At 55.7% G+C, this 57011-nt stretch carries 53 protein-coding genes, 1 tRNA gene, 1 rRNA gene and 2 pseudogenes (1 of these 57 running past the window's edge); 31 read left to right on the top strand and 26 right to left on the bottom strand.

Annotation, left to right across the window (positions count from 1 at the left end; genetic code table 11):
* The 8 genes from AB8B75_RS02230 to AB8B75_RS02195 all read right to left on the bottom strand — a co-directional run.
* A protein-coding gene (locus AB8B75_RS02230) for an NAD(P)-dependent oxidoreductase (protein ID WP_405359505.1) crosses the window boundary here: on the bottom strand, window positions 1-320 show its 5' end (the start). The gene continues 568 nt to the left of window position 1, outside the view; the window shows 320 of its 888 coding nt (coding positions 1-320); it begins with the start codon at window positions 318-320; the stop codon falls past the left edge of the window.
* Between the two features lie 25 nt (window positions 321-345).
* Window positions 346-1233 (bottom strand): phytanoyl-CoA dioxygenase family protein, encoded by an 888-nt coding sequence (locus AB8B75_RS02225; RefSeq protein ID WP_405359504.1) that lies wholly within the window; start codon window positions 1231-1233, stop codon window positions 346-348.
* Window positions 1226-2227 (bottom strand): Gfo/Idh/MocA family protein, encoded by a 1002-nt coding sequence (locus AB8B75_RS02220; RefSeq protein WP_405359503.1) that lies wholly within the window; start codon window positions 2225-2227, stop codon window positions 1226-1228. The genes AB8B75_RS02225 and AB8B75_RS02220 overlap by 8 nt, the downstream gene beginning before the upstream one ends.
* Window positions 2224-3732: a UxaA family hydrolase gene (locus AB8B75_RS02215; RefSeq protein WP_405359502.1), complete on the bottom strand. Its 1509-nt coding sequence runs from the start codon at window positions 3730-3732 to the stop codon at window positions 2224-2226. Before AB8B75_RS02215 ends, AB8B75_RS02220 begins: the two co-directional genes overlap by 4 nt.
* Window positions 3733-3741: 9 nt before the next feature.
* Window positions 3742-4689 (bottom strand): phytanoyl-CoA dioxygenase family protein, encoded by a 948-nt coding sequence (locus AB8B75_RS02210; protein ID WP_405359501.1) that lies wholly within the window; start codon window positions 4687-4689, stop codon window positions 3742-3744.
* Between the two features lie 15 nt (window positions 4690-4704).
* Complete coding sequence (locus AB8B75_RS02205) at window positions 4705-6330, bottom strand: TRAP transporter large permease subunit (RefSeq protein WP_405359499.1); 1626 nt, start codon at window positions 6328-6330, stop codon at window positions 4705-4707.
* Entirely contained in the window at window positions 6330-7214 is an 885-nt protein-coding gene (locus AB8B75_RS02200; RefSeq protein ID WP_405359498.1) for a TRAP transporter small permease subunit, read from the bottom strand. The genes AB8B75_RS02205 and AB8B75_RS02200 overlap by 1 nt, the downstream gene beginning before the upstream one ends.
* Window positions 7215-7313: 99 nt before the next feature.
* Entirely contained in the window at window positions 7314-8336 is a 1023-nt protein-coding gene (locus AB8B75_RS02195; protein ID WP_405359497.1) for a TRAP transporter substrate-binding protein, read from the bottom strand.
* A gap of 190 nt (window positions 8337-8526) precedes the next feature.
* On the opposite strand from AB8B75_RS02195, the gene AB8B75_RS02190 reads away from it, so the two are divergent.
* On the top strand, window positions 8527-9216 hold the full coding sequence (locus AB8B75_RS02190) for a GntR family transcriptional regulator (RefSeq protein ID WP_405359496.1): 690 nt from the start codon (window positions 8527-8529) through the stop codon (window positions 9214-9216).
* Here AB8B75_RS02190 and denD read toward each other — a convergent pair.
* Window positions 9180-10163 carry a D-erythronate dehydrogenase gene (denD, locus tag AB8B75_RS02185; RefSeq protein WP_405359495.1) on the bottom strand — a complete coding sequence of 328 codons (984 nt, stop codon included), beginning with the start codon at window positions 10161-10163 and terminating at the stop codon, window positions 9180-9182. The genes AB8B75_RS02190 and denD overlap by 37 nt on opposite strands.
* Window positions 10160-11047: an NAD(P)-dependent oxidoreductase gene (locus tag AB8B75_RS02180; protein ID WP_405359494.1), complete on the bottom strand. Its 888-nt coding sequence runs from the start codon at window positions 11045-11047 to the stop codon at window positions 10160-10162. Before AB8B75_RS02180 ends, denD begins: the two co-directional genes overlap by 4 nt.
* Window positions 11048-11243: 196 nt before the next feature.
* Here AB8B75_RS02180 and AB8B75_RS02175 point away from each other — a divergent pair, with 196 nt between their 5' ends.
* From AB8B75_RS02175 to AB8B75_RS02155, 5 genes and pseudogenes are all read left to right on the top strand, one after another.
* Window positions 11244-12005, top strand: a complete 762-nt coding sequence (locus AB8B75_RS02175; protein WP_405359493.1) for an SDR family oxidoreductase — start codon at window positions 11244-11246, stop codon at window positions 12003-12005.
* Window positions 12002-13801: an IlvD/Edd family dehydratase gene (locus AB8B75_RS02170; protein WP_405359492.1), complete on the top strand. Its 1800-nt coding sequence runs from the start codon at window positions 12002-12004 to the stop codon at window positions 13799-13801. Before AB8B75_RS02175 ends, AB8B75_RS02170 begins: the two co-directional genes overlap by 4 nt.
* An 11-nt stretch (window positions 13802-13812) precedes the next feature.
* A complete protein-coding gene (locus tag AB8B75_RS02165) occupies window positions 13813-14661 on the top strand; it encodes a fumarylacetoacetate hydrolase family protein (RefSeq protein ID WP_405359490.1) in 849 nt (282 codons plus the stop codon).
* A gap of 2 nt (window positions 14662-14663) precedes the next feature.
* Window positions 14664-15614 carry a 2-hydroxyacid dehydrogenase gene (locus AB8B75_RS02160; RefSeq protein WP_405359489.1) on the top strand — a complete coding sequence of 317 codons (951 nt, stop codon included), beginning with the start codon at window positions 14664-14666 and terminating at the stop codon, window positions 15612-15614.
* A pseudogene (locus tag AB8B75_RS02155) lies at window positions 15511-16713 on the top strand (mandelate racemase/muconate lactonizing enzyme family protein). Before AB8B75_RS02160 ends, AB8B75_RS02155 begins: the two are co-directional and overlap by 104 nt.
* A 4-nt stretch (window positions 16714-16717) precedes the next feature.
* On the opposite strand, the gene AB8B75_RS02150 reads toward AB8B75_RS02155, so the two are convergent.
* Together AB8B75_RS02150 and AB8B75_RS02145 are read right to left on the bottom strand one after the other, a co-directional pair.
* The gene (locus tag AB8B75_RS02150) at window positions 16718-17377 is read right to left on the bottom strand and encodes a ChrR family anti-sigma-E factor (protein ID WP_405359487.1); all 660 of its coding nucleotides are present in this window, start codon (window positions 17375-17377) and stop codon (window positions 16718-16720) included.
* An 8-nt stretch (window positions 17378-17385) separates the two neighbouring features.
* On the bottom strand, window positions 17386-17937 hold the full coding sequence (locus tag AB8B75_RS02145; protein WP_405360166.1) for a sigma-70 family RNA polymerase sigma factor: 552 nt from the start codon (window positions 17935-17937) through the stop codon (window positions 17386-17388).
* Between the two features lie 226 nt (window positions 17938-18163).
* On the opposite strand from AB8B75_RS02145, the gene AB8B75_RS02140 reads away from it, so the two are divergent.
* The 5 genes from AB8B75_RS02140 to AB8B75_RS02120 are packed head-to-tail and all read left to right on the top strand — an operon-like array spanning window position 18164 to window position 22775.
* Window positions 18164-19492 (top strand): NAD(P)/FAD-dependent oxidoreductase, encoded by a 1329-nt coding sequence (locus AB8B75_RS02140; protein WP_405359485.1) that lies wholly within the window; start codon window positions 18164-18166, stop codon window positions 19490-19492.
* The gene (locus AB8B75_RS02135; protein ID WP_405359484.1) at window positions 19489-20247 is read left to right on the top strand and encodes a DUF1365 domain-containing protein; all 759 of its coding nucleotides are present in this window, start codon (window positions 19489-19491) and stop codon (window positions 20245-20247) included. The genes AB8B75_RS02140 and AB8B75_RS02135 overlap by 4 nt, the downstream gene beginning before the upstream one ends.
* Entirely contained in the window at window positions 20244-21479 is a 1236-nt protein-coding gene (locus AB8B75_RS02130; RefSeq protein WP_405359482.1) for an MFS transporter, read from the top strand. Before AB8B75_RS02135 ends, AB8B75_RS02130 begins: the two co-directional genes overlap by 4 nt.
* A gap of 4 nt (window positions 21480-21483) precedes the next feature.
* Complete coding sequence (locus tag AB8B75_RS02125; protein WP_405359480.1) at window positions 21484-22047, top strand: DUF3833 domain-containing protein; 564 nt, start codon at window positions 21484-21486, stop codon at window positions 22045-22047.
* Window positions 22044-22775, top strand: coding sequence for an SDR family NAD(P)-dependent oxidoreductase (locus tag AB8B75_RS02120; RefSeq protein ID WP_405359478.1), 732 nt, complete (start codon window positions 22044-22046; stop codon window positions 22773-22775). The genes AB8B75_RS02125 and AB8B75_RS02120 overlap by 4 nt, the downstream gene beginning before the upstream one ends.
* On the opposite strand, the gene AB8B75_RS02115 is transcribed toward AB8B75_RS02120, so the two are convergent.
* Genes AB8B75_RS02115 through AB8B75_RS02105 form a run of 3 tightly spaced genes read right to left on the bottom strand, consistent with a single transcriptional unit; the run spans window position 22772 to window position 25112 of the window.
* Entirely contained in the window at window positions 22772-23827 is a 1056-nt protein-coding gene (locus AB8B75_RS02115) for a saccharopine dehydrogenase (protein WP_405359476.1), read from the bottom strand. The genes AB8B75_RS02120 and AB8B75_RS02115 overlap by 4 nt on opposite strands.
* 1 nt (window position 23828) lies before the next feature.
* The gene (locus AB8B75_RS02110; RefSeq protein WP_405359474.1) at window positions 23829-24446 is read right to left on the bottom strand and encodes a glutathione S-transferase family protein; all 618 of its coding nucleotides are present in this window, start codon (window positions 24444-24446) and stop codon (window positions 23829-23831) included.
* Between the two features lie 12 nt (window positions 24447-24458).
* Window positions 24459-25112: a histidine phosphatase family protein gene (locus AB8B75_RS02105; RefSeq protein WP_405359472.1), complete on the bottom strand. Its 654-nt coding sequence runs from the start codon at window positions 25110-25112 to the stop codon at window positions 24459-24461.
* 223 nt (window positions 25113-25335) lie between these two features.
* Between AB8B75_RS02105 and fdhF the strand changes: the two are divergent.
* A pseudogene (gene fdhF, locus AB8B75_RS02100) lies at window positions 25336-28098 on the top strand (formate dehydrogenase subunit alpha).
* Between the two features lie 196 nt (window positions 28099-28294).
* On the opposite strand, the gene AB8B75_RS02095 reads toward fdhF, so the two are convergent.
* Both AB8B75_RS02095 and AB8B75_RS02090 read right to left on the bottom strand, forming a co-directional pair.
* Complete coding sequence (locus tag AB8B75_RS02095; RefSeq protein WP_405359470.1) at window positions 28295-28996, bottom strand: response regulator transcription factor; 702 nt, start codon at window positions 28994-28996, stop codon at window positions 28295-28297.
* Window positions 28993-30906, bottom strand: coding sequence for a PAS-domain containing protein (locus AB8B75_RS02090; RefSeq protein WP_405359469.1), 1914 nt, complete (start codon window positions 30904-30906; stop codon window positions 28993-28995). The genes AB8B75_RS02095 and AB8B75_RS02090 overlap by 4 nt, the downstream gene beginning before the upstream one ends.
* Before the next feature lie 237 nt (window positions 30907-31143).
* On the opposite strand from AB8B75_RS02090, the gene AB8B75_RS02085 reads away from it, so the two are divergent.
* A complete protein-coding gene (locus AB8B75_RS02085) occupies window positions 31144-33114 on the top strand; it encodes an AMP-binding protein (protein WP_405359467.1) in 1971 nt (656 codons plus the stop codon).
* Window positions 33115-33167: 53 nt separating this feature from the next.
* Here the strand turns inward: AB8B75_RS02085 and AB8B75_RS02080 are convergent, their stop codons facing one another.
* Entirely contained in the window at window positions 33168-33347 is a 180-nt protein-coding gene (locus tag AB8B75_RS02080) for a hypothetical protein (protein ID WP_405359466.1), read from the bottom strand.
* Between the two features lie 85 nt (window positions 33348-33432).
* Between AB8B75_RS02080 and AB8B75_RS02075 the strand changes: the two genes are divergently transcribed.
* The 3 genes from AB8B75_RS02075 to AB8B75_RS02065 are packed head-to-tail and all read left to right on the top strand — an operon-like array spanning window position 33433 to window position 35651.
* Window positions 33433-34251, top strand: coding sequence for an ABC transporter ATP-binding protein (locus AB8B75_RS02075; protein WP_405359465.1), 819 nt, complete (start codon window positions 33433-33435; stop codon window positions 34249-34251).
* On the top strand, window positions 34244-34669 hold the full coding sequence (locus AB8B75_RS02070; RefSeq protein WP_405359464.1) for a hypothetical protein: 426 nt from the start codon (window positions 34244-34246) through the stop codon (window positions 34667-34669). Before AB8B75_RS02075 ends, AB8B75_RS02070 begins: the two co-directional genes overlap by 8 nt.
* Window positions 34662-35651, top strand: a complete 990-nt coding sequence (locus AB8B75_RS02065) for a branched-chain amino acid ABC transporter permease (RefSeq protein ID WP_405359462.1) — start codon at window positions 34662-34664, stop codon at window positions 35649-35651. The genes AB8B75_RS02070 and AB8B75_RS02065 overlap by 8 nt, the downstream gene beginning before the upstream one ends.
* A gap of 57 nt (window positions 35652-35708) precedes the next feature.
* On the opposite strand, the gene AB8B75_RS02060 is transcribed toward AB8B75_RS02065, so the two are convergent.
* The gene (locus tag AB8B75_RS02060) at window positions 35709-36047 is read right to left on the bottom strand and encodes an SHOCT domain-containing protein (protein WP_405359460.1); all 339 of its coding nucleotides are present in this window, start codon (window positions 36045-36047) and stop codon (window positions 35709-35711) included.
* A 146-nt stretch (window positions 36048-36193) separates the two neighbouring features.
* On the opposite strand from AB8B75_RS02060, the gene AB8B75_RS02055 reads away from it, so the two are divergent.
* The 7 genes from AB8B75_RS02055 to AB8B75_RS02025 all read left to right on the top strand — a co-directional run bounded on the left by AB8B75_RS02055 (window position 36194) and on the right by AB8B75_RS02025 (window position 43295).
* On the top strand, window positions 36194-36559 hold the full coding sequence (locus AB8B75_RS02055) for a GFA family protein (RefSeq protein ID WP_405360165.1): 366 nt from the start codon (window positions 36194-36196) through the stop codon (window positions 36557-36559).
* Entirely contained in the window at window positions 36560-37636 is a 1077-nt protein-coding gene (locus AB8B75_RS02050; protein ID WP_405359458.1) for a branched-chain amino acid ABC transporter permease, read from the top strand.
* A 103-nt stretch (window positions 37637-37739) separates the two neighbouring features.
* On the top strand, window positions 37740-39023 hold the full coding sequence (locus tag AB8B75_RS02045) for an ABC transporter substrate-binding protein (RefSeq protein WP_405359457.1): 1284 nt from the start codon (window positions 37740-37742) through the stop codon (window positions 39021-39023).
* A 62-nt stretch (window positions 39024-39085) separates the two neighbouring features.
* Window positions 39086-39922: an ABC transporter ATP-binding protein gene (locus tag AB8B75_RS02040; protein ID WP_405359456.1), complete on the top strand. Its 837-nt coding sequence runs from the start codon at window positions 39086-39088 to the stop codon at window positions 39920-39922.
* Window positions 39923-39944: 22 nt separating this feature from the next.
* Window positions 39945-40328 carry a cupin domain-containing protein gene (locus AB8B75_RS02035; RefSeq protein WP_405359454.1) on the top strand — a complete coding sequence of 128 codons (384 nt, stop codon included), beginning with the start codon at window positions 39945-39947 and terminating at the stop codon, window positions 40326-40328.
* Between the two features lies 1 nt (window position 40329).
* Entirely contained in the window at window positions 40330-41529 is a 1200-nt protein-coding gene (locus AB8B75_RS02030) for a phenylacetate--CoA ligase family protein (RefSeq protein ID WP_405359453.1), read from the top strand.
* A gap of 83 nt (window positions 41530-41612) precedes the next feature.
* Entirely contained in the window at window positions 41613-43295 is a 1683-nt protein-coding gene (locus AB8B75_RS02025) for an ABC transporter permease (protein WP_405359452.1), read from the top strand.
* 66 nt (window positions 43296-43361) lie between these two features.
* Here AB8B75_RS02025 and yghU read toward each other — a convergent pair whose 3' ends face one another.
* The gene (gene yghU, locus AB8B75_RS02020) at window positions 43362-44237 is read right to left on the bottom strand and encodes a glutathione-dependent disulfide-bond oxidoreductase (protein WP_405359450.1); all 876 of its coding nucleotides are present in this window, start codon (window positions 44235-44237) and stop codon (window positions 43362-43364) included.
* Between the two features lie 310 nt (window positions 44238-44547).
* Between yghU and AB8B75_RS02015 the strand changes: the two genes are divergently transcribed.
* Window positions 44548-45264, top strand: coding sequence for a hypothetical protein (locus AB8B75_RS02015; protein WP_405360164.1), 717 nt, complete (start codon window positions 44548-44550; stop codon window positions 45262-45264).
* Between the two features lie 66 nt (window positions 45265-45330).
* Here AB8B75_RS02015 and ykgO read toward each other — a convergent pair whose 3' ends face one another.
* Both ykgO and AB8B75_RS02005 read right to left on the bottom strand, forming a co-directional pair.
* Window positions 45331-45456, bottom strand: coding sequence for a type B 50S ribosomal protein L36 (gene ykgO / locus AB8B75_RS02010; RefSeq protein WP_005850168.1), 126 nt, complete (start codon window positions 45454-45456; stop codon window positions 45331-45333).
* 78 nt (window positions 45457-45534) lie between these two features.
* Window positions 45535-45609 (bottom strand) — tRNA-Val (locus AB8B75_RS02005).
* Window positions 45610-45758: 149 nt separating this feature from the next.
* On the opposite strand from AB8B75_RS02005, the gene AB8B75_RS02000 reads away from it, so the two are divergent.
* Window positions 45759-46619: an N-formylglutamate amidohydrolase gene (locus tag AB8B75_RS02000; protein WP_405359447.1), complete on the top strand. Its 861-nt coding sequence runs from the start codon at window positions 45759-45761 to the stop codon at window positions 46617-46619.
* 3 nt (window positions 46620-46622) lie between these two features.
* Here the strand turns inward: AB8B75_RS02000 and AB8B75_RS01995 are convergent, their stop codons facing one another.
* Window positions 46623-47876 carry a DNA polymerase IV gene (locus AB8B75_RS01995; protein ID WP_405359445.1) on the bottom strand — a complete coding sequence of 418 codons (1254 nt, stop codon included), beginning with the start codon at window positions 47874-47876 and terminating at the stop codon, window positions 46623-46625.
* 28 nt (window positions 47877-47904) lie between these two features.
* On the opposite strand from AB8B75_RS01995, the gene AB8B75_RS01990 reads away from it, so the two are divergent.
* Window positions 47905-48348 (top strand): NUDIX hydrolase, encoded by a 444-nt coding sequence (locus AB8B75_RS01990; protein ID WP_405359444.1) that lies wholly within the window; start codon window positions 47905-47907, stop codon window positions 48346-48348.
* 259 nt (window positions 48349-48607) lie between these two features.
* Here the strand turns inward: AB8B75_RS01990 and pyrF are convergent, their stop codons facing one another.
* Entirely contained in the window at window positions 48608-49297 is a 690-nt protein-coding gene (pyrF, locus tag AB8B75_RS01985; protein ID WP_405359442.1) for an orotidine-5'-phosphate decarboxylase, read from the bottom strand.
* Window positions 49298-49873: 576 nt separating this feature from the next.
* Here pyrF and clpB point away from each other — a divergent pair.
* Window positions 49874-52492 (top strand): ATP-dependent chaperone ClpB, encoded by a 2619-nt coding sequence (gene clpB / locus AB8B75_RS01980; protein ID WP_405359441.1) that lies wholly within the window; start codon window positions 49874-49876, stop codon window positions 52490-52492.
* A gap of 81 nt (window positions 52493-52573) precedes the next feature.
* Complete coding sequence (locus tag AB8B75_RS01975) at window positions 52574-53230, top strand: HAD family hydrolase (RefSeq protein WP_405359439.1); 657 nt, start codon at window positions 52574-52576, stop codon at window positions 53228-53230.
* A gap of 41 nt (window positions 53231-53271) precedes the next feature.
* Here the strand turns inward: AB8B75_RS01975 and AB8B75_RS01970 are convergent, their stop codons facing one another.
* The gene (locus AB8B75_RS01970; RefSeq protein ID WP_405359437.1) at window positions 53272-53766 is read right to left on the bottom strand and encodes a fasciclin domain-containing protein; all 495 of its coding nucleotides are present in this window, start codon (window positions 53764-53766) and stop codon (window positions 53272-53274) included.
* A 329-nt stretch (window positions 53767-54095) separates the two neighbouring features.
* On the opposite strand from AB8B75_RS01970, the gene msrP reads away from it, so the two are divergent.
* Window positions 54096-55001 carry a protein-methionine-sulfoxide reductase catalytic subunit MsrP gene (msrP, locus tag AB8B75_RS01965; RefSeq protein WP_405359435.1) on the top strand — a complete coding sequence of 302 codons (906 nt, stop codon included), beginning with the start codon at window positions 54096-54098 and terminating at the stop codon, window positions 54999-55001.
* A gap of 7 nt (window positions 55002-55008) precedes the next feature.
* Here msrP and AB8B75_RS01960 read toward each other — a convergent pair whose 3' ends face one another.
* Window positions 55009-55317, bottom strand: a complete 309-nt coding sequence (locus AB8B75_RS01960) for a DUF2306 domain-containing protein (RefSeq protein WP_405359433.1) — start codon at window positions 55315-55317, stop codon at window positions 55009-55011.
* Between the two features lie 125 nt (window positions 55318-55442).
* On the opposite strand from AB8B75_RS01960, the gene msrQ reads away from it, so the two are divergent.
* Window positions 55443-56069: a protein-methionine-sulfoxide reductase heme-binding subunit MsrQ gene (gene msrQ, locus AB8B75_RS01955; protein ID WP_405359431.1), complete on the top strand. Its 627-nt coding sequence runs from the start codon at window positions 55443-55445 to the stop codon at window positions 56067-56069.
* Between the two features lie 808 nt (window positions 56070-56877).
* Window positions 56878-57011 (top strand): 16S ribosomal RNA (locus AB8B75_RS01950); the annotation flags it as partial.

Below are 57011 nucleotides of genomic sequence, written 5' to 3'. Positions count from 1 at the left end.
CTGCGCGTGCTGCCGGGCAGGGAAGTGCCGAAGTCGACGACGGTGGCACCTGCACGCAAACCTGCAATCACGCCATCCTCGCCTCGCATGCGTCCTTCAACGCTGTCGCTGGTGTCCATGCACAGCATCACGATTTCGCTTGCTGCAGCAACCTCGCGCGCAGTTGCAACTTCTATCGCACCGCGTGCCACGGCGGCGTCAACGTTAGGCCGTGACCGGTTTGCCGTCACTGTTACAGCGTATCCCTTGTCCTGCAGCCGCCCGACCATTGCCGCGCCCATCAGGCCGAGGCCAATAAATCCTATTGTCGGTTGTGTCATCTTGTAGTCCCTCTCGCGCGTGCGGTTAGCTGATTGTATCGAAGGTCCGCTTTTTGAGACCCTTTTGTATTTCATAGATGGAGATCGGCACATCTGGCTGTGGTTGCGGGATGCGCACTGGAATGTCCTTTAGGCGTGGGTTCAAGGTGGTATTGCCACAAAGCATCCGTGTGTCGTAGTCCTTAATGCCATCCCACTTGGTCATTGATCCCATAATCGGGAAAGCATCCGCCGCCATCATCTCGTAAAACAGAATGCGACGCGCGCGGTCTGAGGTATTCAGGGCGGACCCATGCACGATCCGCCCATGATGGATGCTGATTGACCCCGCAGGCCCGGTAAGCTGCACCGCATCTTGTGGGTTCAGACCGTTCTCTTCCGGCACCATGGCACCAGCAAAGACACCGTCGACATGGTGATCATACACAGGGCCTTTGTGCGAGCCGGGATAGACCATCAGGGGACCGTTTTCAGGCGCCATATCATCAATCAGCACGCCAATGGCGAGAATATCGTCGTTGGTATGCGGATAAAACGCGTAGTCTTGATGCCATTCGACTGCAGCGCCATAACCTGCTGATTTCATGTTGAGCTTTGTTGTGTGCAGACGCAAATCAGGGCCGATCAGATCACGTGCAGGCGCCAGTATGTGGTCTGAGTACATCAGATCACGCATCACGTCCGACGTGGTATGCGGCAGTTTGATGCGCCGTAACCGCGGGGCATCGGGCTGATGGCTGTCTTCGAGGTCGAGGCGGTCATTGCTTGCCGTCATGCCGCGGGCCTCGTCTTCAAAGCGTGCGATTTCGGCGCGGATGCGGGACATCCATGACTCCGGTATCTGGTTTTCTAACACCAGATACCCTTGTTCTTGGAAAGAAGTGATCTGGTCTGCTGTAAGCGTTTCAGCCATTGGCAACACCTTTCAGTTGAGGAGAAAGCTGCTCCTCGATGGCCAATGCGGTTGCCAGTGTCCGTGTGGCATCTGTGACATCGATTAGGGGCTGCGCGCCATTCATCACTTCGATGAAATGATCAAGTTGGGCATCAAGGGGTGGTTTTTTGTTTGCATTGACGTCAAGGGATGTTTTTTGTGCTGGCGCGCTCCAATCTTTGCCGGACCAAAGTGTCATGGACGGAAAACTTACACCCCCATTGGTGCCGATGATCCACATCATGTCCTGGCCGGTGGTACCAATGTTGGGGTTCTCGCCGGTGGCGGCTTCGAACCCCCAGGGGCTTGGAGTGGTATCGGCAAAACAGATGGTTCCTGTGGCGCCATTTGCGAAGGCTAGAGAAACCGCGCCACTTTCGATGCGGGCCGTGCCGCGCAAGCTCGTGCCGCGCAAAGCAGTTGTGGCGACAATGTCATCAACGACAAAACGCAGAAAATCAATGTCATGAACGAGATTGATCATCACAGGACTACCGCCCGCTGTGCGCCAGTTCCCTTTGAAATATTCATCAGGTTTGCGCATAGCCCAGATCAGATTGGCGCAGACCGGTGTGCCGATGTCCCCTTTTGCAATCAGATGTTTGAGCTGTTGCGCGGAGCGGTGATACCGGCGGTGGTGTCCGACCAGAGACCCTACACCCGCTTTTTCAACAGCGCGGCTGAGATCCTGTGCGCCCGCAAGATCAGACGCAACCGGTTTTTCGATCAACATGTGCCAGCCGCGCTCAGCCGCGTAGACGCCATGCCGTGCGTGCAGGCCTGTTGGCGTCGCGATGATCACGCCATCCACCTGCTCGGTGACTTGGGTCATATCGGCAAAACGGTTCAGCTGTGGTGCAACCGACATATCGGGATCGACCAGACCAACAAGGTGGCACTCTGGATGTGCCGCCACCGCTGCAAGATGGCGTATGCCAATCAGTCCACCGCCAACAACAAGGATGCGTTTCACATCACCGCCCCGATTTGCCACGGAACGAATTCATAGTTGCCCAACCCTTGGGCTTCGGATTTCGTGGCCGTGCCGCTGGCAACGCGCAAGAACATCTCGTAGATTTCGCGGCCTTTTTCCTCGACGCTGATCCCATGTGTGAGGATTGTTCCGGCATCGATATCCATGTCTTCGTGCATACGTTTTGCCATGGCAGAATTGGTGGCGACTTTGATTGTTGGGCTGGGTTTGGAGCCGAAGGCAGATCCCCGCCCGGTTGTGAAACACACAAGATTGCACCCCCCTGCAATCTGTCCCGTCACGCTTGCAGGATCGTATCCGGGGCTGTCCATGAAGGTAAATCCATGGGCAGTGACCGGTTCGGCGTACTTGTAGACCCCCATCAAGGGGCTGGTGCCGCCCTTGGCCGCGGCGCCCAGTGATTTTTCCAGAATGGTCGTCAAGCCGCCTGCCTTGTTGCCGGGGGAGGGGTTATTGTCCATCGATCCCTTGTTGCGAGCCGTATAGTCTTCCCACCATTTGATCAAACCAACCAATCGGTCGCCGGTGGCTTGATCGGTCGCGCGACGGGTAAGCAGATGTTCGGCGCCGTAGATTTCTGGCGTCTCTGCAAGAACACCCGTGCCCCCCTGGGCCGCCAACAGATCACAGGCACAACCAAGAGCTGGATTGGCAGTGATCCCGGACCATGCGTCCGAGCCACCGCATTGCAACGCAACTTTGAGTTCAGAAGCGGGGCAGGGCGTGCGCGTGGCTTGATTGGCAATCGGCAGCATCGCTTCGATTTTCTGTATGCCCAATTCAACGGTCTTGCGCAGACCCGTGACAGACTGGATGTTCATCACCTGAAATGTTGGGCTTTGTTTGAGGCCGTAAGCTTCCAGCAACCAGTCGATCTGATTGATTTCACAGCCCAAGCCAACCATCAGAACGCCTGCATGGTTGGCGTGGCTGGCATAGCCCCACATCACCCGCTGCAACGCTTCAAACCCATCGCCATTGTCGGCCATGCCGCAACCAGTGCCGTGCACAAATGCGGCGACTCCATCCACATTTGGATAGGCCGCGAGAACGTCTAGCGTAAAATGGTTGGCGATCATGCGCGCGGCCGTGGCGGAACAGTTCACGGACGTGACAATCGCGATGTAGTTTCGGGTGCCAACTCTGCCGTTTTCCCGCCTGTATCCCAGAAATGTGTCGCGTTCAGCCTCGGACACGGATGTGACCGGTCGCAAGTCGTTGGAAAACTCGTACTTGGCGTTTGTGTTTCGGAATTCCACGTTCTGGGTATGCACATGGTCGCCTGCTGCAATGTCCTGGGACGCGTAGCCGATGATCTGCGCGTATTTGCGGATTGCCTGCCCTTTGGCAATATCTGACGTTGCGATTTTATGACCTGAAGGGATCAGTGCACGGGTTGCGGTCTCTTCAATCGCAACGCCAACCTCCAGCGCATGTGTTGCAGTGACGACATTGTCGACGGAATCCAGTCGCACAGTATCCATGGTGTCTCCTCAGGCGCAAAAAGGCGCATCGCTTTGCCAGCGATGAATAGGAATATGGGGCTGACGTGCAAGCTCTTTGCGCGCGTCTGCCCACTTCTGCCGCCAAATCCGCCAATCGGTCAAGACCTCACCAGGCCGTACGGCGCTGCGCGCGACAAACTCTGGGAAATGGGCCCGTCCCGTCGGCTGGCCAGTGACGTTATAGCGCAGATCAAAAGACCAGCGAAAGTCACGTGTCCCGTTAGGTCGTGAAGCGTGCGGTGTCAGCGGGTGGAAAAGCACGATGCCGCCAGCACGCACAGGAAGAGGTTGAGCCGCCTCAATGTCAACGAAGGCATCCGCTATTGCGGTCTGTGTCTTTGGGCAATGCGGCAGCAACTTGTCATGCGCCCGCGGGAGGACCTGTAGACATCCGTTGTCCACAGTTGCATCCGTCATCGCGATCCAGACTGTGATCATGTCGGTTTGGTCCGCTTCTTCCAGCCCCACACCACGATCCTGGTGCCAATCTGTCTGGGTGATATGGGCACGGATTTCTTCCTTTTTCAATGCTGGTGCCGGGGGTTTGATACGGATATGCTGTATCGGATTTGATGTGATTTCGGGACCAATCAGGCTTTGAACCACATCCAGAATTTGCGGGCAGGTTACCAGATCAAAAACCGCAGGACCAAAATGCATTGGCGTATCTGCCTCAATCCTGTCGCCGGGTAGAGATATGTCCATCGGCTGGAACCAGTCGCAGTTTTCCTCGTAGGCGTGGCGCAGCTTGTCCCAAAAGCTCATATCTTCCAATGGCTCGGGCAAAAAGCCTTTCGCGACCCAGGATGCATAGAGATCATCCAGCACCTCGCTATATTCAACTTCAATCCGGTGACGTAACGACTTGGGCACAACGTTTTCGAGAACAAGAAATCCTTGGCTTTCAAAAGAGGCAATTTGTGCGGCATTGAGCATGTGCATTTCCCTTTGTCAGGGCAGAAGCAATGAGACGATTGGCGGCCAAATGAGCAGCACAGACAGAGCGCAAATCTGGATGCCGATAAAGGGCAGGAAACCTTTGAAGATATCGGTCAAGCTGATGTGTGGCGGCGCAACTGACTTGAGGTAAAAAGCGGCGGGGCCAAAGGGCGGCGACAAAAAGCTGACCTGCATATTCATGCAGAAAACCACACCAAACCAGATCGCAACGTGCCGCGGGTTCAGCTCCCCGAAGAGGCCTATTTCTTCAATGGGCAACCGCTGCACGATTGGCAGGAATACAGGGATGATCAGCAACACGATGCCTACCCAGTCCATGAACGCCCCCATAAAGAGCAGGATCAGCATCATTGCGAGAATAATGCCCATGGTCGGAAGATCGGACCCGACAATAAAGTCAGCGACGTAAACTGGGCCGCCGGCGATAGTATACGCCCCTGCCAGCGCGGCCGCACCAATGGTCACCCAGATGATGGTACCCGTGGATTTAAGCGTACGCATGAGGCTTTCCCAAACCAGATCGAAGGAAGCTTCTCCACGCAGGATCGCGATGACGAGCACGGCGAGCGCGCCCATGCCCGCAGCCTCCGTAATGCCGGTGATGCCGCCATAGATCGAGCCCATGACTACGCCAATGACGACAATCGGCGGAACAAGGCCCTTGCCCATCGACCAGCCCAAAGCCGTCCGTGCGCGCCCTAAAACGCCGAACATTATAACGAATGCGAGGCCAACCGCGCCGCCAAACCACGGCAACCAATCGGCTGTGCCGTAGGCTATGTCCGCACCGGTATTCGATGCGTTCTGACCCGCAAGTTCAAAAAACAAAGCCCGCAAGAACAGAACAATCCCAAAGCCCGCGACCAAGACGCAGAGGAAAGCGAGAAACAATTTGGCTTTTTCCATGCCGTAGGGTTCGCCTTCGATCGCATCGGGAAGAGGCGCATCTTGGGGCCGCAATTGCGTGCGCACGATGATATATAGGATAATAAACGAGGCCAGCATGAAACCTGGCAAGAAGGAGGCGGTAAAAAGCGCCTTGATCGAGGTTTCGGTAATCAGGCCATAGATGATCAAAACGATTGAGGGCGGGATCATGGTGCCCAGTGATCCGGATGCACAAATTGTACCGATGGCGAGGTTCTGACTATACCCCAAACGCAACATTTGTGGCAAGGCGATCAGGCCCAAGAGTACAACCTCACCGCCGATGATCCCGGACATCGCGGCCATGATCACGGCCATGATTGATGTCACAATGGCGATGCCACCTCGGGTGCGATTGAGCCAGACATTTAGCGAAGAATACATGTCTTTGGCGATGCCGGAGCGTTCCAGCAGGGCGGCCATAAAGATAAAAAGCGGGATGGATATGAGAACATAGTCCGTTAAGAGCCCATAAATTTTCTGGGCAAGAATATTGAGCGGGCCGGATCCAGGCCTTCCTGTCAAAATTCCATCGCCAAATGTGAAAGGGTTCATCAGCAGCGCAGGTTCGAATTTCATAACCAGAACCAAAACGGCAAGAATGGCAGAGGCAAATCCCAAAGGCATGCCAATGGCCAGCAGCAGAACGAGGCCCAGCATCAGGACCAGAGAAATTGTTCCGATATCCATTAGTTTTTCCCCGGGGCGTTGGACTGGATTGTACCGAGATCATCGGCACCGACGGCTGCTTTGAGCCGTTCTATTTCATCTTCATCGATATCATCTGCGGCGGAGTGGATCACCGGTTCGGCATTCCAATCCGAAACCAGATTAACAACCGCTTGAAAAGCCACCAGAACGATCACCAAGAGGACCATCGGTTTCAGAGTGGCGGGTATCGGTGGATCGAAGGCCGTGCCGAACGTCTCCCAGCGGTAGAATTTGTCAAAGGCCTCGCCGTATCCGCCGTAGACCAGAAAGAAGGCAAATGTCACGATCAGCAATGTCGACACGCAATCGCAGGTTCGTTGCAAGCCGCGTGGCAGCATGTCGTAGAGCAAGAAGATGCGTATATGGCTGCGCTGTTGCATGGCGTAGAGGCCTGCACACAAAAAGACAAAGCCGGCAAGCCAGAGAGAGAGTTCATTGGCCCAAAGTGTTGGGGCCTCAAAAACGTATCGCAGAACGACCTCGTAGATCATGACGCAGCACAACAGCACGATCAACATCATGGTCAATCGCCCGACGAACACAGCCAGACGATCCAGTGGTTTCCAGCTTTCGAACTCCATCGGAGCGCGACGTACGGTGCGCACGCCAAAAAAACCAAAAACGGGCAGCAAAAACAAAGCAACCCAATCGACAGTATCCGCATAGCCTCCGAAAAGGCCGCCCAAGTCGGGTGTTACATCGATCCGTCCAAACAGAGCGCTGAGTTTGTCGAACTGCGATGGATCTTGCGGAGGGAACCACGAAAGCGTGAAAGCGGGCAGATGCCAGGTCAACCAGCCAGCACAAAGGATAAATGCGAGTGGCACAAGCCATTCAACTAAGCTTCCGGACTTTTCCTGCATGATCTCCCCCAACCATATTGGCCGTTATTTTTGTTGTTGTCCCGGCCAGAGACAAAAAAGACCCCGCCGATGGTCGGCGGGGTCCGTTTGCAGGTTAGTTTATTGCTTGAGACCGAGCTGTTCGAGGTAGGCCAGGTGGCTCTCAACCAACGCTTTGGCTTCCGGGGTGTCGGCGAACTCGGGCCATGTGGCCTGGGCTGCTGCACGGAATTTAGCCAATTCTTCAGGTGCCCACTGAGACAGTGTTACACCTTGCTCACGCAGCTGAGCCGCAGCTTCGGCGTTCTTTTTCTCGACCGTCAGAGCCGTGCGCAGAGCCAAAGCCTCCATCGCCACTTTCATGATCTTCTGGTGGTGCGCCGGCATTGCGTCAAACACGGCCTTGTTGCACGCCAAGTGATCAGATGGCATCGAGTGGAAACCGGGGAAGTTGGCATATTTTACGATGTCGTAAAGACCCAAGCCCACGTTGTTGGCCAGACCGGACGCATCAGCACCGTCAATGATACCTGTTTCCAGAGCTGTAAAGATTTCGGTGAAGTCCATGACAATCGGGGATGCGCCGAGTTTTTCAAAGATCTTTGTTTCCATGCCGGGGGGCGAACGGAATTTCCAATCTTTGAAGTCTTCAACCTTGGCGATTGGCTTGGAGGACGCAAAGCTCTCCTGACCGTAGACCCACCAACCGATCAATTCCATGCCGTATTTGTTGTAGAGCGGTGCCGCTGCTTCACGACCGCCACCGAAATATAGCCAGCTCAGCTGTTGGTAAGGCGTGTCGTAGCCGCCCATGATGTCGCCGACGAACTGGAAAGCCGAGTTTTTCCCGGTTTGGTAGCCACCGCCGGTCATGTCGCAGTCCAGAATTCCTGTGGATGCTGCGTCAAAGGTTTCAACCGATTTTACGACAGATGATGAATAGAACATCTCAACAACGATTTCGCCATTGGACATGTCCTGAATGTCTTGCATGTATTGTGCCGCTAATTTGCCGGACACTGTTTCAGGAGCGTAGTGAGTTTGAATACGCAGGTTCGTTGTTTCAGCTGACGCGGTAAATGCCGTCGACGCCGCTAGGGCTGCAACTGCGGCGACCGAAGCCGCCTTCTTGATGATTTTCATTTTGTCCTCCCAGACGTTGAGCGCACAGATGGATCGGGATGTTGGGCCCGGTGAAATTTTTACGCTGGTAGACGTTAGGCTGACCAAGGTTGTTCAGGCAAGAAAATATTTTAATTCTTGAGAATTTTGATATTTTTATTGATTTTCGAAATTTTGAGCGTAACCGTGAAGGCAGGTGGGAGATCGAAAAATGGCTGCGCATGACGCTGATATATTTGACGATATGCGACACCGTCTGATCACAGGCGAATTCGGTTACGGTAGCAAGCTGCGCGCTGAAAAGCTACGGCTAGATTACAATTGTTCTGCGAGCACTGTCCGTGAAGTTTTGTTTCGCCTGTCGACGGTCGGATTAGTAGACTTTCAGGAACAGCGCGGTTTTCGGTCGCCTTATCAATCGGTTGAGAGGCAGCATGAGTTGACCCACATGCGTATTCTTCTTGAATCCGAAGGCGCATGTCTGTCCATTCGTCTCGGCGGTGTTGAGTGGGAATCTCGATTGTCAGCGGCGCATCACAAGTTGTCCCATATTGAAACACGCGTTCGTTCGTCAGGAGATGTGACTCCACTTTTGGGGCTTTGGAGCCGAGCCGAGCAAGAGTTTCACGAGACCTTGATTGACAGTTGCGGTTCAAAACTCTTGAAGCGCACGCATAAGGTGATTTACGAACAATTTCGCCAACAGCTTGTTTCTGCAGAAACAAATTTTGGGTATTTTCCAGAAAACATTCGTGAGCATCAAGCGATTCTTGATGCCGCGTTGGAGCGTAACGAGGACCTAATGCGTGTTACAGTAAACGACCATTTGGCGCGAAATCTTTCGCGGCCGTTACCACAGAAGCATCATGCAGGCGTCTTGGGTAAGTCCTCAGCGATATAGGTATGAATGATTTCGTCAAAAGATGTTTCAGCCGTGAAACCAAGTGAGACAGCACGCTTTGGATTGAAATTGCGAGGCCACCCTTCTACGATTTTGATGATGGCTGGATCATGTTTCACTTTGATCAGATCAACCACATCTTGCCCGCAAATCCGCCTCAAGGCCTCGATCTGTTCCTCGACAGTGCAGCTTAAACCCGGTAGGTTCAACGCTCGACGTCCATTCAATGAAGTAGTATCCAGTTTTGCGGCGTGTGCTAGAAAGCCAGCTGCGGTGCGCGGCGACGCGTGCCAGTGGCGCACCGACGCATCGACTGGCAAGATGGCCTCTTGGCCGTTTAGTGGTTCTCGTATGATGCCCGAAAAGAATGAGGACGCTGCCAGATTGGCTTTGCCTGGTCGCACACAAATCGTAGGCAGTCGCAATGAAACCCCGTCTACATAGCCTTTTCGACTGAAATCTGACAGCATCAGTTCACTGATTGCCTTCTGCGCACCATAGCTGGTTTGAGGCGCAGAGAGGAATTCGTCGTCGATCTTCTCCGGGAACGGACCGCCAAAAACCGCAATGGATGACGTGAATACGATACGCGGCACATAAGTGCCGTCTGACTTGTCGTATGCGTTACGAAATGCTTCGAGCAAATGCCACATGGACATCATGTTGATGTCCCAGCCCTTGGAAAAATTTGTTTCCGACTCCCCTGATACGATCGCAGCGAGGTGAAAAACGATATCGGGACGGTCAGATACGAGGTCATATGCAACCCCGGCTTCTGACAAGTTTCCCGTTTTGAATGCTGGTCCAGCGACCCCTTTTTCGGGAAATGTCATGTCAAAGAGGGTGATCTCAAGATCGGCGTACCCGGGCAGGCCATTTGTGATCAGGCGTTTGGCCAGTTTTTGCCCAACCATCCCGCCGCCACCGATGATAAGTACCCGGGTCATGTTGCCAATCCGTTTCGTGCCTTGAGTTCGAGATACAAGCCGGAATGATCTTTTTCCGCGCCACCCATCGCGTCAATGAAATGCTGAAACCGATCACGCACGCTTTCTGTTGCGGGCAGTGAAAGTCCTAGACTGGCGGCTTCATCCAGGGTGTTGTTCAGATCCTTGACCTGAAACTTGGTCAGCCCGCCCGGCTCGAAATTGCCTTCGGTCATCCGCTCGCCATGTTGCTGGAGTATCACGCTATCGGCGAAACCACCTTGGAGCGCGCGTCGCACGGCGGCTGGATTTGCGCCACCCCGTTCCGCGAGCAACATTGCTTCCGCAACTGCCGAAATGGTAACGGCAACAATTGTTTGATTGGCTAATTTGGACAATTGTCCGGCACCCGACGGGCCCACATGAACGGGTCGCCCCATCGCATCAAAAATTGTGCGCGTTTTATTAAATGTCTCTGTCTCCCCACCTACCATAATTGCTAGCGTGCCAGCTTCGGCACCCTTTGTACCGCCTGATACCGGAGCATCGAGATGTCCGAACCCCAAATCAGCAAGTGTTTCCGCCTGTTGGCGCGCATGCTCTGGCTTAGCGCTGGACATGTCGATCCAAACGGCGCCTGGTGACAGGGCGGCCTGAACCTTCGGGTCATTGATCAACGCGCCTGAGGCGAAGCCATCCGATAACATGGTGATTACGAAATCCGCTCCAGTCACGGCGTCAATTTCATTGGCCGCGACCCGGGCGCCGTCACGCTCTAAAGGCTCCGCGCGGGCCAGCGTCCTATTCCAAACCGTGAGTTTATGCCCCGCCTTAAGAAGATTGCGGGACATGGGAACACCCATTAGGCCGGTTCCGATTAATGTGACTTTGCGCGATTGTGTCATTGTCAGGGGTGCCCCGTGAATTCTGATTTCAAAGCAGTAGCCAAAGGCTGGCTCTTGTCATACGCTAACGAAAATGAGCCGATGGACCAGCCCGTCCGGAAGTTTTTTATGAAGTCAGCGATATTGATGCACTTCTTTGACTGGTTCATCGTCGAGCCATGCAAGAAGATTGGCGCTGGTCCAAGGGGGGATTATTATGTCAGGGCAAAGACTTAAAGGGAAGCGCGCGTTGGTTACCGCCGCGGGTCAGGGGATCGGTCGCGCGAGCGCGATTGCAATGGCCGCAGAGGGCGCTCAGGTGTTCGCAACAGACGTGAACATGGTAGCGCTTTCCACGATTCGAGATGGGAATCACGAAAATATCGAAATTTTCGAATTAAATGCTTTGGATGATAGAAGCGTTATTGACGGCGTTACTCGGGCGCAACCGGATGTATTGTTCAACTGCGCTGGCTTTGTGCATCACGGCACGGTGCTTGATGCAACGGACGACGATTGGGATTTCGCGATGAATCTGAATGTACGTTCGATGCTGCGCACCATTCGTGCGGCTCTGCCAGGTATGCTGGAGCGCGGGCAGGGATCGATCATCAACATGTCATCGGCTTGTTCGTCTGTGATCGGTGCGCCGAACCGGTTTATCTATGGCACGACCAAGGCAGCAGTGATCGGTTTGACGAAATCTGTCGCCCTGGACTATGTGGCACAGGGCATCAGGTGTAATGCAATTTGTCCCGGCACAGTGGAAAGTCCCAGTTGGCATGACCGCGTGGACGCTTTGGGGGAAAAATTGGGAAGCAAGGAAGAAGCCATGACTCAGTTCGTTTCCCGACAGCCTATGGGCCGTGTGGCGACAGCAGCGGAAATTGCTGCGCTTGTTGTGTATCTCGCCAGTGATGAAAGCGCGTTTACAACGGGGCATCCTCACATCATTGACGGGGGTTGGTCAGGCCAATGAAAAAGAAAATCGGCATCGAAGACTTGCGGTCACGCAAATGGTTCATGAACCCGGACAATCCAGAGATGACCGCGCTTTATCTCGAACGCTACCTGAATTATGGCCTGACGCGCGGAGAGTTGCAGTCTGGCAAACCGATCATTGGCATTGCCCAAACCGGTAGTGATCTGAGCCCATGCAATCGGCACCATTTGGAACTCACCAAAAGGGTGCGCGACGGCATCATCGCCGCAGGTGGTACATGTATTGAAGTACCCGTGCACCCGATACAAGAAACCGGCAAACGCCCGACCGCGATGTTGGATCGGAACCTTGCCTATCTTTCTTTGGTAGAGACGCTGTTTGGCTACCCGCTCGACGGGGTTGTCTTGAATATCGGCTGTGACAAGACCACGCCGGCGCTTTTGATGGCGGCGGCAACCGTGAACATCCCGGCGGTGGCTCTATCTGTCGGACCCATGCTTAACGGTTGGTTCCAGGGCGAACGCACTGGATCCGGTACGATCGTGTGGAAAGCGCGCGAGATGTTGGCGGCAGGTGAGATCGATGATGACGGGTTTATGGAACTGGTCGCGTCTTCGGCGCCCTCTGTGGGGTACTGCAACACCATGGGTACCGCGACAACGATGAATTCACTGGCGGAAGCTTTGGGTATGCAATTGCCAGGATCAGCAGCCATTCCTGCGCCCTATCGGGAACGGGGCCAGATCAGCTATGAAACCGGCCGCCGGATCGTCGATATGGTCTGGGAGGATTTGCGTCCCTCAGAAATCATGACGCGAGAAGCTTTCGAGAATGCGATCGTCATCAATTCCGCTATTGGTGGATCCACAAATGCCCCGATCCATCTCAACGGGATCGCACGACATCTGGACGTTCCATTGGACAACAACGATTGGCAACAGATCGGTCACGATGTGCCTCTCTTGGTGAATCTGCAGCCTGCGGGTGAGTATTTAGGCGAGGATTATCAGCACGCAGGCGGTGTTCCTGCAGTGGTCGGCGAGTTGATCAGCGCCGGGTTGTTGCCGCATCCGGATGCGATGACAGCGAATGGCAAGACGATGGGCGAGAACTGTGCCGCACAGCGCAGCGCGGATACCAAGGTAATCAAATCGGTGTCGGACCCGTTGAAGCCGCAGGCGGGTTTCATCAATCTGACAGGTAACCTTTTCGACAGCGCAATCATGAAAACCAGTGTGATCAGCCCGAACTTCCGCGCAAAATACCTTTCGAAACCTGATGACATAAATGCATTTGAGGGCCGTGCCGTGGTTTTCGATGGCCCGGAAGACTTTCACCACCGCATTGACGACCCTGCTGAGAATATTGATGAATCCTGCGTGCTGTTCATGCGTGGCGCTGGCCCCAAAGGGTACCCGGGGGGTGCTGAGGTGGTGAACATGCGACCGCCTTCTTACCTGCTCAAGCAAGGCGTAGAGGCATTGCCGTGCGTTGGCGATGGTCGTCAGTCTGGCACATCTGGCAGCCCATCGATTTTGAACGCGTCGCCTGAGGCGGCGGCTGGCGGTGGGCTTGCACTGTTGCAGACCGGGGACACCGTACGGATTGATCTGAACAAGTGCACGGCAGATATGTTGGTGCCTTTGGATGAATTAGCCGAACGCGCACGCGCATTCGAGGCTGCAGGAGGCTATGACGCTCCGGAAAGCCAGTCACCATGGCAACAGTATTTCCGCGAGAAAGTTGGTCGGTTCGATCAGGGTATGATTCTGGAAGATGCCGACAAATATCAAGATATTGCGCGCAAGTTCATGCCGCGTGACAACCACTAAGAGGAAGACAAATGAAACTTGTTCGTTACGGTGCCATGGGCGCAGAAAAACCCGGTATGTTGGACGGAAATGGTGTGCTGCGCGATCTGTCCGCACATGTCAGTGATATTTCAGGCGGCACCTTGTCCGATGCTGGATTGGAAAAACTGCGCGCCATCGATCCGGCCAGCCTGCCCGCAGTCGAGGGCACCCCACGCATCGGCGCATGCGTTGGCAGCATTGGCAAATTCCTCTGTATCGGGTTGAATTATTCCGATCACGCAGCGGAAACAGGCGCAGCGATACCTGAGCACCCAATTTTGTTTTTCAAAGCCAATTCAGCCATCGTGGGTCCCAACGACGATGTGTCAATGCCGCGCGGGTCCACCAATACCGACTGGGAGGTCGAACTCGGTGTGGTGATTGGCACCACCGCAAAGTACGTTAGCAAGGAAGACGCGTTGAACCACGTTGCGGGGTATTGTGTCGTCAACGACGTGTCCGAACGGCATTTCCAAACGCAGCTCACGGGACAGTGGACCAAGGGCAAATCCTGCGACACCTTCGGGCCGACCGGACCCTGGCTGGTGACACGCGACGAAGTGGCGGATCCGCAAAGTCTGGCGATGAGCCTCGATGTAAACGGCAAGCGCATGCAGACTGGCAACACGTCGACGATGATCTTCAGCGTTGCCGAAATCATTGAGCATTTGTCTGGATTGATGACCCTGCACCCGGGAGATGTCATCACCACCGGTACGCCGCCCGGTGTTGGCATGGGCATGAAACCAAATCCCGTCTACCTGAAAAAAGGCGATGTGATGGAATTGACAATCGAAGGTCTGGGGCATCAGCGCCAGACAGTCACAGAGGATGCATAAAAATGTCTGATCTATTTCTCATCGGCGGTGCAACCGACATCATGCTGGAACGTCTCAGCGCAAAATTCACCATCCATAAAACCAAGGACATGGATGATCCGCAGGCATGGCTGGCTGAAAACGGGGCATCCATCAGCTATATCGCCACAAATGGCCATGACGGCGTGAAACCTGAATTTATGGCGGCGATGCCAAACCTGAAAGCTATCAGCTGCTACGGTGTGGGCTACGACGCCATTGATACAGGTGCTGCAAAGGCCAAAGGTGTTGTCGTGACGCATACGCCCAATGTGCTGAACGCCGAAGTTGCGACCACTGCAGTTTTGTTGATGCTTGCGTGTTACCGGGAAGTTCTGCGCGATGACGCATATGTCAGATCTGGCCGTTGGGAAACTGAAGGCAACGCGCCGTTGACACGCTCAGCGGATGGGCAAACCGTTGGCATTCTGGGACTGGGTCGGATTGGTCAGGCAATTGCCGACAAGCTGGCCCCATTCGGCACCACGATTGTGTATCACTCGCGCAGCAAAAAAGATGTCGACTATAAATACTACGACAATCTGACAGATATGGCGCGCGATGTGGATACGCTGATTTGCATTACGCCGGGCGGTCCATCGACCAATAAGATCGTAAACAGCGAGGTCATGGATGCCCTCGGGCCGCAAGGGACATTGATCAATGTCAGCCGTGGGTCGGTTGTAGATGAGGAAGCGATGATTTCGGCCTTGCAAGACGGACGCTTGGGTTGGGCCGGGTTGGACGTTTTTGAACAGGAACCGCAAGTTCCCGAAGCTCTGCGCGCTCTCAGCAATGTGGTTTTACTCCCACACGTTGGCAGCGGTACAAATGAAACGCGCGCGGCCATGGGCGCACTCACGGTGGACAACCTGTTGCAGCATCTCGAAGACGGCACTGTCATCAGCCCGGTGCCCGAGTGCGCAGACATGTGATGCCATGACCAAGATCGCCTCAGTGAAAGCGCGCATGTTCAATGTGCCACTGGATGAGGTTCTGGTGGATGCCAAACACGGCAGCCACAGCCATTTTCACCTGATCACAGCGACTGTGACCTTGGAAGATGGGCGCGTGGCAACCGGGTATACCTACAATGGCGGGCGCGGCGGGCACGCCACGGCGGCGATGATTGAACACGATCTTGCCCCCTTTCTGGAAGGGCAGGATTTCGAAGACATCGAAGCGCTTTATGATGCTATGCAGTGGCACATGCATTATGTCGGACGCGGCGGTATTGTGAGCTTTGCAATATCTGCGGTCGACATTGCGTTATGGGATTTGCGATGCAAAGCAGCAGGCCAACCATTGTGGCAAGTTGCGGGCGGTGCGGGCAACTCATGCAAAGCCTACGGTGGCGGAATTGATCTGGCGTATCCCCTGCCAAAACTGCTGACCCACGTGCAAAGCTATCTGGATGCCGGGCTGAACGGCGTGAAGATCAAGATTGGACAACCCACCGAGGCCGAGGATGTGGCGCGTATACGGGCCGTTCGAGACCAGATCGGACCAGATACAGCGTTCATGATTGATGCGAATTATTCCATGACAGTGAAGCAGGCGATTTCACTGGCTCTCGCCGTCAAAGACCAGAATATTCTATGGTTCGAAGAACCCATACTCCCGGATCACTACAAAGGGTTTTCTGAGATTACGCGGGCGACAGGCATCGCTGTAGCGCAGGGCGAAAACTTGCACACAATCTACGAGTTTGAAATGGCGCTGGCGCAAGGCGACCTTGGTTTTATCCAGCCGGATGCCTCGAATTGCGGCGGTGTCACCGGGTGGTTGTAGGTCGCCGCGTTAGCACGTGCCAAGAAAATTCCGGTTTGCAGCCATGGCATGCAGGAGTTGCACGTCAGCCTGGTATCTTCGCAACCTCATGGTGGATGGCTGGAAGTGCACAGTTTCCCTATCGACCGCTACACGACGCGACCCCTAGTTGTTCAAAACCACGAGGCTGTTGCACCTGATGTGCCAGGCATCGGGGTGACGTTTGACTGGTCTCAGCTCGCGCCGTTCGAGGTGCGTCTCTGAGCCACTAAATCCGCAAAAAACGCTGTGCAATTTTCGGGATCAACCCGTCAAACTGAAGTGGTGCATCAGTGACGGCCAGACAGATGCAATCCTCATGAATGTCAGCAACAGGCGTATGGTGCATGTCGCTGTCGGCAATTTCGACATCACCTCTCGCGAAATAGCCGTCCTTATCCTGGAACGCCCCTTTCAGAACCATGGTCATTTCTGTCCCATGGTGACCGTGATCCGGCATCGCCATTCCTGCGGGGATGAGCAAAAGGCGTGCTGACGCGTCTTTGGACGTTGTCAGGATCGCCTGCTTGACGCCCATGCCCACGGGCTTCCAACGCACCGCATTCAAATCGCCTCCGACATAATCACGCAGTGGTTCCGGCAAGACGTTGCATGAATTTTCTGCTGCCTTCGGGGCGTCTATTGTACCGCCTGCGATCAAATTCAGCGTTGCTTCAAAACTGTTTTGATCGAGAGGGGACACGTCAAATTCGGCTATTTGGTCGAGTACTTCGCCGCCCACAGCATCATAGCTTTCGGCCCGCGCACGGCAACTGTCACAGAGCGACACGTGAGTTGCAACCATCAGATTGAAGGCCTCTGACAGCGTGCCCGCAGAATACGCCATTAACACTGCATCACTCAAATGGTGATTGATTTTATCAGTCATTTCACTCTTCACTTCATTGTGTGGCGCAAGCGTTCCAGCGCCAATCGAATTCTGGATTTGATCGTGCCAAGTGGCAGACCGGTTTGAGCTGCGATTTCGCTATGTGTAAGGTCCCCGAAATACGCCTTTTCGATCAACTCCCTCTGGGCTTCCGGCAATTTGGATAATGCCGTGCCAAGTCTTTCCGTTTCTTGTTGCAGTGCCAGCACGTCTGTCTGGTCTGGTTCTTGTTCCGGGCCCCAAGTCAGATCCTCAGGATCCGGCCGGCGCTGTTTGCGCAAAATGTCAATTTTCCGGTTACGTGCTATCGTGAAAATCCACGTCGCTACGGAGGCGCGCGATGGATCAAATTGATGCGCCTTGTGCCACAACGCTACCATTACATCTTGAGCGCATTCCTCCGCCAAAGATGCGTCCGCGCCGGATTTGATCAAGAACCCCTTCACGCGCGGTGCAAAATGAGAGAACAACTCGGCGAAGGCCGCCTTATCCTTGTGATCTCTGATCCGCACCACGTGATCAACCCACAGCAGACGTTTTGATCCAGCCTTTGAAGTCACGAAATCTCGCTTAAAGTTATTAGGGCGCGACATAACCATCACGGCTCGCGCCAAAGCGCTTGCCGCATTCCCACTTTCACTATCTTTGTCGCTCAAGGTTAACATGCATCTACTACGCCGCATCACCGCAACCAGATCAAAAAAACTTTGTGTGCTGCAAATACATCCACTTTGCCACGCGCTTCGTATACGGTGAACAACGTCTGGAAATCTGGAACTATCAATAATGCCCTTCGAAGCCTTGACCACAGGTGCTTTTGCGCATCAGAAAACGGCAGATCAATTTCAAAAAATAGCAATCATCGGGGGTGGCATTTCAGGAATGGGGGCTGCTTTGATGTTGAGCAAGACCCACCAGGTAACGCTTTACGACTGCGAAAATCGGCTGGGAGGACACGCTAGAACGGTGATGGCCGGAAAGAACGGCGATCAACCTGTGGATACGGGGTTCATTGTATTCAACCGGCAGAACTATCCTTTTATGACCGCCTTGTTTGATCAACTTGATGTGCCAGTGGTCAAGTCGAGCATGAGTTTTGGTGCTTCGATTGACGGCGGTCGTCTGGAATATGCGCTGTCGTCGTTGGATGCTTTGTTTGCTCAGCGTCGCAATGCCGTGTCTCCTGCCTTTCTGGGAATGGTGCGTGATATTCTACGGTTCAACAAACATGCGGAACAGATTGCACAAGACAGCAGCCTAACTCTTGGCGGTTTTTTGCAGAAACTGGGTAGCGGCGACTGGTTTCGTGACTACTATTTGTTGCCGCTCTCTGGCGCGATCTGGTCGACTCCTGCTCGGAAAATCTTGGATTTTCCGGCGCATGCGATGGTGCAGTTCTTCAAAAACCACGGCCTTCTTGGGGTATACGGGCAGCACCAATGGTACACTGTTCAGGGCGGTTCGATTCAATATGTCAGCAGGCTGGAAGCAGCATTGAAAAGTGCCGGCTGTGGTCTTCGATTGGGCACCGCAGTTCGTTCAGTCGAACGGGCAGCCGGCCATGTCATCGTCCGAGCTGAGGCCTGCGAATCTGAAGTTTATGATCATGTTATCTTTGCCACGCACTCGGACGATTCATTGCGCCTGCTGGCAGACCCATCCGAACGGGAACGAAAATCCTTGGGTGCCATTGCCTATCAACCCAACGATATTGTGCTGCACCGCGACACCAATGTAATGCCCAAAAGTCGCAAGACATGGGCGAGTTGGGTTTATACGGAAGACAAAGCGGCCCAAAGCGACCGGATTGATTTGACCTATTGGATGAATTCTCTTCAACCCATCCCACACGACGATCTGCATTTTGTGACGCTGAACACAAAGCGCACCATCCGCGACGAGCTGATTTACGATAGCGTGACCCTGCGCCACCCCGTCTTCGACTTAGCAGCCTTGGGCGCACAAAAAGACATCCAAGCATTCAATGGCGCACGTAACACCTGGTTTTGTGGCGCATGGATGAAGAACGGTTTCCACGAAGACGGGTTAAGCAGCGCAGTGGATGTAGTTCAGTCATTGCGCAGTTTCGCACACGAAAGAGTCGCTGCCGAATGAGTCTGACCGTCGATCATATCGCCGGCCAAACCTTCCATGGTCGCAAGGGAGCGGTTGAGAACGCCTTTCGCTATTCTGTAGACTACGTATTGCTGGATGCTGAAGCTGAAGTGAAAGCACCAAGACTATTTGCGCGCAACGGTCCAAGTCTTACATCTTTGCATGATACCGACCATGGCGGGCCCCCCAAGGCGGGACGTGGGGCTGAGTGGGTTCGGGACGTGCTCGAACAGCATCAGATTACTGGTGTTTCCAAGATCGAATTGCTGGCGCAGCCGCGAACGTTGGGTCATGTTTTCAATCCGGTCAGTTTCTGGCTGTGCAGGCGCGATGATGATGCGCTGATCACAGTCATTGCTGAGGTCAGCAATACTTTTGGCGATCGCCATAGCTATCTTTGCTACCATCCCGATTTGCGCGTGATTGCGCCTGGTGATACTTTGACGGCCAACAAGATTTTTCATGTGTCCCCGTTTCAACCGGTGGGTGGTGGGTATGCATTCCGCTTTGACATTACTGACGCACGTATCGGCATCTGGATCGATTATTCCCGTGGCGAGGGTGGGCTCATCGCCACTCTGACTGGAAAACGCAAACCGCTGACCAATCGCGCGATCCTTGGGTTCGCGTTGCGTCGTCCTTTTGGAGCACGCCGTGTGTTGGCGCTGATCCACTGGCAAGCGCTCAAACTTTGGTTCAAAGGGGCCAGCTACCGGGCACGGCCGACGCCGCCGGAAAAAGAGGTGTCTCGGTGACACAGGAAACCGAGCGTCTGCCCGCCTATTCTCTCTTCGCGGCTTTGCTGGCCGCTGCCGGGTTGCCGATCTATATCCATGCGCCAAAGTTCTATCTGGATGAATATGGTGTCTCTCTTGCGGCCCTTGGCGCAGTTCTGTTCGCCTTGCGCCTGATCGACGTTGTCCAGGACCCTCTGTTGGGCAAACTCTCCGAACGATTACGGGACCATCGTCGCCTTGCTGTGGCTATTGGCTGCGCTGTCATTGCAATTGCAATGTTGGGCCTTTTTGCTGTCCCGCCCATGTTGCCGCCTCTTGTCTGGTTCGCGCTTACTCTGACCCTGGTGTTTTCGGCGTTCAGCTTCCTGACGATAAATTTCTACGCACAGGGTGTTTCGAAAGGTACGCAAATGACGGGCCAAGGTCACTTGCGACTTGCCCGTTGGCGTGAAAGTGGCGCGCTCTTAGGGGTTTGCGCCGCGTCGGTGGCGCCGATCGCCTTGGCCTCTTTCATGTCCGCGCCTTTCGCTGGGTTTGCGGTTGGCTTTGCCATTCTCGCTGTTGTTGCGGCTGTGGGAATGCGGAGCGAGTGGCGCACCAAAGGAATCGCTGCCGCTACTGGCTTCGGTGTAGTTCTCAAGGATCCTTTGGCCCGTCGATTGTTGTTGATTGCTCTGATCAACGCAGCCCCTGTTGCCGTAAGCTCGACCCTTTTTCTGTTCTTTGTGGAAAGCCGTCTGGAGGCGCCGGGATATGAAGGCCCTCTGCTGTTGTTGTTTTTTCTTTCCGCAGCAATTGCAGCGCCTTTCTGGGGTAAAATGGCTGAACGTTTTGGTGCGCGGAACGTGCTGATCACGGCCATGGTGCTGGCCATCGCCTCTTTTGGCGTTACTTTAACGCTTGGACCGGGTGATTGGGCGTTTTTCGCATTTATATGTCTGGCGTCGGGCGCCACGCTTGGTGCGGATTTGACCTTGTTACCAGCCATCTTTGCCAATCGAATGGCGCAAATTTCTCCATCTGCTGCCGAAGGATTTGGCCTTTGGTCATTTGTCTCCAAGCTGACGTTGGCGTTTGCCGCCGTGAGCTTGTTGCCAGTTTTGGATTTGGCAGGTTTCGAAAGTGGCGCAGGCGCGATGAACACGCCAGAAGCGTTGGCGTTGCTGGCGTTTTTGTATGCCGCAGTGCCTTGCGGATTGAAAGTTGTCGCAATTGCTCTGCTGGCGATGACGAATTTGAGAGAGGTCTGAAGCCATGGGTGCCTTGTTTTATTTGCTTTGCGGAGTGGTGCTTGGGATGCTGGGCGTCTGGTTGTTTCGCAAAAACATAGGTTTCATTGCCCAGAAACCGGAAGATTATGAAGACGCAGGTCCGGAATTTGATGTGCGCAAACATCTCAACGGCCCGATTGTTTGCGAAGGCGTGATATTTGGACCTTTTGGCCGTGTCAGCAGCAGGTTCATTGCCGATTTCGAAGGGTCTTGGGAGGGCGACAAGGGGTCGCTCAAAGAACGATTCACTTATGACGACGGCAGCACACAAAACCGCGAATGGCACCTGACCATCGCCGAAAACGGGTCCATTCGTGCATCAGCAGACGACGTGATTGGCGAAGGAGCGGGCCGTCAGACTGGCCCTGCTGTGAAACTCAACTATGATATCAAACTGCCTGCTGCCTCTGGAGGACATGTCCTCAGCACGGTGGACTGGATGTACTTGACACCCAACGGTACGATCATGAACCGCTCTCAGTTTCGCAAGTTCGGCATCAAAGTTGCCGAGCTGGTGGCGACAATGCGCCCGAAAGATGCAACGTGAGAAACTGGACGGGCAAACGCTATTGGCTCGTTGGAGCCGGCGATGGTTTGGGTGCTGCTCTTGCCCATCGGCTCAGCCAGGCCGGCGCGCATGTGATTGTCTCTGCGCGATCCGAACACAAGCTTAAAGACCTGGTCGACGCGCTACCCAATGAAGCGTCCTATCAAACGATGGATGTTTCAGACGATCAGAGCGTCAAGGACGCAGCTGATACAATTGGGCTGGTGGATGGCGTGGTGTTTCTTGCCGGTGTGTACTGGCCTTTTGGCGCACAGGAATGGAACTATGATCAAGCCACTGCGATGGCTGACATCAACTTTACAGGTCTTTTGCGCGTTATGGGTGTCGTGGTGCCGGGCATGGTGCACCGTGACGCAGGCCATATTATGATCACGGGTAGCTTGAGTGGTTTTCGCGGACTTCCGGGATCCATTGGATACACCGCATCAAAAGCGGGCACGATGTCTCTGGCCGAGTGCATGTATGCCGATTTGCGTGGCACTGGAATACAAGTGCAAGTCTCCAATCCGGGTTTTATCAAAACACAGCTGACCGAAAAGAATGACTTCAAAATGCCATTCATCATGACGCCGGAGGCGGCGGCTGAAGAGATGTTCAAACAGATGAACACCAAGCGGTTCAAGGTCAGTTTTCCACGTGTTTTTTCGTGGGTATTTCGCGGCAGTCAATTCTTACCAGACTGGCTTTACTACCGCATATTTTCTTAGAGTCGGGCGATGTGATCCGTAAAAATCATCGCCGCGCGGGACCATACGGCGGCCGACGGATCGGCCAATTGCATGAGCACGGGTAGTAGCTGTTCGGCGTAGTCTTCGCTGCTTTCCAGCGGGAGCATTGAAGGCAAGTTGTCAATCGCAGTGACATCCAGTATCGGGGTTTTGTGAACGCGCAGCGCCGGTTCCTCCCACGTGGTTGCGCGATCATACACTTTGATCGGTGAAAAATCGCTATCTGGGTCGCACGCAATGTCGGCGATGACGCGCAATTGGCGTACTCGCGACGGTGCATCAGCCGGAACAAAAACCGGGGTCCCAGCTCGGGCAAGAACGCAATTGAAGAGTAAATCATGCGCAAGGACTTCTGGGAAAGGTCCGCCAGTTGATGTCTCGGCCATGTCCCATTTGGTGGTTGCGACGCCCATGGCCGTGCACAGATCGGCAACCCCCGTGCCAACACGGCCCAAGGCTCCGATGATCAGCCCGTTGGGTCGATGACTACCTGTTGCGACAAGGTCCGATTGTAGATCTGCGAGCAGATGCGGCGAGCTATCATAGGCCGCAATCGGTCCTGCGATCTTGCCATTCTGTTGTGCTGCCCAGCATTTCAAGGCCACCGCCGCTCCGGCATATCCGGCCCAATAGCCAAAAGCGGCCAGCCTTCGGCCTGTGTCATCTGTCAGGTATTCGAGATCCAAAAGCGTGCCGCCGCCTGTTTTGAAACGCTGTAACAAACGCAGACCAGAAGGCTGCCCCTTGAACGCATGTCCGAACATGATGTGGCGGTGCGGCAGGGCGGTGCCGTCCTCGGGCAATTCCTTGAGGCCAAAGATGATGGCGTCTCTAGGTGCGTCGCACCAAGTATGGCTGGGAACCATGATGCAGCCAGCTTGCGCGTAATCCGCGTCGGGGATCACGCGCGCGCCAGAACGTTCCACGCTCACCTGTATCCCCGCAGCCCGCAGCGCCTTCGCCCCTTTAGGTGTCAGACCGACCCTGGTTTCATTGTCGCGCTGTTCCGCCCGCAGCCAGAGGTGCACCACGTCAGAGCATTCCTTGTGCCACAGCGGATTTGACCGAAGGCCGCTCTTTCATCCGCATCAGAAACGCTTGTATTTCGGGAAAATCGTTTATGTCCACACCGTCTCCTTCGAGCCAGTTGCACAACATGAAAGCGTGCGGGTCCACCAGCGAAAAGTGCTCTCCCAGCACATAATCGCCTTGCAGGCATTCGTTGGTAAAATACCGTGCACTTTCTGTCATGGTCTGCGCCACCTTGGCCGTCATGTCATCAAAGCTGGATTGCTGGTCTGCCCAACGATGACCGCGTTTTTTATGGGCGTGGTTCACGTGCATTGTCGCCGCAAGGTAATGCATCACGCTGCGCATTTGTGCGGCGCGCAAGGGATCCGACGGTATTAACCCCGCGTGGGGTGCAAGAGCTGCGATGTATTCGAGGATTGCACCGGTTTCGGTCAGAAATGCACCATCATCGGTTTGCAAAGCTGGAACGCGCCCCTTCGGGTTGATGGCGAGATAGGCGGGCTTGGACTGTTCGCCGGATTGGAAATCAACCCGCACAGGGTCGTAGGGTAATCCTGCCTCTTCAAGGGCAATGATTGAGGCAACGGCAATGGTGCCAGGAGCATAATAAAGGCGCATCAAAGTATCCTTTTAGACATGTGTCTGGGCATAGTGACGGTCCGGGTTTTCCAGATGAGGTATTGCATTGAACATCGTGGGCGACAATGTGCCGCCAATTGGAAAAAGCCGGTGTTGAGACGTATTGTAGATCGCCAAAGCCATCTGCGCCATCGCCTGAATGTCCAGCCGCAGAACATGGCGCATCGCCATCGATATTAATCCGCCGGACGTGACCACGAGTGCCGGGCCATCCCCGTCTGCGATTTCGATCATGACCTCCCAAACGCGGTTTTCAAAGTCGGAAAAGCGTTCTGGGGCATCCGTTATCTCATCGCGCTGCCAGGCTGCAAAAACCAGTGGTAGATGCGAGGTGAACGCAGCCTGATCATTAGGGAAAGGCACCCCGTGTTCCCGTTCCAATGCGCGGGCAAGTGTCAGGTATTCCAACTCGTTGAGACGCGCGTCCCTGACCGGTTCAAGGTCGATCTCCATGGATTGTGCCGTCTCGATATGGCGTTTGAGCGTCCCAGTATAGAGGCGGGTGTGATGTTGGTTTTGAGCACGTAAATGCTTGCCCAGCCATGCTGATTGCTGGTGACCCAGAGCGCTGAGTTTGTCGTAACTGGCTTCGTCCTGTGCGCCGGAATTGGCCTGACCGTGCCGGATGAGAGTGATGTGGGACATATGTGCTTTCGGTTGCGTACCGTCTTAGTAGGCGAGGCCCCTCGCGGTGGAAAGGGGACCTTGCAACGACAGCCGAGATTTTCACTTGGGTCGTAGATGCGCGACACGGCGTTCCAATGGGAAACACATCTGGCGGAAATCCAGCCCGATATGTCGGGATTAGTGTCCTGCGTTGGCTGTCTGCGCTATATGCTAACGCGAGAAACTCAGGAGGCGCACCGGCATGTCCGACAAAATTACCTTTACGATGGACGGCCAGGAAGTTCAGGCCGAAGCCGGTATGACGATTTGGGAAGTGGCAAATGGTCGGGGCCTGATTATCCCACACCTGTGCCATAAACCTGCGCCAGGTTACCGACCTGACGGCAATTGCCGCGCCTGTATGGTCGAGATTGAAGGCGAGCGCACTTTGGCGGCCTCGTGCATTCGTGAGCCATTGGATGGCATGGTTGTGACCACCAACTCGGCGCGTGCGGAAAACGCCCGCAAGATGGTGGTTGAGATGCTGCTGACAGATCAACCCGACAAACACGTGTCGCACGACAAATCCAGCCACCTTTGGGATATGGCAGAGCTGAACGGTGTTGAGGAAAGTCGCTTTCCCAAACTTGAGGAAGGGCGCATTCCGCTGCTTGACGACAGTCATGTGGCGATGAGCGTCAACCTGGATGCCTGCATTCAATGTGGGCTATGCGTGCGCGCTTGACGTGAGGTGCAGGTCAATGACGTGATCGGCATGTCCGGGCGCGGACACGATTCCTATCCAACCTTCGATATGGCCGATCCCATGGGCGACAGCACCTGTGTCGCTTGCGGTGAATGCGTTCAAGCTTGCCCCACCGGGGCCTTGATGCCCGCGGCTGTGGTTGATGAAAATCAGGTCGGCGACAGTGCCGATTTTGACCGCGAGGTGGAGAGCATTTGCCCCTTCTGCGGAGTCGGTTGTCAGGTGTCTTTGAAGGTCAAGGACAACAAGATCAAATACGTCGACGGGATCAATGGCCCGGCAAATGAAGGGCGGTTGTGCGTCAAGGGACGCTTTGGGTTTGACTACATTCACCACCCGCACCGATTGACCAAACCCCTGATCCGTCGCGAGGACGCGCCGGAAAAGGGTTTGAACGTCGATCCGGGCAATTGGCGAACGCATTTCCGCGAGGCCAGCTGGGACGAAGCGCTGGACTTTGCCGCCGCCGGCATGAAGGGCCGCGGGCGTGAGATCGCGGGTTTCGGGTCGGCGAAATGCACCAATGAAGAGGCATATCTGTTTCAGAAGATGATCCGTCAGGGCTTTGGGCACAACAACGTCGACCACTGTACGCGGTTGTGTCACGCGTCTTCTGTTGCGGCATTGATGGAGAACGTGGGCTCGGGCGCGGTGACAGCAACATTCAACGAGATCGAAAACGCGGATGTGGCCATCGCCATCGGATGCAACCCGATTGAAAACCATCCCGTGGCGGCCACTTTTTTCAAGCAATTTACCAAACGTGGCGGCAAACTGATCGTGATGGACCCGCGTGGACAGGCGCTCAAGCGGTTCGCCAGCCACATGCTGCAATTTCGCCCGGGTGCGGATGTGTCGATGTTAAATGCAATCATGCACACGATCGTTGAAGAAGGGCTGTACGATCAACAGTATATCGATGCCTACACAGAGAATTGGGAAGCTGAAAAGGCCCATCTGGCGGATTTCTCTCCGGAAGCCATGGCGCCGATTTGCGGCATTGAACCTGACGTTCTGCGGGATGTGGCGCGGACCTTTGCGGGGGCCAAGTCCGCAATGATTTTCTGGGGCATGGGCATTAGTCAGCATATTCATGGGACGGACAACTCGCGGTGTTTGATTTCGCTCGCACTCATGACAGGGCAAGTGGGTCGACCTGGGTCTGGTTTGCACCCTCTGCGCGGGCAAAACAACGTGCAGGGCGCCTCGGATGCCGGTCTAATCCCGATGTTCTTGCCGGACTACCAACCCGTGACAGATGATGGCGTGCGTTCGGCTTTCACCAAAGTATGGGGCTCTGCGGATTTCTCAAATGAGCGTGGCTTGACGGTAACGGAAATCATGGATGCGGTGCATGCGGGCAAGATTAAGGGCATGTATGTTCTGGGCGAAAATCCGGCGATGTCGGATCCGGATGTCGAACACGCGCGGGCGGCACTGGCCAAGCTCGATCACCTGGTGGTGCAGGATATCTTTATCACGGAAACCGCAAACTATGCGGATGTGATCCTGCCCGCGAGCGCCTTTGCGGAAAAATCCGGTACCGTGACCAACACAAACCGTCAGGTTCAGATGGGTCGCCCCGCCGTCTCCCCTCCCGGTGACGCGCGCGAAGACTGGTGGATTGAGGTTGAGCTGGCCAAGCGTCTTGGGCTTGGCTGGGCCTATGAAAGCCCTGCGGATGTTTTTGCCGAAATGAAGCGCAACATGCGCAGTCTGGAAAACATAACATGGGAGCGGCTGGAAGAGCAGAATGCGGTAACTTACCCATCTCTCAGTCCCGAAGATCCCGGTCAGGCCATCGTTTTCGGCGAAGGATTTCCACGTCCGGATGGGCGCGCGAAGTTCACTCCCGCCAGCGTGATTGCGCCGGATGATGTGCCAGATGCAGACTATCCGATGATCCTGACCACCGGGCGCCAATTGGAACATTGGCATACCGGGTCCATGACGCGCCGATCAACCGTGCTGGATGGACTGGAGCCGGAGGCGAACTGCTCTCTTCACCCCTCCACATTGCGCAAACTGGGCGTAGCACCGGGTGAGCATGTCCAATTGACCACAAAACGCGGGTCGATCTCCATTATGGCGCGCGAGGATCGTGCGGTCTCACCAGATATGGTTTTTGTCCCATTTGCCTATGTCGAGGCAGCGGCGAATATTCTTACCAACCCCGCCGTTGATCCCTATGGCAAAATCCCTGAATTCAAGTTCTCCGCCGTGCGCGTGGAAAAAGCGTTGCAGGTCGCGGCAGAGTAGGTGCCGGCATCCGCTTGAAAAAGCTGTGTTGTTGCCGAGCGGATGGCCGCAGAAACAACGCTATGTCCAAAAGCGACTTGGACCGGTCCGACAGTTAAACTGCTAATGGTGTCCGGGTCGGTTCGCATGTCGCAAATCTGGGAGTAGAGAGTTCTCCAGCTCGCCGCAGGGCTAGCATTTACCACTCGTGTTGAACTCAGTGCCATGCCACATCAGCCAGAAATATGTATCCCGCTCCATAAATCGTCTTGATCAATTGCGGATTCTTTGGATCTTCGCACAGCTTGGTGCGCAGCCTTGAAATACGGACATCCATTGCGCGATCAAAGCTCTCACTGGCGGCGCCGCCGAGGTGGTCCTGCATTTGAGAACGGCTGATCAACCGTTTGGGGTTTTCAAGGAAGAGTCGCAGCACCTCGCCTTCCGCATGAGAAAACGGAAACCTCTGACCCTCTCCATCTTCCAGAACATACTGATCAAAGAGCACCTTCCACCCTTTGAATTCAGCGATTTGGCTTGCGGAATGAGCTGTTTTCGATGTTCTTAACCTGGCTCTGACCCGTGCAACCACTTCGGCTGGGTCGAATGGTTTGATGATGTAGTCATCCGCGCCAAGTTCCAATCCGGTGACTTTGTCCTGAACCAACGCGCGTCCGGAAATGATGATGACGATCGCGCCCTGTTCCAAGGCAAGCTTGTGAACCAGCGTCAATCCATCAGTATCTGGCAAAGACAAATCGATCAAACAAACGTCTGGTGTTTGATGCGCGAGGGCTGCGGTAAAGGCCTGGGCACGCCCAAAACAGATCGTACGAAATCCTGCATCCTGCAGTGCTTCCTCCAGGATCGTGCGAATGGCCGGTTCATCGTCCAGGATTGAAACCAGAGGTGCCGTCATTCGGCTGGCTCCTTGCTTGAGGTAGGTGCCAGCAGGGCTGCAATGTCTTTTGACGAAAAAGGTTTGTGCAAAACCGGTGCAGCTTTCTGAGCGCTCAGGTAAAGCGGATCATCAACCGGTAACGACGTCATCAAGACGAGAGGTACCTTGCCGTTGATCCGTTTTGCCAGATCGACGCCGGTAGAGTCGCTTGCCAGTTGCACATCCGACAGCACAAAAGTGATGCTCGGAATATCAGCCAACAAAGCACTAGCCTCATCAACACCTATGGCCTCGATCACCGAATGGCCCAGGTCGGTCAGCATGTCGCGATAAAGTCCGCGCAAATCATCCCGATCTTCGACAAGCAGGACCATTCCTTTGCGAAATTCGACAGCTGGCCTGTAGGGCAACCGTAGCGTGACACATGCCCCTTGCTCATTGTTTTCCAGACGTAAATCGCCCCCTGCGAGTTTTGTCATGTCATAGACCATCGGCAATCCCAAACCGGATCCTTCGGCACCTTTGGTAGTGAAAAACGGATCGAACCCATGGCTTAGAGCAGAGTCCGAAAACCCAGGCCCTGTATCGGTGATTTGCCATTCGATCCAGGTGTCGTGCACCAGACCAACTTTGATGGAGATTTCTCCGGACACGCCGCAGGCATCTCGGGCATTAAGGATGAGATTGAGCAGGCTGTCAGTTGCCATACCGGCATCCAGCATCACTGGTGACTTGGGGGTGATGTTTTCCACCGACAGACGCACATCTTGTGGCAGAGTGGGATCTGCCAGAGTGCTAAGATCGCGCATGAGGGCATGTAAGTCAGTGACATCAGGTCGCAGAGCGCGCTGCGCGGTCATGCCCGCAATACTGCCAAGCAACGCGCCACCGCGCCGAGCTGCCGAAAGTGTCCCCTCTGCCAACTCGACTGCAGGTTCCGGCAGGTTTTCCAAGCGCATGAGTTTTGATTGAAGTCCAAGAATAATGGTCAGGAGATTTGAGAAATCATGGGTCAATCCGGAAGTCATCTGCGAGGCCAGTGCACGTCGCCTCGTTTGCTGTAGCGCAACGCGCGCTTGCATTTCGGCCGTCACATCCATCGACAGTATGTAGACCCCGCCTCGGGTATCAGGGGTAAATGCCGCACGGATACGCCTGGCACTTACATCGTCCGTGAACTCGAACACCGAAGGCCGACCCGCGTAGGCGGTTTCAAGATGCGGTATCACACGGGCGTAGGCCGATGGTCCCAACGCATCCGCAATGTGCATGTCCAAAATGTCAGAAGGGCGTCCGGGCATGACCGCGTGCAGTTGGCGATTTGAATAAGTATAGTGGCCAGAGTTATCCACATGCGCGATATGTGCGGGCATCATTTCAGTTGTGAGCCGCGTGCGCGCCTCGCTTTCGGTCAGCGCGCGCTTGGTTTCTTCGAGCGCGGCATTCATGGCGGAGAGGGCGCGGTTGGTTGTAGACAGTTCCTCGGCATAGCTGTGCAACTGATCGGACAGCTCCTCAGATCTGGCCTGCAAAAGGGCCTCTTGTTTCTTGGTGTGGGTGATGTCTGTGTAGACGGTAACCCAACCTCCTTGTGGCAGCGGAGCGCCTTCAACGCTGATGACACGGCCGTTGGATCGTGTGCGTTCCATATAGTGCACTTCAAAGGCGCGAGCTTGTTCGACACGTTCCGCGACAAAGGTCTCCACGTCCGCGACGTTTCCATATTCCCCCCGGTTCGCCAGATGGCGAATGGTATCCTGAAATTTAGCGCCCGGTGTGACCAGCTCAGCAGGCAGGTCAAACATGCGTTGAAACGGGGCGTTGCAGACTGCGAGCTTCAGATCAATATCGTATATGGTCAACGCTTGACCGATCAGGTTCAGCCCTGCCGCCGTCAATTCCTGCGTCTGTTGTTGAGAAAGGGACAAGACGCTCTCCACTGGGCAAATACTGTGCTGGCCGCACGGATCGACCTTAACATGCAATGAGGTGACGAAAATCAGCTTTGTGAGATTTTAACTTGCCATTTTGCTGCATGTAACAATTCGTTAGAATTGAGAAAACATGATGAAAAAGTTGACCTTAATCTGGAAATGGCATTTCTAATAGGAAGGCCGAAAAGAGCTGTGCTTGTCCGCTAAGGGCAAGGTCTGGGAGGACAACACTTGAATAGTCGCACTGAAGGCGCCGACGGGCCGCAATCCGTCCCGGCGCTTCTGCATCGTAACGCCACGAAGTTTGCGAACGCACCTGCGTATCGCGAAAAAGAATATGGTATCTGGCAGGCGTGGACGTGGCAGGACACTCTTGAAGAGATCGAAGCACTGGCCCTCGGATTGCTTGATCTGGGAGTGGTCGAAGGGGACTTCGTTGCGGTGATCGGGCGCAATCGGCCCAGGCTATACTGGGCGATGGTCGCGGCCGAGATGGTCGGCGCGGTTCCAGTGCCACTCTACCAAGACGCTGTGGCTGAGGAGATGGCTTATGTGCTGCAACATTGCGGCGCTCGATTTGTCATCGTTGGCGATCAAGAGCAGGTCGACAAGGTAATCGAGATTCGGGATCAACTGCCGAGTTTCGAGCAAATGATTTATCTCGACCCGCGCGGTTTACGCAAATACGACCACGCACAGTTACATCAATACGCCCACGTACAGGATGCGGGCCGCGCAAAGCGTGACGAATTGATGGGAGAACTCACCACACGGCAAAGTAAACTGACCTACGACAGCACCTGTGTGATGTTGTACACGTCGGGCACCACCGGCAAGCCGAAGGGTGTGGTTCTGAGCAACCGCAATGTGATCGAAACCTCGAAGTCGTCCTCGGAGTTCGACGGCTTGCGCCAAACGGATGATATTCTGGCCTATTTGCCCATGGCCTGGGTCGGAGACTTCATATTCTCTGTCGGGCAGGCAATGTGGACGGGTTTTTGCACCAATTGCCCTGAAAGCGCGGATACCATGCATACTGATTTGCGTGAGATCGGACCGACTTATTACTTTGCGCCGCCTCGGGTTTTTGAATCTCAGCTGACCAATGTCATGATCCGGATGGAAGACGCCGGTCGTTTCAAGAAATGGCTTTTTGACATTTGCATGGCGCATGCACGCAAGGTTGGACCAGCGATCCTTGATGGCGAAAACGTCAGCCTCTGGGATCGGTTCAAATACAGCTTGGGCGAGTTTTTCATCTATGGCCCGCTCAAAAACACATTGGGTTTTAGCCGCGTGCGGGTGGGATATACAGCGGGCGAAGCCATTGGGCCGGAGATCTTTGATTTTTATCGTTCGCTTGGGATCAATCTTAAGCAACTTTACGGCCAGACCGAAGCAACCGTTTTCATCACGGCGCAGCCGGACGGCGAAGTGCGCAGCGATACAGTTGGTGTTTGCTGCCCCGGTGTAGAGTTGAAAATCGCGGAGAACGGCGAGGTTTTCTATCGTTCGCCCGGCGTGTTCGTTGAGTATTATAAAAATGCTGAGAGCACCGCAAATACCAAAGACGCAGAAGGTTGGGTGGCGACAGGCGACGCGGGTTTCATCGAGGAAAATACGGGCCACTTGCGGATCATTGATCGGGCCAAGGATGTGGGGCAAATGGCGGATGGATCGCTTTTTGCACCAAAGTATGTAGAGAATAAGCTCAAGTTTTTCCCAAACATTTTAGAGGTTGTGGTGTTTGGCAATGGCCGCGATGAATGCACGGCCTTTGTCAATATTGACCTCACAGCAGTCGGTAACTGGGCAGAGCGAAACAACATAGGCTATGCGTCTTACCAGGAATTGGCGCGGCATCCGCAAGTGATGGACACTATTCAAAGCCACGTCGAAGAGGTGAACGGATCGGTTGCGCTAGACGATATGTTGTCTGGCTGTCAGGTGCACCGGTTTGTCGTGCTGCATAAAGAATTGGACGCAGATGACGGTGAACTAACCCGTACCCGCAAGGTTCGGCGCCGGATCATTGAGGAGAAATATGCCGACATCATCGCGGCGCTTTACGATGGGTCATCGTCCGTCGATACGGTGACAGAAGTTACGTATGAAGACGGTCGCAAGGGATCCATCTCGGCAACATTGGAAGTCCGGTCGGCTGCGGTTCAGGCGGTAACGCAGAAGATGGCGGCGGAATGATGGGTCGACACTCGGCTGCGCAATCGCTTTGCCCATCTAATTTCCGGGCGCGCTCAAATATTCGTGGCGGACCCGTTGTAGGCCGCGTTGACAGCACGGCTAATCAGAAATTTTGTGGAAAACCCGTGCAGGGTAGCGTTGATGTCGTGGATGGCTTCGGCGCGGCTCAGACCACGGTTTTTACGTTTGGTGGCCATGGATATGAGGCACGTGCGTTCCCAGTCGCGGCTCATTGTGACGGTCCTTTTTGCTGCTCCCCTCATCCTAGTCACATAATGGTTAACATATCGCGTGCTCTGCGCACGAATGGGGCAGCTCATGCTTGATCAGACCGAAGGCTACACCACCGCTGATGGCCGTCAGATCGGCCCTGTTGTGATGGAGATGAAAAATATCACCCTGCGATTTGGCGGGGTAGAGGCGATCAACGATATTTCCTTCGATATCCGCGAGGGCAAAATCCGGGCAATCATCGGACCCAACGGGGCGGGAAAATCCTCGATGCTAAACGTTATTTCCGGATTTTACGTTCCTCAGGAAGGTCAGGTTTTCTACAAAGGTGCGCCGCGCCCTGCGATGAAACCGTTTCAGGTCGCCCAGCAGGGGATCGCGCGGACGTTTCAGAACATCGCCCTGTTTGAGGGCATGTCGGTGCTCGATAATGTTATGACCGGGCGGCTGACGCACATGAAGACCGGATTGTTCAGCCAGGCTATTTGGATTGGAAAATCTGAGAAGGAAGAAACTGAAAACCGGGAAGTCGCGGAAAAGATTATTGATTTCCTGGAAATCCAGGCGATCCGGAAAACACCCGTCTCGCGTCTGCCTTATGGTTTGAAAAAGCGCGTGGAGCTGGCGCGGGCGTTGGCGGCAGAGCCGTCGCTGTTGTTGCTGGATGAGCCAATGGCAGGGATGAACGTCGAGGAGAAGGAGGATATGAGCCGCTTTATCCTCGACGTGAATGACGAATTTGGCACGACAATTGCGCTGATCGAACACGACATGGGCGTGGTCATGGACCTCTCCGACCGGGTGGTCGTGATGGATTACGGCAAGAAGATTGGTGATGGTACGCCATCAGATGTGCGGAACAATCAAGCGGTGATTGACGCCTATCTGGGGGTAGCGCATGACTGATTTTCGTCCGGTGACAGTGGTGCACAACTTGTACACAGCCTGTGCACTGGCATGGTGCACCGCTGCTCTGGGAGGGTGCTGGCGCCTGGTGTTTTCAGCTTTTGCCCATGCGGACCTTTTGCAGAGGGTCAAAGCCCGGTACCTTGACGCATTCGACATTTTCCCGCGCGCTATGCTGGTGGATCTGAAATTAATCGGACATGCCGAACGACCAGAGGCATTATTTGCAATGCCATCGGCCTTCGGGCTGTCAAAGACCGGAGACATTGGCCAGGGCGTGGTAGCTCACCCGCAGCGCCGTGAGTGGACCAAGCCGCGTTTGCAGGGGGCGCCGATTCTGCGGGACTCTGGCGCGAGTGCCTACCCTGCGCTGAGACATATCCTGAGATCTGACTTGAACGAGGCCGGACATGCCTGAACAACTTGCCTTCACCATCGAGGTTTTCCTCAACGGGCTGATGGCCGGGGTGCTTTATGCGCTGGTGGCCCTTGGATTTGTGCTGATCTACAAAGCCTCGGGCATCTTCAATTTCGCTCAAGGCGTCATGGCGCTCTTTGCGGCGATGACGCTTTACGGGATCATGAACGGGCTGGTGCCCTTTGCTCATTTGATCAACGCGATTTTTGGCACGGATCTGCATCATTTCGGCTGGAATGTCCCTGCTTTTGCCGCGATCCTATTGACCATCGGGATCATGGTTCTGTTGGCCTATCTGGTGCAGCGATTCATCTTTCGATACCTGGTGGGGCAGGAACCCATCATCCTCTTTATGGCCACCATCGGGCTTGCGTATTTCCTGGAAGGGGTCGGCGATCTGATGTGGGGATCGGACATCAAGACACTGAGCGTTAGTCTGCCGCAGGGGATCAATGAGACAATTGATCTGACCACTTATGAGTGGTTTGGCTATGGTTTCTTCATCGATAATCTGGACATTGTTGCCTCTGTAGTCGCGATTGTGCTGGTGGCAGCGCTTGTGATCTTTGCCCAATACACCAAAGAGGGACGCGCCATGCGCGCGGTGGCGGATGATCACCAGGCCGCCTTATCGGTGGGCGTATCGCTGAATTTCATCTGGATATTGGTGTGGTCGCTGGCGGGGTTTGTCGCTCTGGTCGCGGGCATCATGTGGGGCGCGAAGTCGGGCGTGCAGTTTTCGCTGTCGCTGATCGCGCTCAAGGCTCTGCCGGTTTTGATGCTGGGCGGGTTTACCTCGATACCCGGTGCCATTGTCGGGGGGTTGATCATCGGCGTCGGCGAGAAGCTCTTCGAGTTCCTGATTGGCGCGCCTTATCTGGGCGGGGCTACGGAAAACTGGTTTGCCTATATGCTGGCGCTCTTGTTTTTGGTGTTTCGTCCGCAAGGTCTCTTTGGGGAGAAGATCATTGAACGTGTGTGATCGCCCTTCTGCAATGGGTCCGAAGGATCTTTTGAGCCGGTCAAATCCCGGGATGTGCTATTCTTCGAGATTGCGGAAGAGCGCGATGCTGAGCGCTGCCAACACGGTCACGCCCAAGGTCAGTGCCAGATTGAAATCGGCAAATGTCAGCATGGCCAAGCAGAGGCACACGCCGACCACCCCGAAGCAAATGACAAGGCCGAACGACCATGACATGGCCCCAGTGGGTTGCGATGCTTCTGACTGCTCAGGCGCATGTCCGGCAACGAATTCCGGTTCGACCACATCAACGCTTTCGATCAGGTTGGCACGTTTTGCCAGATATTCGACGTCCGTGATTTCGTCACGCGCCCGACGCTCGTCCAGGCTTCGCAACTCTCTCAAAATCGCAGTCATAACCACCACTCCTTTCCACAGTAGCGGTTGTGCCGGATCAAATGGGGCAGAATTGGGAAAAAGCGTGAAACACTGTGACCTGGTTAACGGGGCCGTTGCTCGCGCCCAAAGCAGGGGGACTGCACGCGATGTCACAGGCTGAGACCATGCGCCTGACGTGCCACTGCGGCGCATGCGAGTTGCGGGTTATTCTGGCCGAGCCGCTGTCAACGTCTCGACGTTGCGATTGTTCGTTTTGCCGGCGACGCGGTGCGATGAATGTCTCGGTGAATGATGGCGACTTGCAGGTCATCAAAGGTGATGCGCTGCGGCTTTATCAGTTCGGAACTTTCGGAGCCGAGCATTACTTCTGCCAAAACTGCGGGTGTTATACGCATCACAGACGTCGCTCCAAGTCGTCTGAATTTGGCGTGAATGTCGGATGTCTGGAAGGGGTCAATCCGCGTGATATCGACCCTGTGCCATGGTTGGATGGCGTGAACTACAACCCTGAACAACAAGGGAACGCCTAGATGTTTTACCGTGAAGCCGGTGATTTCAGCACCACATACCCTGAAGACAGCCAGACCTTTCCGATCAAATTCGACCGCTGGCGATACTATTTGGTGCTGTTCGTGGCGGTTTTCGTTATCCCGTTCATGGTCAATGATTATTGGGTGAACTCGATCTTCATGCCGTTTCTGATCTATGCAATCGCGGCGATCGGGCTGAACATTCTGGTGGGGTATTGCGGGCAGGTCTCGTTGGGCACGGGCGGGTTCATGGCCGTGGGGGCCTATGCCTGTTACAAACTCATGACGTCCTTCCCGGAGGTCAGCATGTTCATCCATGTGCTTTTGGCCGGGGGGATTACGGCCCTTGTCGGCGTTCTTTTCGGGCTGCCGTCGTTGCGGATCAAGGGGTTCTATCTGGCGGTGGCGACCTTGGCCGCACAGTTCTTTCTGGTCTGGCTGTTCAACCGTGTGTCGTGGTTTTACAACTATTCCGCTTCCGGCCAGATCAATGCGCCGGAACGCGACACCTTTGGCATTCTGATCACCGGACCCAATACCGAAGCCTGGGCGACCTATCTTTTCTGCCTGATCTTCACGGTATTTTCGGCGGTGATCGCGCGGAACCTGACGCGCGGATCTGTCGGGCGCGAGTGGATGGCGATCCGCGATATGGACATTGCCGCCGAGATCATTGGGGTGAACCCGCTGCGCGCAAAGCTTACGGCATTTGCGGTCAGTTCGTTTTTCGTTGGCATTTCCGGCGCGCTCTTCTTTGCGGTCTATCTGGGCGCGGTCGAAGTGGGCGAGGTCTTTGGCATCACCAAATCCTTCCTTGTGCTCTTCATGATCATCATTGGCGGGCTGGGGTCGATCTTTGGCTCTTTTGCGGGTGCGGCCTTTCTGGTGCTTTTGCCGGTGCTTTTGAAGGTCATCGGCGTAGATTGGCTGGGCTGGCCCACGGATATCGTGGCGCACCTTAATCTGGTGATCGTCGGCGGGTTGATCGTGGTCTTTTTGATCGCAGAGCCACATGGGTTGGCGCAGCTATGGCGCGTGGCCAAGGAGAAATTACGATTGTGGCCTTTCCCCCATTAGGGGCGGCTGCGGGTCGGGGGGGCTTTCGGGCCACCCTTCATAACGTGGGAAAAAACAGGCCGGTACAACCCGGCATCATCGAAATCCAAGGGAGGAAACACCGATGAAAACAAAACTAGCAACCTGGGCCACCGCGGCCCTGATGGCGGCAAGCCCGGTGATGGCAGATCTCGTAATGCCAAGCCTGAGTTTCCGCACTGGCCCCTATGCGGTCGGGGGCATTCCGCTGGCTGATGGTTATGCAGATTACTTTACCCTGGTAAACGAACGTGATGGCGGCATCGGCGGCGTGCCGGTGCGCATTTTGGAATGCGAAACGGGTTACAACACGGAAAAAGGCGTGGAGTGCTATGAGAGCACCAAGGGCGAAGGCTCGCTGTTGTATCAGCCTTTCTCGACGGGCATCACCTATCAGTTGATCCCCAAGGTGACAGCGGACGGTATTGCTTTGCACACAATGGGCTACGGCCGGACGTCAGCGGCCAATGGCAAGGTCTTTTCCAACGTTTTCAACTTCCCGGCCAACTATTGGGACGCGGCCTCGGTCGCGATCAACTACCTGCTGGATGAAAATGGCGGCGACATCGCCGGGCGCAAGATCGCGCTGGTCTATCACAACTCCGCTTATGGCAAGGAGCCAATCCGGACGCTTGAAAAGCTGTCGGAAAAGCATGGTTTTGATCTGAGCCTCATTCCGGTGGACCACCCCGGTCAGGAGCAAAAATCGCAGTGGCTGCAAATTCGCCGCGAAAAGCCGGACAATGTCCTGATGTGGGGCTGGGGCGTGATGAACCAGGTTGCGGTACAGGAAGCCGCGAACATTCGGTATCCGATGGAGAACTTCATCGGCGCTTGGTGGTCGGGAGCGGAAGCTGACGTCATTCCCGCCGGTGCGGCGGCCAATGGCTACAAGGCACTGACCATGAATGGTGTGGGCAAGGACTACCCAATCTATGAAGACATCCAGAAATATGTCGTAGATACAGGGAAGGCTGCAGGTGCGGGCGATCAGATCGGTACCGTGCTCTATAACCGTACGATTTACGCTGGGTTCCTTGCGCATATGGCGATCCTGAAGGCGCAGGAAATCCACGGTGTTGCCGAGATCACCCCGGCGATGATGGTGGACGGCATGGAAAATCTGGAGATCACCAATGCGTTGATGGAAGAGTATGGCGTTGCGGGCATGGGTCCGGAATTCGCGGTCAGCTGTGAAAACCACGGTGGCCCGGGTCTGGGTGCTGTTGCACAGTGGGATGCGTCTGCTGGTGTCTGGAACCAGATTTCCGAGTTCAAAGTGTCTGACCGTTCGATCATCGAGCCCTTGATCGAAGAGGACAGCATGGCTTTTGCGGCGGAAAACAACATCGAGCCCCGGTGTAACTAAAGGCTTTGCCCCGGCGGTGTTTCTGCCGGGGCATCCATTCCAAGACCTGAGGGAAACGGCATATGCTGGACGCCACCAAGGAACAGGACACAAGCGCCGAAACGGTGCTGGAGGTCAATAACATCGAGGTCATCTACAACCACGTGATCCTCGTGTTGAAAGGGGTGAGCCTCAATGTGCCCAAAGGCGGCATCACTGCTTTGCTGGGTGGCAACGGTGCGGGGAAGACCACAACGCTTAAGGCGATTTCGGGTCTGCTGGCGTCGGAGCGCGGCGAGGTCACCAAAGGGTCGATCCGCTATCATGGAGCGGTGATCCAGGATCAGGACCCGGCCGAGACTGTAAAACAGGGTGTGGTGCAGGTGATGGAAGGCCGTCACTGCTTTGAACATCTGACCGTGGAAGAGAACCTGTTGACCGGCGCTTATACGCGGCGCGATGGCAAGGGCGCGATCGCCGCTGATCTGGAGCTGGTCTACAATTATTTCCCGCGATTGAAAGAGCGTCGCAAGTCACAGGCGGGCTATACCTCGGGCGGCGAGCAGCAGATGACGGCGATTGGCCGAGCGCTGATGTCTCGGCCTGAGACGATCCTGCTAGATGAGCCATCGATGGGTTTGGCGCCGCAACTGGTGGAACAGATCTTTGAGATCGTGAAATCGGTAAATGAGAACGAAGGCGTGACCTTTTTGCTGGCCGAACAGAACACCAATGTGGCGCTGCGCTTTGCGCATTACGGCTACATCCTGGAATCGGGCCGGGTGGTCATGGACGGCCCGGCGGCAGAGCTGCGCGAAAACCCGGACGTGAAGGAATTCTATCTGGGCATGTCGGAGGAAGGGCGCAAATCCTTTCGCGACGTGCGCAGCTACCGCCGACGCAAGCGGTGGCTTTCGTAACGTCGGACCTTGGAGACCAAAGATGAATAAACTTGCCTTCGCCTTTGTTGCGCTGCTGTTCGCGGCTCCCCTGGCTGCCGAAGACCTCGTGGACCGCAGGGTGTTGAACGAACAACCGCTCAGCGGGTTGGAGGGTATAGTAGTGATCGTGTCCAAACTGACCGTCAAGCCGGGGGGGCGCATTCCGCTGCACACCCATCCAGGTGACGAACATGGAGTGATTGTCGTTGGCGGGGATGCCTTGATGCCGAATGGCAAAGTGGTGCCTTTTGCCGACGGCACGCCGGTCTTTTTCGCAGCAGGCGAAGTGCATGGCGGCGTGACCAATCACGGGGATGCGGGCATCGAAATCATCACCACGCATATCCTGCAAGCAGGTGAGCCATTTCAAACGGCGGCCGAATGACATGAGCAGTTTTTACGACGATCTGGAAATCCGTAGTACGGATGCGCGCGAGGCGGCGCAATTGGCCGCATTGCAGGCAAATATTGACCGTATCGCCGCCGCACCTGACGCCTGCCGGATTGAAGCGGGTCAGGTGCAGGACCTGAGCGATCTGGCACGCCTGCCGGTGTTGCGCAAATCTGATCTGGCACAATGGCAAACCGACAAGCCGCCTTTTGGTGGTATCCCGGTCCGCAATGTCGCGCATGTGTTCCAATCCCCCGGACCAATTTATGAACCCGGAGGTGTCAGCCATGATTGGTGGCGCATGGGGCGGTTTTTGCACGCGGCGGGCATTGGTCAGGATGACGTGGTGCAGAACTGCTTTGGCTACCACCTGACGCCTGCGGGCATGATTTTCGAAAGTGGCGCACGGGCGGTGGGGGCGACGGTGTTGCCCGCCGGGACCGGGCAGACCGAACTGCAAGTGCAGGCGGCACAGGCTGTAGGGTCGACAGCCTATGCGGGCACGCCGGATTATCTGAAAGTGATTTTAGACAAGGCCGTCGAGATGGGGGTGGCGCTGGGCGTCACCAAGGCGGCGGTGGGCGGCGGCGCCCTTTTTCCAGCGATGCGTCAGGAATACGCGGATCGTGGTATTTTGTGTCTGCAATGCTATGCCACCGCCGCTCTGGGCAACATCGCTTATGAAAGTGCGGCGATGGAGGGGATGATCGTGGATGAAGGGGTGATCGTCGAGATCGTAACCCCAGGTACCGGCGACCCGGTGGCACCCGGTGAGGTCGGCGAGGTCATTGTGACCGCACTTAACCCGGATTATCCGCTGGTGCGCTTTGCGACCGGTGATCTCAGTGCGGTGATGCCGGGGGAGAGCCCTTGCGGGCGTACCAATATGCGGATCAAGGGCTGGATGGGGCGTGCCGATCAGACCACCAAGATCAAGGGGATGTTTGTGCGGCCCGAACAGGTGGCGGCCTTGGTGGCGCATCACGATGCCATCGTCAAAGCGCGGGTGATTGCCAGCCGAGATGGCGCGCAGGACGCGATGACGGTGCAGGTGGAGGCTACCGGCGCATCGCCAGATGATCTGGCGCCATCGGTGGTGGCAACGCTGAAGATGAAGGGGAGGGTCGAGGTTGTGGCCCCCGGAAGCCTGCCCAAAGATGGGTTGGTGATCGAGGATCAGCGCAGCTACGACTGAGCGCGGGTTGAAGATGTGTCCGTCTGCGGCACTGCCGTTGGAACGGTCTGGTAATTCCGACAAAAAGCATCGAAAAAGGGGCCATGTCTGACACCCCTCACCCTGGTCCAGTGATGACCCGGCGCAGAACACTGCGCGGCAAGGACGGATTGCGCGCGCTCTCCGGGCTGTCAGTGCTGGTGGCCTGCATATGTGCCTTGCCAATGCTGGCAGTTGCGCTCGCAGCGTTGAGTGGCGGGACAGAGACAATCACGCACCTGATGCAAACCGTCTTGCCGCGCTATGCCGGGACAACGCTTTGGTTGATCGTCATGGTCTCGGCGGGCACGTTTTCCTTGGGTGTCGGCGCGGCTTGGTTGGTCACCATGACCCGGTTTCCCGGATGTCGGCTGTTTGAGATCGCACTGGTTTTGCCGCTGGCGTTTCCGGCCTATGTGCTGGCCTATGTCTATACCCATGTGCTGGATCATCCCGGGGTCGTCCAAACCACATTGCGCGCGCTGACGGGATGGGGCCCGCGCGACTATTGGTTCCCGGACATTCGGTCCGTGGGCGGTGCAGCGGCCATGTTGGTCCTGGTGCTGTACCCTTACGTTTATTTGCTCGCCCGTGCAGCGTTTCTGCAGCAAAGCGCCACTACTTTTCTGGCGGCCCGTGCGCTGGGTGCCAGTGCTTGGTCTGCGTTTTTCAAGATCAGCCTACCGCTGGCGCGCCCGGCGATTGCAGGGGGCGTTTTGCTGGCCGTGATGGAAACGATCGCGGATTTTGGCACAGTTGCTTACTTTGGCGTCCAGACCTTTGCCACAGGGATCTACACAAGCTGGTTTTCGTTGGCCGACCGGGCAGGGGCGGCGCAATTGGCGCTTTGCCTTCTGTCTTTCGCCCTGCTGTTGGCGATGCTGGAGCGTGCACAACGGGGCGGCGCCAAATACCATGACCCGTCGCGCCGCCAACAACGCATGGAACCCGCAGACCTCAAAGGCCCGCAAGCAATGATCGCCATGATCCTATGCGGTATACCGGTCCTCTTTGGGGCCGTGTTGCCAATCGGCGTGCTCTTTTCGATGGGGTTGGGGTCCGAGCAAAACCTGTTGAGCACGCGTTACCTGGGCTTTGTCCAAAACTCGCTGACACTGGCTTCGGTGGCGGCGCTCTGCACAGTGGTTGCCGCGATCACCGTTGGGTTTTTCCAACGGTTGCGCCCGGGCCGCATGTCCCAGAGCGCCGCCTATGTCGCGCGTCTGGGCTATGCAGTACCCGGTGGCGTTATCGCGGTTGGGTTGCTGGTGCCCTTTGCGGCATTTGACAATGCGCTTGATGCTTTCATGCGCGCGCGGTTTGACATCTCAACCGGGTTGCTGGTGACGGGGTCGATCTGGCTGCTGGTGGCGGCATATATGGTGCGGTTTCTGGCTGCAGCCTTGGGTGCATATGAAGGTGGGCAGGCGATGGTGCCCGCAAATATGGATGCTGCCGCGCGCTCATTGGGACAAACTCCGGCCGGCACCTTGCGGCGCGTGCACCTGCCGATCCTGGCACCCAGCCTGTTGACTGCCTTGCTGATCGTCTTTGTCGATGTGATGAAAGAACTGCCTGCCACCCTGATCATGCGCCCGTTCAATTACGACACGTTGGCGGTGCAGGCTTACCGTCTGGCCTCAGACGAGCGGCTCGAAGGGGCAGCCGTCCCCAGTCTGGTGATCGTCGCCATTGGTCTGCTGCCGGTGATCCTGATTTGTCGACAAGTGGGGCGGCGCAGCCGGTAGGGTCACCCTACCGGTTTTGATCAGGCCTTTGCCAGAACGCGCTATTGCTAGGCCGACAATCCGGTGTCACGCATCCTCGCCGATCTTATCCTGGGTCTGCGTGTCAAAATCACTGGCGTCATGGCGTTCATGCAATTGCATTTCGGGCGGGCCAGCCATGCGGTTGACCATGCGACCCCTTTGAACAGCAGAGCGCGCGTCAATCGTTTTGGCCCACCGCATTACGTTTTTGTAACTCGCAACATCCAGGAACTCCGCCGCATCATAAAGACGGCCTAATGCCAACTGCCCGTACCACGCCCAGATCGCCATATCCGCAATGGTATAGATCTCCCCGGCCACGAATGCATGGTCTGCCAATTGCCGGTCGAGCACATCCATCTGGCGTTTTGCTTCCATCGTAAATCGATTGATCGGGTATTCGAATTTTTCCGGTGCATAGGCATAAAAATGGCCAAACCCGCCCCCAAGGTAGGGTGCCGAGCCCATTTGCCAAAAGAGCCATGACAGGGTTTCGGCGCGCCCGGCAGCATCCGTCGGCATGAACTTTCCGAATTTCTCAGCCAGGTGCAGCAAGATCGCACCGGATTCAAAGACGCGTATAGGCGCATCGCCCGAACGATCAACCAACGCAGGAATCTTGGAATTGGGGTTTGCCGCTACAAAACCGCTGCCAAACTGGTCGCCATCTCCGATCTTGATCAACCAGGCGTCATACTCTGCGCCCTCGATGCCAAGCGCCAAAAGCTCTTCGAGCAATACGGTGACCTTCACCCCATTGGGCGTTGCCAGAGAGTAAAGCTGAAAAGGATGTTTGCCGATGGGCAGGTTCTTGTCGTGGGTCTCCCCCGCAATAGGACGGTTAATGTTCGCAAATTTTCCGCCGTTTTGGGCGTCCCAAGTCCAGACAGAAGGTGGGATGTAAACAGTTTCATCGGTCATGAACGTTCCTGATTTTAATCGCTAAAAAAGAAGACCCTAGGATGCTATTGGATGAAAGCAAGAGCTGGATTGCAAACACCGGCGTCTCGGACACGAGAATACACGTACTTGTGATAATATGGATATGTGCCGGAAATATTACCTGACGGGAGAAACACCGCTGCTGTGGTGCGTTGAACCGTAATCGAAAAGCCGTGTATCATAACCACGCGCAACGGTGCAACGCGGGTCTTTTCGAGGGGATGGGAACGATCAGCATGAAACCGGCTAAATGCGGTACGATGGGTCGGAACGGGATAAACAGGTGACCATGCGTTTGACGGTTTTTCAGGTTTTCAAGACGGTGATGGGTGTCCTGTGTGGGGCGCTCTTGTTTCTGGGTGCACTGCAAAGTCACGCAGGACCAAAGGACCCGAGTGACCCACCTGCGGGTTTGATGTGGAATCGCACCGGATTGCCTGCGGTGTTTCCGCTGCTGGTGAAGACGCCCGCCGGTCGCGACTACTACCTAACCCTTTTTGATGCCCAATCCGGCGATGCAGCGCTGGCGGCATTCATCAAGGGGGGTGCGTTTTTTAAAGTTCTTGTGCCGCCGGGTTCCTATGATCTGCGGTTTGCCAGTGGAAGCAGATGGATCAATGAAGACGCGCTTTTTGGCGCAGGCGGCAAGACAGATGTGTTTGAGTTGGCAGAACCGCTGACTTTTGCGATCCGTGATTTGAGTACAAAGGCGGGGCATCTGGTTGAGATCAAGGAGCCTGATCAGCACCAAATGGCTGCGGTTTCGGTAAGCGATCACTTTGTTTGCCAGGGTCCACGCCTGGTCAGTGTGCCGCGGTTGCAGCCCTCGTTTGATGATGTCGAGTCGTACACGTTGCGCATCCCTGATGATGGCGAGCTGATGCGTTTTCCACCGCGGTTTTCAAAAGAGAGGCTGCTGGACGGTGGTGATGCGCCAGTCTTTCCGACCCGCTACGCGCCCTATTTTTCAGCACCTGAATACGATATCCGGGCCCATCTTTGCTAGGCGGACGGGCACGAAAAAAGCCGCCCCCGAAGGTGCGGCTTTGCGTGCATGCGCTGCTGTCGGAGCTCAGCCCTGACGGGCTTTGAACCGGCGTTGCGTTTTGTTAATCACGTAAACGCGGCCTTTCCTGCGCACAACACGGCAGTCGCGGTGCCGATTCTTGAGCGAGCGGAGCGAATTGCGAACCTTCATGGTCGTTCTCCTCATGTTGTGGCGCGGGCCTGCGCCGGGTTGCGGGCGATCCGGGGTCAGCCGGACCAGTGAAAAAGGTGGTGGGCGATACTGGGATCGAACCAGTGACCCCTTCGATGTCAACGAAGTGCTCTACCGCTGAGCTAATCACCCCCTATATAACGCGAATTTCTTAACCCCAAACAAAAATGGGGCGCGAAAACACGCGCCGGTAGCGGGGTCTATAAAAGGAGTCGCCAGAGGGATCAAGGGCTTTCGGTTTTAGTATTTTCTGCGCTATGGTTGCGGGAAGAGGATCGCGAATGGCTAAATCAGCGTTTGAAGTCAGTTACCCGGAACGGAACAAATCCTGTGTGGTTTTCGCCTCGCCTCATAGTGGGCGGGACTATCCCTGGTCGTTGTTGCGCTCCACCGTGCTCGATGACTATGCGATCCGATCCTCTGAGGATGCTTTTGTCGATCAGCTATTCGACTGCGCCACGCAATTTGGGGCGACGTTCCTAAAGGCGGGTGCACCTCGGGCCTTTGTGGACCTCAATCGCAGCAATGATGAGCTTGACCCGGCCTTGATCGAAGGGGTACGCCGCCAGACCCATAACCCGCGCGTGGCGTCGGGTCTGGGTGTGATCCCGCGGGTGGTGGCCAATGGGCGGGCGATCTACCAGGGCAAATTGAGTTTGATGGAAGCCAAGCAGCGTCTGTCGGACTACTGGCATCCCTACCACGACATGCTGCAGGCTTTGCTGGATGAAGCGTTGCGATATCACGGGCAGGCGGTGTTGATCGATTGCCACTCCATGCCGCATGAAGCCGTGCAGGGTATTGTGCGTCGCGGGGCAAAAAGACCGCAGATCGTGTTGGGGGACCGTTTCGGTGCCGCTGCCAACCCTGATATTGTCGACCGGGTCGAGGCCGCCTTTACTTCTGCGGGTTTTGTCGTTTCGCGCAATGCGCCTTTTGCCGGGGCCTACGTGGCGCAAGCCTATGGTCGCCCCTCCCGTGGACAACATGCCGTGCAGGTCGAGATTGACCGCGCGCTCTATATGGATGAGCAGACCATCAAACCGTCTTCAGATTTCGCCGATCTACAGCTGGTCCTGCGCGGCGTGATCGCCGAGATCGCGCAAATCGGGCAGGATCAAATGCCGTTGGCAGCCGAATAGCCTCTACCGCAACGCGCGGCCTTTCAAAATTGCATCGGTCCCGAAACGGGCGCGGATCTCGTCGGTTGCGCGTTCGGCATCACTGCGGCGTTTTGCTTGCGGGTCGAGCAAGTCGCCTGACCTGTCGGCCCCTTCCGCGTCGATCAAATCGGAGATCCCGCAGCCCAACAAACGGTAAGGCCCTTGATTCCCAACCTGATCAAACAAACCGCGCGCCGTGCGATAGATCGCATCCGCCATCTGGGTTGCATCCCGCAGGCTGATCCGCTTGGACAGCAGCGAGTGATCCGATCGTTTCAGTTTCAACGTCACCACACGACCTGCGAGGTTTTTGGCTTTCGCACGGTCGGAGACCTTTTCGGCCATGCGCCACAGGTGCCCGTCCAGCAGGTCCGGGTCGTTGGTGTCCTCATGAAAGGTCGTCTCATTGGAAATTGACTTCATCGGCGTATGGGCTGAGATGCGCCGCGCGTCCTGACCGCGCGCCAAATGCCACAGCCTGTCGCCGATACCACCAAAGCGCGCGATCAGGTCGGTACGGTCCCAACGCAGCAGGTCCGCAAAGGTGCGAATGCCGGCCTTGTCAAAAGCGGCCTGTGCTGCGGGGCCCACGCCCCAGATCATGCGCACTGGCTTGTCGCGCAGGAAATCATCGGTTTCCGCCGCACCGATCACGGAAAACCCATGAGGTTTGTTCAGATCGGAGGCGACTTTCGCCAGAAACTTGTTGTGAGACAAGCCGATGGACCCGGTGAGGCCTAATTCGCGGCGCGTGCGGCGAATGAGAAGGGCCAGCATGACCGCCGGAGGACGACCATGCAGTCGGGCGGTGCCCGTGAGATCCATAAAAGCTTCGTCGAGCGACAGCGGTTCGATGTCGGGCGTCATCTCTTCCATCATGGCGCGGATGGCGCGGGAGGCTTCGACATAGGCCTCCATGCGCGGCTTGATGATCACGGCTTCGGGGCAGAGCTTGAGCGCTTTGAACATGGGCATTGCAGAGCGTACACCGCGGATGCGTGCCACATAGCAGGCTGTCGAGACCACGCCGCGCCGCCCGCCACCAATGATCACGGGTTTGTCTTGCAAGCTGGGATCGTCGCGTTTTTCCACCGAGGCATAGAAAGCGTCGCAGTCCATATGGGCGATCGACAGGTCAAAAAGTTCCGGATGCACGACAATGCGCGGGCTGGCACAGGCCGGGCAGCGGCGTCCGGCGTCAAATTCGGTCAGGCAATCGCGGCAAAGAGCGGGCATTTGCGGGCAGTTCGTCTATCATGATGACATGACGCAATCTTACGCCAGTGCTGACCAAATGAACATGCCTTTCACCGGGACCAAGATCGCCCTGTTGATCCATGAGCAGATCATCACGCTCCTGCGGGATGACCGCCCGGATATTCCGTATCCGGGCTATTGGGATTTGCCGGGTGGCGGTCGCGAAACCGGTGAAACACCGGTGCAATGCATGCAGCGCGAAACCCGCGAAGAAGTAGGCCTGGTGGTGCCAGATGATGTGATTTGTTGGGCACGGCGATTTGTTGTGGGTGCTCAGCAGAGTTGGTTTTTCGTTGCGCACATGCCGCGCGGGACAGAAAACCATGTCCGTTTTGGCAACGAAGGGCAGGGGTGGAAGCTGATGCAGGTCGAAGATTTTTTGCACCACCCCAAAGCAGTGCCAGAGTTTCAGGAACGGTTGAGGATTTTTCTGAAAGAGGCCAGAAAATAGAAAAACCCCCCGCTATTCGGAGCGGGGGGAGGTAACGAACCTCAGGAAGACGTGGTTCGTCGGGGAGTATCACCTAGGGTCAACTTACCACCTAGAGGCGAATTCACCTAACCCGGGATCACAAGTTTTTACCAGATACGGTAGTCTGTTGTGCTTTGGCCACAGTGGGTAGTTTTTTGGTTGACGAATCACTGAAGGATTAAGGCTGTGGATAAACTGGAAAACCTTAGGAGGATCAGTGAGTTGGGGTATGGATTTGTCAGCCGTTGATTTCAGCTAAAATGGCCTCGGCGGTGGCTTTGGGATCGGCTGATTTCCAGACCGGACGCCCCACAACGATGTGGTTTGCCCCCTCCGCGATGGCTTTGGCTGGCGTTGCGACCCGTTTTTGATCGCCAAGGGCGGTGCCTGCGGGCCGTACACCGGGGGTGACAATCAGTCGGTCTTTGGCGGCGGGAATCGCGCGGATCATTGCCGCTTCATGCGGCGAGGCGATGACACCATCTGCTCCAGCCTCAAAAGCACGTGTCGCCCGGGCCGCAACCAAGTCGGCCACGTCGCCCGCTCGCATCTGGCAGGCATCAAGATCAGACCGGTCCAGGGATGTCAGGATTGTCACGGCCAGGATTTTGAGATTTGAGCCAGCCGCCCCTTCTTTGGCGGCGGCAACCACATGTGGATCGCCTTGAACCGTCAGAAAATCGAGGTCAAATTGCGCCAGCCCACGCACGGCGGCTTCAATCGTGGCGCTGATGTCAAACAGCTTTAGGTCCAGAAAGATGCGCTTGCCCTGCTCCTGTTTGAGTTCATTGGCCAGTCCCAGCCCGCCACCGGTGAGCATGCCCAGTCCGATTTTGTAAAAATTCACGGTATCGCCCAGTTGCGCCGCAAGCGCTTCGCCTGCAAGCGCATTTGGCACATCCAGCGCCACAATCAGCCTGTCATCCATCGTCGTCTGCTCCCGCTTTCGTGTGGATTCCATATGCCGTGCAAGTGTTGATGTCTATCGGATCGCAAAAAAAGAACAAAAAGGCCCGGCTACCGCCCCAAGTAAGCGGCCCGGGCCAAGTCTGTTGTTCAGTCTTGGCAGTTGTGTTGCTTTGCCCGATCTGGGGTCGGGAATGGGCATGCAAACATCTCGTCACAAAGACCGGTTGGGCCACCTGACATGTGGTGTTGGGAAGTCAGGTGGATCAACTGTCATAGGCGAAACACGCCAACTTTTTACCGTACCATGCGACCGGCAGATCACGGGGCGAACCGTTTTCTTTGCGCTGGTCTGAAGAAGAAGATAGGGGCCCGGCATATCAGGGTAACGGGGAAAGGATACAGTGATTTCCCATGGTGGCGCTGGTTGATTTACATCACGGCAACCCCGGGGTCGTAGGATTATACTAAAATTGGCGCATGCGGACCTCTTGAAGCCGACGTTCGCGCGCCCCAAATGAAGACCAAGGTCTTATCCGCTGACGTGCCGCTATGCCGGGCGCAGCCTCAAGGGACGCTTTATAGAAGGAGAATAACCATGGACTTGACCAAGTTCACGGAGCGATCACGCGGTTTCATTCAGGCCGCTCAAACCATCGCGACGCGCGACAGCCATCAGAGGCTTGCGCCGGAACACATACTCAAAGCACTGATGGACGATGACCAGGGATTGGCCAGCAATCTGATCTCGGCAGCGGGGGGTGACCCCGCGCAAGTCGTGCAATCACTCCAAGTTGCCATGTCGAAGATGCCGAAAGTCAGCGGCGATGCGGCACAGATTTACCTCGATAGTGCCACGCAGAAAGTTTTGGCAGAGGCTGAAGCACTTGCGACGAAAGCGGGCGACAGTTTCGTGCCGGTTGAGCGTATTCTGATGGCGCTGTGCATGGTGAAATCTGCCGCGAAATCCGCTTTGGATGCAGGCGGCGTGACCGCGCAGGGGCTCAATGGAGCCATCAATGACATCCGTAAAGGGCGCACAGCGGATACGGCCAGTGCCGAAGACGGATACGACGCGCTGAAGAAATATGCGATGGACCTGACGGAGCGCGCCAGGGCGGGCAAGATTGACCCGATCATCGGGCGGGATGAGGAAATTCGTCGCGCCATGCAGGTATTGTCGCGCCGGACCAAGAACAATCCGGTGCTTATCGGCGAGCCGGGTGTGGGAAAAACCGCCATTGCCGAAGGTCTCGCGCTGCGGATCGTGAACGGTGATGTGCCTGAATCCCTGCGCAACAAGAAGCTATTGGCGCTTGATATGGGTGCGTTGATTGCCGGGGCGAAATATCGTGGTGAGTTCGAGGAACGTCTCAAAGCGGTTTTGACCGAAGTTACCGAGGCGGCGGGTGAGATCATCCTGTTCATTGACGAGATGCACACGCTTGTGGGCGCGGGCAAGGCCGATGGTGCCATGGATGCGGCCAACCTGATCAAGCCTGCGCTGGCGCGCGGTGAGTTGCATTGCGTTGGGGCGACCACGCTGGATGAGTACCGCAAGTATGTGGAGAAGGACGCAGCTTTGGCGCGGCGTTTCCAACCGGTGATGATCCTGGAGCCAACTGTAGAGGACACCATCAGTATCCTGCGCGGCATCAAGGAAAAGTACGAGTTGCACCACGGGGTGCGGATTTCTGACAGCGCGCTGGTCTCTGCGGCGACACTGAGCCACCGCTATATTACGGATCGTTTTTTGCCGGATAAAGCCATCGACCTGATGGATGAGGCGGCGAGCCGGTTGCGCATGGAAGTGGACAGCAAGCCGGAAGAGCTCGATGCTTTGGACCGGTCGATCCTGCAGATGCAGATCGAGGCCGAAGCGTTGCGCGCCGAAGATGATGTGGCCAGCAAGGACCGGCTGGAAACGTTGGAAAAAGACCTCGCGGATTTACAGGAGCGCAGTGATGAGTTGACCGCGCAATGGCAGGCCGAACGCGATAAGCTTTCTGGTGCGCGTGATCTGAAAGAACATCTGGAGCGGGCCCGGGCGGAGTTGGAGATTGCCAAACGCGAGGGTAATCTGGCCAAGGCCGGGGAGCTTTCCTATGGTGTGATCCCGCAATTGGAGAAACAGATCGCGGATGCGGAAAGCCACGACGATGGCGACATGCTGGTTGAAGAGGCCGTACGTCCGGAACAGATCGCCAGCGTGGTCGAGCGCTGGACGGGTATCCCCGCAGGCAAGATGCTGGAAGGCGAGCGCGAAAAACTGCTGCGCATGGAAGATCAGCTGCACAAGCGGGTGATCGGGCAGGGTACGGCTGTGCGGGCTCTGTCCAACGCGGTGCGCCGTGCGCGGGCCGGTTTGAACGATGAAAACCGCCCCCTGGGCTCGTTCCTGTTTCTGGGGCCGACCGGTGTGGGTAAAACCGAGCTGACCAAGGCCGTGGCCGAATTTCTCTTTGATGATGATAACGCCATGGTGCGGATCGACATGTCGGAGTTCATGGAGAAACACGCGGTGGCCCGTCTGATCGGGGCGCCTCCCGGCTATGTCGGTTATGACGAAGGCGGGGTGCTCACCGAGGCAGTGCGGCGCAGGCCTTATCAGGTTGTCCTCTTTGATGAGGTCGAAAAGGCGCACCCGGATGTGTTCAACGTGTTGTTGCAGGTGCTCGATGATGGGGTGCTGACCGACGGTCAGGGACGCACGGTTGATTTCAAGCAGACGCTGATCATCCTGACATCGAACCTCGGCGCACAGGCGTTGAGCCAGTTGCCGGATGGGGCTGATGCTTCTGATGCAAAGCGCGATGTGATGGATGCGGTGCGGGCCCATTTCCGCCCCGAGTTCCTGAACCGGCTGGATGAGACCATCATCTTTGATCGGTTGGCACGCGAGGATATGAGCGGGATCGTCGATATACAGATGGCGCGGTTGCTCAAACGGCTGGCGGTTCGCAAGATCGCGCTTAATCTGGATGAAGGCGCGCGCAAGTGGCTGGCAGACGAGGGTTATGATCCGGTCTTCGGGGCGCGTCCGCTGAAACGTGTGATCCAGCGTGCCTTGCAGGATCCACTGGCCGAAATGCTGCTCGCAGGCGATGTGATGGACGGCGATACGCTGAACATCTCCGCCGGGGCCGAAGGGTTGATCATCGGCGACCGGGTCGCGGCAACCAACCGGCCCAAACCGGATGATGCGGTCGTGCATTAAGTGAGGACGCGCGAGGGTCGTGCATTGACGCGGCTTCGAATATAACGTCAAAGAGGCCGGGTATATGACCCGGCCTCTTTCATGATATTCCCGCCTGATCTGGTAATCTTCGACTGTGACGGTGTTCTGGTCGACAGCGAACCCCTGACGAATGTAGTGATCCGCGACAACCTTGCGCAGCATGGCTTGGATTTATCCATAGATCGCATCGTGGATCTGTTCGTGGGTGGGACCATCATGGGCGTTCAGGAATCGGCCCTTGAGATGGGGGCTGATCTGCCCGAGGATTGGGTCGACAATATATATAGTGAAATATTCGAAGTACTCGCAGATCGGGTTGAAGCCGTGCCTGGCATTATCGGTGTGCTGGATGCGCTGGATGCTGCTGGGGTTGCCTATGCGGTCGGTTCCAATGGGCCGCATCGCAAGATGGAGATCACTCTATCCCGCACGGGCCTGTTGGAGCGGTTGCAGGGGCGTATCTTTTCGCGGGAAGATGTAGCAAATCCCAAACCCGCTCCTGACGTTTACTTAAAGGCCGCGCGGGAAGCCGGAGTTGCGCCGAGCCGGTGTGTGGTCATCGAAGACAGTGTCAGCGGTGCACGTGCAGGTAAGGCGGCGGGTATGGTGTGTTTTGGGTTTGTGGCGGAGACCGATCCGGCCCGGCTCGAACCGATCTGCGATTCACTCTTTGCAGATATGACGGCGCTGCCCAAATTAATGGGCCTGCCGCAGTAGAGCCCGGCGATTGATACCGCCGGGCACAGGGTCTTTTGATATCAGGACTCGGTGGGCAAGATCACCGCGTCGATCACGTGGATCACACCGTTGGATGTCTCAATGTCCGCAGTGGTGACGCTGGCCTCATTGATCTTCACGCCATCGCCCAAATCAACGGTAATATCACTACCCTGAACCGTTGTCGCGGTCATGCCGTCAGCGAGGTCGGTGGACATTACTTTGCCGGGAACGACGTGGTAGGTGAGGATGGCGATCAGCTGGTCCTTGTTCTCTTCCAGCAGCAGCGTTTCAACGGTACCTTCGGGCAGGGCGGCAAAGGCTTCGTCCGTTGGTGCAAAGACTGTGAAAGGACCGTCGCCTTTGAGTGTGTCAACCAGATCGGCCGCTTCAACGGCAGCGACAAGTGTACCGAAAGTGCCCGCACCTGCGGCGGTGTCCACTATGTCCTGCTTGGACGAACCTGCGAGGGCAGCAGTTCCTGAAAGGGCCAGGGTGGTGGCGGCAGTCAAGATGAGAAAAATACGACGGATCATGAGAAACTCCTAAATGTTTTGCGAGAGATGCCTCTGTGGCACTGGGAGGGAAACGCACGACGGGAGTTATTGGATCAGCGGGAAAATCCGCCAATGATATTTGACTTGAAAGTGGCCTGCGCTAAGCTTCGAAAGAGCGGCTTTTCAAATAACAAAAATGTCAGAAAAATCTCGCTTCGGGACAGTGATCTGGTGCCTCGGGGTCGGCTGAACGGGCCGCCTCGCATCCAAAGGTTACAGCTTTCTGTCATATTCGTGACCCGAAATGGTTTGGTGCTGCGCGGTCTACCCTCTACATAACGCAAAATGCTTTTAGGCTGGAGAAGAAGATGGCACATCGCTGGACAAATGATCTGACGCAAGACGACGTGACACCAGAGCACCTTTATATGAATCGTCGACAGATCATGCTTGCGGCCGCGGCGGGCGTCGGCCTGGCCGGGCTCGGAGCGAGGGCCAATGCAGAAGAAGCGCTGGTCCCGAACCCCTGGGAAGACATCACACAGTATAATAACTTCTATGAGTTTGGCACAGGCAAGGGCGATCCGGCGGCCAATGCCGGTGCGTTGACGACCGATCCCTGGACCGTGAAGATTGATGGTATGGTCGACACCCCCGGAGACTATGCGTTCAAGGACATAATGGCGGCGATGACCATTGAGGAGCGCATTTACCGGCTGCGCTGCGTTGAGGCCTGGTCAATGATCGTGCCCTGGAATGGATTTGAGTTGGCCGATCTGCTGGAGATGGCAGGCGTGCAACCTGAAGCGAAATACGTGCGGTTCGAAACGCTGGTGCGCCCCGAAGAGATGATTGGTCAGAAGTACCGCACCATTGAGTGGCCTTATGTGGAAGGCCTGCGGCTCGATGAGGCGATGCATCCGCTGACGATCATGGCGACGGGGATTTACGGCAAAACCATTCCAAACCAGAACGGCGCGCCGATACGTCTGGTTGTGCCGTGGAAGTATGGGTTCAAATCCATCAAATCCATCGTGCGGATCACTTTGACCGACCAGGAACCTTTGAACACCTGGCAGCAAATTCTACCAAATGAGTATGGCTTCTACGCCAATGTGAATCCGTCCGTGGATCACCCGCGCTGGACTCAGGCGACGGAACGCAAGATTGGCGGCGGGTTATTTTCAAAGCGTGTACCGACGTTGATGTTCAATGGGTACGAAAAAGAGGTGGCCGGCCTTTATGATGGTATGGACCTGGCGCGGTTTTACTGAGCGCGGATCAGGAACCAAAGAGTACAAGGTGCATGGCGCGGCCGGGCAGCAGGGTAAAGACGCCCGCTCCCACGAGCGCCGCAAAAAACAGCCAGCGCATGGACGACCGATGGGAAGCCACGTCGCCCCGCCGGGCGGCGCGGATTGCGAAATAGAGATTGACCAGGACGACGACAGACAGGATGTGGATAAAGCTGAAAGGGCCAAGTTGACGGATGTCTTGGATCCAGAAACTCGAAAGCGCAACCAAACCCATCAGTGTTACCCAGAGGTAACCGATCCAGCGATGCCGCATCCCGCCTTTCGACAGAAGCAATTGCGCGGCGCCAGCAGCAGCGCGGTAACGGCAGCGAAACTGTGCGCTGTTATAAGGAAGCCGTGTTGATAGAGAGGGGCAAGTGAGATGGGGTGTTCCTTGGGTTGTAAAAGGATCAAGATGTCATGGTGACAGGCGCAGCTAAAGTGACCTGGGTTGACCGTGTCAACGGTTTTGCCCGCAGGGTACCGACTTGGGTACTTTATGTGCTCTATCTCATGCCGGTCCCCTATTTGCTGTATCTTGCGCAAACTGGCGGGTTGGGACGCGAACCCATCAAGGCGTTGGAGCATGAGTTGGGCGAGATCGCGCTGCAGCTTTTGATCATCGGACTGACCATCACACCTTTGCGACGTTTCCTTGGCCTGAACTTTTTGAAGTTCCGTCGCATGTTCGGCTTGCTGGCCTTTACATATGTGGCCCTGCATTTGCTGGTCTGGCTAGTTCTGGACGTAGGGATCCTGAGCCAGATCTGGGCGGACATTATCAAACGACCTTATATAACAATCGGTATGGGCGCATTTGTTCTGCTGATCCCTCTGGCGATCACATCAAACAACTGGTCGGTGCGTAAACTGGGGCCGGGCTGGCGCAAGTTACACAGGCTGTCTTACGTCGCCGTGCTGTTAGGGGGCGTGCACTACGTCATGCTGACGAAAACATGGGCGTTGGAGCCCATGCTCTATCTGGCCGTGATTTTGGGGCTTTTGGCGCTACGCCTGCCCAAGGCCCGCCAATCAAAGACAGCCTGAGCGCATCTTGATCAAAAAGTAGGCAGTGTGCAAAGCATGTGCAGTGCCAGGTGGTCGTGAATCACACTAAATCCCGAGTCGATTTTTGATCTTGAGGATGATGCCACGCAGCAAGCCAAGTGAATCGGCAGTGATTCACGCAAATCACACAGCGAGTCGGGGCTGATTTGTCGAATGTCGCGGAGAGTCTTGGGGGTAGCTCTGTGGATAACGCAATATGTAGGGTGCGAGGGCACATACTTTACCATCGAAAAACGAAAGAAAGCTGCTCAAATTGACCCTTTCTCGAAATTTATGGTATTCAACCAGCTGATTTAAAAGAGAAAACCTCAAAGATGTAAAAAAAATGACTTTTCTTAAAAAAAGGGGTTGCGGGTACCCCGTACTAACCGTAGAACCCACCTCACCGGCGGCGCAGAGATGCACTGACGGGGCGCCAAACGGGCGGGACACACCGGAAACGGGACGGACCGAAACGAGACGCAAGAATAAAATCAGAGGTAAACGAGGCGGGGCGCGCCAAAGAAGTTAGGGCGCATTCAGTCACTTTTGTCTCTACGCTCTTTGAAATTGATGAATATCTGAAGAGATATGTGGGCGGTTTGGTTCATTCGATGGATCAGCCTCTTCATATCGCGCTCTTAGGGTTCGCCCGATGATGGAGTGTCAGCTTCACTGTTTGGACGGCTTCCAGTTATCTTTGATAACTGAAGCACAACAAACAGAAAAGACGCCTATATCATTCAGTAAGTGATGTAGGTCGATGTGCAGAGGTTCGAACGTCAAGGACAAGCATGTAAATGCTTTTCAACTTGAGAGTTTGATCCTGGCTCAGAACGAACGCTGGCGGCAGGCCTAACACATGCAAGTCGAGCGCACCTTCGGGTGAGCGGCGGACGGGTTAGTAACGCGTGGGAACATACCCTTCTCTACGGAATAGCC

The sequence above is a fragment of the Roseobacter sp. genome (assembly GCF_045106495.1).
GTDB lineage: Bacteria > Pseudomonadota > Alphaproteobacteria > Rhodobacterales > Rhodobacteraceae > Roseobacter.
The sequence above is the reverse complement of the archived record's forward strand: the minus strand, read 5'-3'. Positions and strand labels throughout refer to the sequence as shown.

Bases quoted from the DNA above. Each gene is read 5' to 3' on its own strand.
- yghU (WP_405359450.1), bottom strand. From the start codon at position 44,237: ATGACCGATGAAACTGTTTACATCCCACCTTCTGTCTGGACTTGGGAC.
- AB8B75_RS02060 (WP_405359460.1), bottom strand. From the start codon at position 36,047: ATGACTGCGATTTTGAGAGAGTTGCGAAGCCTGGACGAGCGTCGGGCG.
- AB8B75_RS02195 (WP_405359497.1), bottom strand. From the start codon at position 8,336: ATGAAAATCATCAAGAAGGCGGCTTCGGTCGCCGCAGTTGCAGCCCTA.
- AB8B75_RS02180 (WP_405359494.1), bottom strand. From the start codon at position 11,047: ATGACACAATCGCGCAAAGTCACATTAATCGGAACCGGCCTAATGGGT.
- AB8B75_RS01970 (WP_405359437.1), bottom strand. From the start codon at position 53,766: ATGATCCGTCGTATTTTTCTCATCTTGACTGCCGCCACCACCCTGGCC.
- AB8B75_RS02210 (WP_405359501.1), bottom strand. From the start codon at position 4,689: ATGCTCAATGCCGCACAAATTGCCTCTTTTGAAAGCCAAGGATTTCTT.
- AB8B75_RS02015 (WP_405360164.1), top strand. From the start codon at position 44,548: ATGCGTTTGACGGTTTTTCAGGTTTTCAAGACGGTGATGGGTGTCCTG.
- AB8B75_RS02050 (WP_405359458.1), top strand. From the start codon at position 36,560: ATGTTTTACCGTGAAGCCGGTGATTTCAGCACCACATACCCTGAAGAC.
- AB8B75_RS02070 (WP_405359464.1), top strand. From the start codon at position 34,244: ATGACTGATTTTCGTCCGGTGACAGTGGTGCACAACTTGTACACAGCC.
- clpB (WP_405359441.1), top strand. From the start codon at position 49,874: ATGGACTTGACCAAGTTCACGGAGCGATCACGCGGTTTCATTCAGGCC.
- AB8B75_RS02140 (WP_405359485.1), top strand. From the start codon at position 18,164: ATGCCCTTCGAAGCCTTGACCACAGGTGCTTTTGCGCATCAGAAAACG.
- AB8B75_RS02150 (WP_405359487.1), bottom strand. From the start codon at position 17,377: ATGACTGATAAAATCAATCACCATTTGAGTGATGCAGTGTTAATGGCG.
- AB8B75_RS02190 (WP_405359496.1), top strand. From the start codon at position 8,527: ATGGCTGCGCATGACGCTGATATATTTGACGATATGCGACACCGTCTG.
- AB8B75_RS02165 (WP_405359490.1), top strand. From the start codon at position 13,813: ATGAAACTTGTTCGTTACGGTGCCATGGGCGCAGAAAAACCCGGTATG.
- AB8B75_RS02095 (WP_405359470.1), bottom strand. From the start codon at position 28,996: ATGACGGCACCTCTGGTTTCAATCCTGGACGATGAACCGGCCATTCGC.
- ykgO (WP_005850168.1), bottom strand. From the start codon at position 45,456: ATGAAGGTTCGCAATTCGCTCCGCTCGCTCAAGAATCGGCACCGCGAC.
- AB8B75_RS02065 (WP_405359462.1), top strand. From the start codon at position 34,662: ATGCCTGAACAACTTGCCTTCACCATCGAGGTTTTCCTCAACGGGCTG.
- AB8B75_RS02075 (WP_405359465.1), top strand. From the start codon at position 33,433: ATGCTTGATCAGACCGAAGGCTACACCACCGCTGATGGCCGTCAGATC.
- AB8B75_RS02160 (WP_405359489.1), top strand. From the start codon at position 14,664: ATGTCTGATCTATTTCTCATCGGCGGTGCAACCGACATCATGCTGGAA.
- AB8B75_RS02225 (WP_405359504.1), bottom strand. From the start codon at position 1,233: ATGGCTGAAACGCTTACAGCAGACCAGATCACTTCTTTCCAAGAACAA.
- AB8B75_RS02135 (WP_405359484.1), top strand. From the start codon at position 19,489: ATGAGTCTGACCGTCGATCATATCGCCGGCCAAACCTTCCATGGTCGC.
- AB8B75_RS02030 (WP_405359453.1), top strand. From the start codon at position 40,330: ATGAGCAGTTTTTACGACGATCTGGAAATCCGTAGTACGGATGCGCGC.
- pyrF (WP_405359442.1), bottom strand. From the start codon at position 49,297: ATGGATGACAGGCTGATTGTGGCGCTGGATGTGCCAAATGCGCTTGCA.
- AB8B75_RS02125 (WP_405359480.1), top strand. From the start codon at position 21,484: ATGGGTGCCTTGTTTTATTTGCTTTGCGGAGTGGTGCTTGGGATGCTG.
- msrP (WP_405359435.1), top strand. From the start codon at position 54,096: ATGGCACATCGCTGGACAAATGATCTGACGCAAGACGACGTGACACCA.
- AB8B75_RS01995 (WP_405359445.1), bottom strand. From the start codon at position 47,876: ATGCCCGCTCTTTGCCGCGATTGCCTGACCGAATTTGACGCCGGACGC.
- AB8B75_RS02215 (WP_405359502.1), bottom strand. From the start codon at position 3,732: ATGGATACTGTGCGACTGGATTCCGTCGACAATGTCGTCACTGCAACA.
- AB8B75_RS02055 (WP_405360165.1), top strand. From the start codon at position 36,194: ATGCGCCTGACGTGCCACTGCGGCGCATGCGAGTTGCGGGTTATTCTG.
- AB8B75_RS02175 (WP_405359493.1), top strand. From the start codon at position 11,244: ATGTCAGGGCAAAGACTTAAAGGGAAGCGCGCGTTGGTTACCGCCGCG.
- AB8B75_RS02110 (WP_405359474.1), bottom strand. From the start codon at position 24,446: ATGCGCCTTTATTATGCTCCTGGCACCATTGCCGTTGCCTCAATCATT.
- AB8B75_RS01990 (WP_405359444.1), top strand. From the start codon at position 47,905: ATGACGCAATCTTACGCCAGTGCTGACCAAATGAACATGCCTTTCACC.
- AB8B75_RS02080 (WP_405359466.1), bottom strand. From the start codon at position 33,347: ATGAGCCGCGACTGGGAACGCACGTGCCTCATATCCATGGCCACCAAA.
- AB8B75_RS01975 (WP_405359439.1), top strand. From the start codon at position 52,574: ATGATATTCCCGCCTGATCTGGTAATCTTCGACTGTGACGGTGTTCTG.
- AB8B75_RS02040 (WP_405359456.1), top strand. From the start codon at position 39,086: ATGCTGGACGCCACCAAGGAACAGGACACAAGCGCCGAAACGGTGCTG.
- AB8B75_RS02000 (WP_405359447.1), top strand. From the start codon at position 45,759: ATGGCTAAATCAGCGTTTGAAGTCAGTTACCCGGAACGGAACAAATCC.
- msrQ (WP_405359431.1), top strand. From the start codon at position 55,443: ATGGTGACAGGCGCAGCTAAAGTGACCTGGGTTGACCGTGTCAACGGT.
- AB8B75_RS02025 (WP_405359452.1), top strand. From the start codon at position 41,613: ATGTCTGACACCCCTCACCCTGGTCCAGTGATGACCCGGCGCAGAACA.
- AB8B75_RS02170 (WP_405359492.1), top strand. From the start codon at position 12,002: ATGAAAAAGAAAATCGGCATCGAAGACTTGCGGTCACGCAAATGGTTC.
- AB8B75_RS02045 (WP_405359457.1), top strand. From the start codon at position 37,740: ATGAAAACAAAACTAGCAACCTGGGCCACCGCGGCCCTGATGGCGGCA.
- AB8B75_RS02035 (WP_405359454.1), top strand. From the start codon at position 39,945: ATGAATAAACTTGCCTTCGCCTTTGTTGCGCTGCTGTTCGCGGCTCCC.
- AB8B75_RS02105 (WP_405359472.1), bottom strand. From the start codon at position 25,112: ATGTCCCACATCACTCTCATCCGGCACGGTCAGGCCAATTCCGGCGCA.
- AB8B75_RS02200 (WP_405359498.1), bottom strand. From the start codon at position 7,214: ATGCAGGAAAAGTCCGGAAGCTTAGTTGAATGGCTTGTGCCACTCGCA.
- denD (WP_405359495.1), bottom strand. From the start codon at position 10,163: ATGACCCGGGTACTTATCATCGGTGGCGGCGGGATGGTTGGGCAAAAA.
- AB8B75_RS02205 (WP_405359499.1), bottom strand. From the start codon at position 6,330: ATGGATATCGGAACAATTTCTCTGGTCCTGATGCTGGGCCTCGTTCTG.